49 protein-coding genes and 1 pseudogene (1 of these 50 only partly in view) are annotated in these 57,671 nt (G+C 70.7%); 41 read left to right on the top strand and 9 right to left on the bottom strand.

Annotated features, from left to right (window positions below; translation table 11 throughout):
* The 19 genes from OG504_RS11050 to fusA form a co-directional block, all read left to right on the top strand.
* Positions 1-374, top strand: partial view of a lactonase family protein gene (locus tag OG504_RS11050; RefSeq protein ID WP_405989639.1) — the final stretch only. It extends 811 nt beyond the left edge of the window; only the last 374 of its 1,185 coding nucleotides appear in the window; its start codon lies off the left edge, out of view; the stop codon is at positions 372-374.
* 215 nt (positions 375-589) lie between these two features.
* On the top strand, positions 590-1,396 hold the full coding sequence (locus OG504_RS11045; protein WP_405989638.1) for an ABC transporter ATP-binding protein: 807 nt from the start codon (positions 590-592) through the stop codon (positions 1,394-1,396).
* Between the two features lie 84 nt (positions 1,397-1,480).
* The gene (locus OG504_RS11040) at positions 1,481-2,116 is read left to right on the top strand and encodes an SRPBCC domain-containing protein (RefSeq protein WP_405989637.1); all 636 of its coding nucleotides are present in this window, start codon (positions 1,481-1,483) and stop codon (positions 2,114-2,116) included.
* A complete protein-coding gene (locus tag OG504_RS11035) occupies positions 2,094-2,975 on the top strand; it encodes an HpcH/HpaI aldolase/citrate lyase family protein (RefSeq protein WP_405989636.1) in 882 nt (293 codons plus the stop codon). The genes OG504_RS11040 and OG504_RS11035 overlap by 23 nt, the downstream gene beginning before the upstream one ends.
* Positions 2,972-4,051 (top strand): amidohydrolase family protein, encoded by a 1,080-nt coding sequence (locus OG504_RS11030; RefSeq protein ID WP_405989635.1) that lies wholly within the window; start codon positions 2,972-2,974, stop codon positions 4,049-4,051. The genes OG504_RS11035 and OG504_RS11030 overlap by 4 nt, the downstream gene beginning before the upstream one ends.
* Positions 4,048-5,700: a thiamine pyrophosphate-binding protein gene (locus OG504_RS11025; RefSeq protein ID WP_405989634.1), complete on the top strand. Its 1,653-nt coding sequence runs from the start codon at positions 4,048-4,050 to the stop codon at positions 5,698-5,700. Before OG504_RS11030 ends, OG504_RS11025 begins: the two co-directional genes overlap by 4 nt.
* An 11-nt stretch (positions 5,701-5,711) precedes the next feature.
* Complete coding sequence (locus OG504_RS11020; RefSeq protein WP_405989633.1) at positions 5,712-6,602, top strand: hypothetical protein; 891 nt, start codon at positions 5,712-5,714, stop codon at positions 6,600-6,602.
* Positions 6,603-6,615: 13 nt separating this feature from the next.
* Entirely contained in the window at positions 6,616-7,776 is a 1,161-nt protein-coding gene (locus OG504_RS11015) for a DUF3500 domain-containing protein (protein WP_405989632.1), read from the top strand.
* Entirely contained in the window at positions 7,773-8,642 is an 870-nt protein-coding gene (locus OG504_RS11010; protein WP_405989631.1) for a hypothetical protein, read from the top strand. Before OG504_RS11015 ends, OG504_RS11010 begins: the two co-directional genes overlap by 4 nt.
* Positions 8,643-8,693: 51 nt before the next feature.
* Complete coding sequence (locus OG504_RS11005; RefSeq protein WP_405989630.1) at positions 8,694-9,668, top strand: ABC transporter substrate-binding protein; 975 nt, start codon at positions 8,694-8,696, stop codon at positions 9,666-9,668.
* 33 nt (positions 9,669-9,701) lie between these two features.
* The gene (locus OG504_RS11000) at positions 9,702-10,562 is read left to right on the top strand and encodes an amidohydrolase family protein (RefSeq protein ID WP_405989629.1); all 861 of its coding nucleotides are present in this window, start codon (positions 9,702-9,704) and stop codon (positions 10,560-10,562) included.
* A gap of 61 nt (positions 10,563-10,623) precedes the next feature.
* Positions 10,624-11,337 (top strand): GntR family transcriptional regulator, encoded by a 714-nt coding sequence (locus OG504_RS10995; protein WP_405989628.1) that lies wholly within the window; start codon positions 10,624-10,626, stop codon positions 11,335-11,337.
* Between the two features lie 45 nt (positions 11,338-11,382).
* Positions 11,383-12,960 carry a carboxylesterase/lipase family protein gene (locus OG504_RS10990; RefSeq protein ID WP_405989627.1) on the top strand — a complete coding sequence of 526 codons (1,578 nt, stop codon included), beginning with the start codon at positions 11,383-11,385 and terminating at the stop codon, positions 12,958-12,960.
* 11 nt (positions 12,961-12,971) lie between these two features.
* The gene (locus OG504_RS10985; protein WP_405989626.1) at positions 12,972-14,015 is read left to right on the top strand and encodes an ABC transporter substrate-binding protein; all 1,044 of its coding nucleotides are present in this window, start codon (positions 12,972-12,974) and stop codon (positions 14,013-14,015) included.
* 32 nt (positions 14,016-14,047) lie between these two features.
* A complete protein-coding gene (locus tag OG504_RS10980; protein ID WP_405989625.1) occupies positions 14,048-14,917 on the top strand; it encodes an ABC transporter permease in 870 nt (289 codons plus the stop codon).
* Between the two features lie 159 nt (positions 14,918-15,076).
* The gene (locus OG504_RS10975) at positions 15,077-15,454 is read left to right on the top strand and encodes a hypothetical protein (protein WP_405989624.1); all 378 of its coding nucleotides are present in this window, start codon (positions 15,077-15,079) and stop codon (positions 15,452-15,454) included.
* Positions 15,455-15,619: 165 nt separating this feature from the next.
* Positions 15,620-19,483, top strand: coding sequence for a helix-turn-helix domain-containing protein (locus tag OG504_RS10970; protein ID WP_405989623.1), 3,864 nt, complete (start codon positions 15,620-15,622; stop codon positions 19,481-19,483).
* Positions 19,484-19,638: 155 nt separating this feature from the next.
* On the top strand, positions 19,639-20,481 hold the full coding sequence (locus OG504_RS10965) for an NlpC/P60 family protein (protein WP_405989622.1): 843 nt from the start codon (positions 19,639-19,641) through the stop codon (positions 20,479-20,481).
* A gap of 281 nt (positions 20,482-20,762) precedes the next feature.
* A complete protein-coding gene (fusA, locus tag OG504_RS10960; RefSeq protein ID WP_405989621.1) occupies positions 20,763-22,820 on the top strand; it encodes an elongation factor G in 2,058 nt (685 codons plus the stop codon).
* A 121-nt stretch (positions 22,821-22,941) separates the two neighbouring features.
* Here fusA and OG504_RS10955 read toward each other — a convergent pair whose 3' ends face one another.
* Positions 22,942-24,711, bottom strand: coding sequence for a coagulation factor 5/8 type domain-containing protein (locus OG504_RS10955; RefSeq protein ID WP_405989620.1), 1,770 nt, complete (start codon positions 24,709-24,711; stop codon positions 22,942-22,944).
* 210 nt (positions 24,712-24,921) lie between these two features.
* Here OG504_RS10955 and OG504_RS10950 point away from each other — a divergent pair, with 210 nt between their 5' ends.
* The 5 genes from OG504_RS10950 to OG504_RS10930 all read left to right on the top strand — a co-directional run bounded on the left by OG504_RS10950 (position 24,922) and on the right by OG504_RS10930 (position 31,509).
* A complete protein-coding gene (locus tag OG504_RS10950; RefSeq protein WP_405989619.1) occupies positions 24,922-26,238 on the top strand; it encodes an ABC transporter substrate-binding protein in 1,317 nt (438 codons plus the stop codon).
* An 8-nt stretch (positions 26,239-26,246) separates the two neighbouring features.
* Positions 26,247-27,242 (top strand): carbohydrate ABC transporter permease, encoded by a 996-nt coding sequence (locus OG504_RS10945; protein WP_405989618.1) that lies wholly within the window; start codon positions 26,247-26,249, stop codon positions 27,240-27,242.
* On the top strand, positions 27,235-28,104 hold the full coding sequence (locus OG504_RS10940) for a carbohydrate ABC transporter permease (protein WP_405989617.1): 870 nt from the start codon (positions 27,235-27,237) through the stop codon (positions 28,102-28,104). Before OG504_RS10945 ends, OG504_RS10940 begins: the two co-directional genes overlap by 8 nt.
* Positions 28,105-28,142: 38 nt before the next feature.
* The gene (locus OG504_RS10935) at positions 28,143-29,501 is read left to right on the top strand and encodes a GH1 family beta-glucosidase (protein WP_405989616.1); all 1,359 of its coding nucleotides are present in this window, start codon (positions 28,143-28,145) and stop codon (positions 29,499-29,501) included.
* Positions 29,502-29,571: 70 nt separating this feature from the next.
* Positions 29,572-31,509: a discoidin domain-containing protein gene (locus tag OG504_RS10930; RefSeq protein WP_405989615.1), complete on the top strand. Its 1,938-nt coding sequence runs from the start codon at positions 29,572-29,574 to the stop codon at positions 31,507-31,509.
* Between the two features lie 51 nt (positions 31,510-31,560).
* Here OG504_RS10930 and OG504_RS10925 read toward each other — a convergent pair whose 3' ends face one another.
* Both OG504_RS10925 and OG504_RS10920 read right to left on the bottom strand, forming a co-directional pair.
* Positions 31,561-31,953 carry an SCO5389 family protein gene (locus tag OG504_RS10925; RefSeq protein ID WP_405989614.1) on the bottom strand — a complete coding sequence of 131 codons (393 nt, stop codon included), beginning with the start codon at positions 31,951-31,953 and terminating at the stop codon, positions 31,561-31,563.
* A gap of 57 nt (positions 31,954-32,010) precedes the next feature.
* On the bottom strand, positions 32,011-32,970 hold the full coding sequence (locus tag OG504_RS10920; protein WP_405989613.1) for an ATP-binding protein: 960 nt from the start codon (positions 32,968-32,970) through the stop codon (positions 32,011-32,013).
* A 156-nt stretch (positions 32,971-33,126) separates the two neighbouring features.
* Here OG504_RS10920 and OG504_RS10915 point away from each other — a divergent pair, with 156 nt between their 5' ends.
* The 6 genes from OG504_RS10915 to OG504_RS10890 all read left to right on the top strand — a co-directional run bounded on the left by OG504_RS10915 (position 33,127) and on the right by OG504_RS10890 (position 39,791).
* Positions 33,127-33,663: a GNAT family N-acetyltransferase gene (locus OG504_RS10915; RefSeq protein WP_405989612.1), complete on the top strand. Its 537-nt coding sequence runs from the start codon at positions 33,127-33,129 to the stop codon at positions 33,661-33,663.
* Between the two features lie 14 nt (positions 33,664-33,677).
* Positions 33,678-35,183: an ABC transporter substrate-binding protein gene (locus tag OG504_RS10910; protein ID WP_405996300.1), complete on the top strand. Its 1,506-nt coding sequence runs from the start codon at positions 33,678-33,680 to the stop codon at positions 35,181-35,183.
* A gap of 3 nt (positions 35,184-35,186) precedes the next feature.
* Positions 35,187-36,923, top strand: a complete 1,737-nt coding sequence (locus OG504_RS10905; RefSeq protein WP_405989611.1) for an ABC transporter permease subunit — start codon at positions 35,187-35,189, stop codon at positions 36,921-36,923.
* A complete protein-coding gene (locus tag OG504_RS10900; RefSeq protein WP_405989610.1) occupies positions 36,920-38,146 on the top strand; it encodes an MDR family MFS transporter in 1,227 nt (408 codons plus the stop codon). The genes OG504_RS10905 and OG504_RS10900 overlap by 4 nt, the downstream gene beginning before the upstream one ends.
* Before the next feature lie 262 nt (positions 38,147-38,408).
* The gene (locus tag OG504_RS10895) at positions 38,409-39,014 is read left to right on the top strand and encodes a hypothetical protein (protein ID WP_405989609.1); all 606 of its coding nucleotides are present in this window, start codon (positions 38,409-38,411) and stop codon (positions 39,012-39,014) included.
* A 39-nt stretch (positions 39,015-39,053) separates the two neighbouring features.
* Positions 39,054-39,791, top strand: a complete 738-nt coding sequence (locus OG504_RS10890) for a YcnI family protein (RefSeq protein WP_405989608.1) — start codon at positions 39,054-39,056, stop codon at positions 39,789-39,791.
* Between the two features lie 64 nt (positions 39,792-39,855).
* Here OG504_RS10890 and OG504_RS10885 read toward each other — a convergent pair whose 3' ends face one another.
* Positions 39,856-40,626: a CDP-alcohol phosphatidyltransferase family protein gene (locus OG504_RS10885; RefSeq protein WP_405989607.1), complete on the bottom strand. Its 771-nt coding sequence runs from the start codon at positions 40,624-40,626 to the stop codon at positions 39,856-39,858.
* 105 nt (positions 40,627-40,731) lie between these two features.
* On the opposite strand from OG504_RS10885, the gene OG504_RS10880 reads away from it, so the two are divergent.
* The 5 genes and pseudogenes from OG504_RS10880 to OG504_RS10860 form a co-directional block, all read left to right on the top strand.
* Positions 40,732-41,712, top strand: a complete 981-nt coding sequence (locus tag OG504_RS10880) for a zinc-binding alcohol dehydrogenase (protein WP_405989606.1) — start codon at positions 40,732-40,734, stop codon at positions 41,710-41,712.
* Between the two features lie 151 nt (positions 41,713-41,863).
* Positions 41,864-42,262 (top strand): 6-carboxytetrahydropterin synthase, encoded by a 399-nt coding sequence (locus OG504_RS10875; RefSeq protein ID WP_033285811.1) that lies wholly within the window; start codon positions 41,864-41,866, stop codon positions 42,260-42,262.
* Positions 42,259-43,443: a glycosyltransferase family 4 protein gene (locus tag OG504_RS10870; RefSeq protein WP_405989605.1), complete on the top strand. Its 1,185-nt coding sequence runs from the start codon at positions 42,259-42,261 to the stop codon at positions 43,441-43,443. Before OG504_RS10875 ends, OG504_RS10870 begins: the two co-directional genes overlap by 4 nt.
* 149 nt (positions 43,444-43,592) lie before the next feature.
* Positions 43,593-44,549: a trans-aconitate methyltransferase gene (locus tag OG504_RS10865; protein WP_405996299.1), complete on the top strand. Its 957-nt coding sequence runs from the start codon at positions 43,593-43,595 to the stop codon at positions 44,547-44,549.
* Positions 44,546-45,679 (top strand): annotated as a pseudogene (locus OG504_RS10860) (YbhN family protein); the annotation flags it as partial. The gene OG504_RS10865 and the pseudogene OG504_RS10860, both read left to right, overlap by 4 nt.
* Positions 45,680-45,774: 95 nt before the next feature.
* Here the strand turns inward: OG504_RS10860 and OG504_RS10855 are convergent.
* Positions 45,775-46,530 carry a creatininase family protein gene (locus OG504_RS10855; protein WP_405989604.1) on the bottom strand — a complete coding sequence of 252 codons (756 nt, stop codon included), beginning with the start codon at positions 46,528-46,530 and terminating at the stop codon, positions 45,775-45,777.
* A gap of 38 nt (positions 46,531-46,568) precedes the next feature.
* Here OG504_RS10855 and ribA point away from each other — a divergent pair, with 38 nt between their 5' ends.
* Genes ribA through OG504_RS10830 form a run of 5 tightly spaced genes read left to right on the top strand, consistent with a single transcriptional unit; the run spans position 46,569 to position 51,589 of the window.
* A complete protein-coding gene (ribA, locus tag OG504_RS10850) occupies positions 46,569-47,231 on the top strand; it encodes a GTP cyclohydrolase II (protein WP_318019959.1) in 663 nt (220 codons plus the stop codon).
* 33 nt (positions 47,232-47,264) lie between these two features.
* Entirely contained in the window at positions 47,265-48,236 is a 972-nt protein-coding gene (locus OG504_RS10845; protein WP_405989603.1) for an ornithine cyclodeaminase family protein, read from the top strand.
* On the top strand, positions 48,233-49,378 hold the full coding sequence (locus OG504_RS10840; protein ID WP_405989602.1) for an NAD(P)/FAD-dependent oxidoreductase: 1,146 nt from the start codon (positions 48,233-48,235) through the stop codon (positions 49,376-49,378). The genes OG504_RS10845 and OG504_RS10840 overlap by 4 nt, the downstream gene beginning before the upstream one ends.
* Complete coding sequence (locus tag OG504_RS10835) at positions 49,375-50,442, top strand: saccharopine dehydrogenase (protein ID WP_405989601.1); 1,068 nt, start codon at positions 49,375-49,377, stop codon at positions 50,440-50,442. The genes OG504_RS10840 and OG504_RS10835 overlap by 4 nt, the downstream gene beginning before the upstream one ends.
* The gene (locus OG504_RS10830) at positions 50,435-51,589 is read left to right on the top strand and encodes a saccharopine dehydrogenase family protein (RefSeq protein WP_405989600.1); all 1,155 of its coding nucleotides are present in this window, start codon (positions 50,435-50,437) and stop codon (positions 51,587-51,589) included. The genes OG504_RS10835 and OG504_RS10830 overlap by 8 nt, the downstream gene beginning before the upstream one ends.
* 25 nt (positions 51,590-51,614) lie before the next feature.
* Here OG504_RS10830 and OG504_RS10825 read toward each other — a convergent pair whose 3' ends face one another.
* The 3 genes from OG504_RS10825 to OG504_RS10815 form a co-directional block, all read right to left on the bottom strand.
* A complete protein-coding gene (locus OG504_RS10825; protein ID WP_405989599.1) occupies positions 51,615-52,844 on the bottom strand; it encodes a serine hydrolase domain-containing protein in 1,230 nt (409 codons plus the stop codon).
* Between the two features lie 65 nt (positions 52,845-52,909).
* A complete protein-coding gene (locus OG504_RS10820) occupies positions 52,910-54,268 on the bottom strand; it encodes an MFS transporter (protein ID WP_405989598.1) in 1,359 nt (452 codons plus the stop codon).
* Complete coding sequence (locus tag OG504_RS10815) at positions 54,265-54,846, bottom strand: TetR/AcrR family transcriptional regulator (RefSeq protein WP_405996298.1); 582 nt, start codon at positions 54,844-54,846, stop codon at positions 54,265-54,267. The genes OG504_RS10820 and OG504_RS10815 overlap by 4 nt, the downstream gene beginning before the upstream one ends.
* 98 nt (positions 54,847-54,944) lie before the next feature.
* Here OG504_RS10815 and OG504_RS10810 point away from each other — a divergent pair, with 98 nt between their 5' ends.
* A complete protein-coding gene (locus OG504_RS10810; protein ID WP_405989597.1) occupies positions 54,945-55,394 on the top strand; it encodes a PPOX class F420-dependent oxidoreductase in 450 nt (149 codons plus the stop codon).
* A gap of 122 nt (positions 55,395-55,516) precedes the next feature.
* Here OG504_RS10810 and OG504_RS10805 read toward each other — a convergent pair whose 3' ends face one another.
* The gene (locus OG504_RS10805) at positions 55,517-57,598 is read right to left on the bottom strand and encodes a glycoside hydrolase family 31 protein (protein ID WP_405989596.1); all 2,082 of its coding nucleotides are present in this window, start codon (positions 57,596-57,598) and stop codon (positions 55,517-55,519) included.
* Between the last annotated feature and the right edge of the window lie 73 nt (positions 57,599-57,671).

The raw sequence follows: 57,671 nt of genomic DNA, 5'->3' as shown, positions 1-57,671 counted from the left end.
CCGGGCAGTTGACGCAGCGTCAGAATCTTGCCATAGACTCACCGGACTTCACCGGCACCAAGAGCGGCGCCGAGTTGGCCATCAGCCGGGACGGCCGCTTCGTCTACGCCTCAAGTCGCGGCGAGAACACGCTCGTTGTGTACGCGGTCGAGCGGCGGACCGGGCTGCTCTCCCTCCTCCAGCGCATCCCCTGCGGGGGGTTGAAGCCCTGGAGCTTCTCCGTGCACCCGAGCGGGCGCTGGCTGTTCGTCGCCAACGAGGCGAGCAGCACCCTCGACGTGTTCGCCGTCGACCTCCGCTCCGGTCTGCTGACCGGCACCGGGAACTCCCTCCCGATACCGAACCCCGACTGCGTCGCCGTCTGCGCACGCTGAGGTCCGCACCTGGAGATCCGGCCGCACGTGATTGTCCAACAATCATGTGCGGCAAGGATCTTGAGGATGAAGAGCCGGCACGTTCTTGCTGCACACTTCTTGCCGCCGTGGGTCGCCACTGTTACGTTCACTGCATCGCTTGTCGGACAATCCGAAGCGAGCGAAGGTTCACCCTCCCCCCAACCCCTACATGTAGGCCGGGCAAGGAGACCAAGTTGTCGAACAATCAGCGCCCACCTCACTCCGAAGCTCTCCGCTTCGACCATGTCACCCTTCAGTTCCCGGGAAGCCGGCGGCCGGCCATCGAGGACGTGTCGTTCCAGGTCGAGCGAGGCAAGTTCGTCGCCGTGATCGGACCCAGCGGCTGCGGCAAGAGCACCATCCTCAACCTGGCCGCAGGACTCCTCGCCCCGACCCTGGGCCGCGTCCACTTCGACGGCGAACCGGTGACCGCCGTCAACTCCGAGGCCGCGTACGTCACTCAGCAGGCCAACCTGCTGCCCTGGCTGAGCGTCCGGGCCAACATCGGACTCGCCCTGAAGTTCCGCAAGGTCCCCAAGGACGAGCGGGAGGAACGCATCGCCCACTGGGTGAAGGTCGTCGGCCTCACCGGATTCGAGGACCACTACCCCCGCGAGCTGTCCGGCGGCATGCAGAAACGCTGCGCGATCGCCCGCGCCCTCATCTACAACCCGTCCATCGTGCTGATGGACGAACCCTTCGGACCGCTGGACGCCATCACCCGGCTCAAGCTCCAGCAGGACCTGCTCAACCTCTGGGAGGGCGAGCGCGGCGGCACGCTCGTCTTCGTCACGCACGACCTCAACGAGGCGATCTACCTCGCCGACGAGGTCATCGTGATGTCCGACGGCCCCGGCACGATCCGCCGGGTGCTGCCCGTCCCCTTCGAACGGCCGCGCAGCATCGGCTCCCTCGTCGAGTCCCGCGAGTTCTCCGAGCTCTACAACGACCTGTGGAGCCTGTTCAAGTCCCAGTTGCAGACGTCGGACGCCGGCGCGTAGGCCCAACCGCGTTCGTCCTGCCGCGCTTTCGGAAGCGTGCCTTCACCTGACGGTTCGTCAACCCGCCCTGCGAGGTGCCCAGCGTTGATATCGATCGCTGAAGAGATCGCCGTACCGAGTCCACCGGATCGCGTCTGGGAGATCGTCTCGGACCCCTCCGAGGTCGTCGCCTGCATCAACGGCGCCGAACTCGGCGAGGCCCACGACGACGGCTCCTTCGACGGAACCCTCGTCGTCAAGTTCGGGGCGATGAAGGTGAGATTCGCCGCCAGAGTGGCTCTGGACCTCACCGAGTCCGACCGGGAGGGCCGACTCTCGGCCCGCGGCAAGGACGGCCAGGGCGGCACCCGCTTCACCGCCCGCGCCAAGTTCCGGGTGACCGAGGGAGAAGGGCCGGGCGACGCACGCGTGAGCGTGCTGGGCGAGGTCCAACTCAACGGCAGGCTCGCCCCGTTGGTCGAGTCCGGCGCCGGCGCGATGGTCTCGCGGATGACCCGGGAGTTCTCGGCGGAGCTCATTCAGCGGTGCGCACCCGACACCCCCCAACAGCTCGCACCACCATCGCCCACCGGACTGCTCGGCCGCCTGCGCGCCTGGTGGACACGGCTTCTGAGTCGGCGTCAGAGACCCTCACCAGCAGGTGAATCGGCGACAACGACAGCGACAACCGCGTCTTCGGCGACCAAGGAGGCAGGCAATGACCCCGGCCAGGCTCAATAACGTGATCGGCGCACTGGAGTCGGGACGCCATGCCTTCGCCTCCTTCGCCGCGCCCGACCCCGCGTCCGCCGTCGAGTTCAGCACCACCGACTACGACGGCCTGGTCTTCGAGACCGAGCACAAACCCTGGGACGTCACCGCCCTGCGGGACAGCCTCCAGTACCTTCTGAACCGCCGTCAGATCCACGCCGCCGACAGCCTCGCACCCGCCGTCACCCCGCTCGTGCGGATCCCGGCCAACGGCGGCGAGAAGGCGCAGTGGCACGCCAAACAGGTTCTCGACCTGGGCGCGTACGGGGTCGTCTGGCCGCACGTCACCACCGTGGACGAGGCCCGCAACGCGGTCGCGGCCTGCCGCTACCCGAGCCTGCCCGGCAGCCCCCGCCACGAGCCCGCAGGCCTGCGCGGCGACAGCCCGGGCGCGGCGGCCCGCTACTGGGGCATCACCAACGCCGAGTACTACAGGAGAAGCGACGTCTGGCCGCTCGACCCGGACGGCGAGGTCCTCGTCGCCCTCATGATCGAGGACCGGCGCGGCATCGAGAACCTCCCGGACATCCTCGACCAGGTCCCGGGCATCGGCCTGATCCTGATCGGAGAGGGCGACCTGAGCCAGGAGTTGGGCGTACCGCGTCAATACGAGCATCCGCGGGTCCTGGAGTGCAAGCGCCGCGTCCTCGACGTGTGCGGGAAGCGCGGTGTCGCCGTCGGCCATCCGCATGTCACCGCCGACAACGTCAAGCAGGTGCTCGACGACGGCTACCGCTTCCTGATGTCGGCGCCGGTGCGCTCGTATCCGGGCCTCGAACTGGGCCGTGCCCTGACCGCCCGCACCTCCGGAAGGGAGGGACTCCAGTGATCATCGACAGCCACGGGCACTTCACCACCGCCCCACCCGCGCTGGGCAGTTGGCGCGAACGGCAGATCCGCGCCTTCGAGGAATCGGGTGCCCGCGTGTCACCCGACGACCTGCACATCACCGACGACGAGATCAAGTACGCGGTGGAACAAGGGCAGTTGAAGCTCCAGCTGGAGCGCGGCACGGACCTTGGGCTGTTCTCCCCGGGCGCCGGGAAGATGGCCCACCACTACGGCGACGAACGCACCAGCCTCGACTGGTCCCGGGTCAGCAACGACCTGATCGCCCGGGTGTGCGGCCTGTTCCCGGGCCGGTTCGTCGGCGTGTGCCAGCTGCCCCAGTCACCGGGGGACGCGCTGCCCGCCTCGGTGCGCAACTCGGTCACCGAACTGGAGCGCTGTGTCGAGGAGTTGGGCTTCGTCGGCTGCCTCCTCAACCCCGACCCCTCGGACGGCTACTGGCAGGCACCGCCCCTCACCGACCCGGTGTACTACCCGCTCTACGAGAAGCTCGTCGAACTCGACGTCCCCGCGATGGTGCATGTCGCGATGTCCAGGAACCCTGCTATGCAAGGGACTTGTGCGCACTACCTCAACGGCGACACCGCGGTGTTCATGCAGCTGTGCATGTCCGACCTGTTCGCCGACTTCCCGACCCTGAAGCTGATCCTGCCGCACGGCGGCGGCGCCGTCCCCTACCACTGGGGCCGCTACCGGGGCGTCATGCAGGACCAGGGCCGGCCCCCGCTGGAGGAAGCGGTCCTGCGCAACGTCTACTTCGACACCTGCGTGTACCACCGGCGCGGCATGCAACTCCTCGTCGACGTGATCCCCGCCGAGAACATCCTCTTCGCCTCGGAGATGATCGGCGCCGTCCGCAGCGTGGACCCCGAGACCGGGCACCGCTTCGACGACACGAAGTACCTCCTCGACTCCCTCGACACGCTGAGCGACACCGACCGGCGTGCGATCTACGGCGGCAACGCGCAGCGCGTGTTCGGCCGCCTGGAGGGCGTGCTCAAGTCCGTGTCCATTGACTCAGCCCAGTCCAACACCCCGAAGGAGGCCGGGAATTGAAGGCCTACGAAGCCCTCGCCGAGGCGTTCGTCAAGGAGGGCACCAGCGACGTCTTCGGCATGATGGGCGACGCCAACATGCACTGGATGAACGCCCTCGACCGGCGCGGCGTCCGGCTCTACGAGGTACGCCACGAAGGCTCCGGCCTCGGCATGGCCGACGGCTGGGCCCGAACCACCGGCCGTCCAGGGGTCGTTACGACGACCAGCGGCCCCGGCACCTCGCAGCTGGCCACCTCGATGATCGTCGCGAACCGCGCCCGCACCCCGCTGGTCGCCTTCTGCGGCGAGACCAGTTGGGGCGACCAGGGCGCCGTGCAGTACCTCGACCAGCGCCGTTTCGCCGCCGCCGTCGAGTGCGGCTTCGTCCACCTCTCCCGCCCCGACCAGGCCCAGGACGCCGTACAGCGCGCCTTCTACCAGGCCCGAACCGAGTCACGGCCGGTGATGCTGAGCGCCCCGATCGACATCCAGCAAGGGGAGTTGGAGGACGCCGACGAGTACGTCCCCTCCCTCGCCCTCCTCGACAGCCCCCGCCTGCTGCCCGACCCGGCCCGGATCGCCGCGGCCTGCGACATCGTCCGGGCGAGCAAGCGCGTGGTGATCGTCGCCGGACGCGGGGCGCGTCGCGCGGGCGCCGGCGGTGAGGTGCTCGCCCTCCAGCAGCGGACCGGTGCCCTCCTCGCCACCACCCTCCAGGCGAAGAACTGGCTGTGCGACAGCACCCGTTACCACGTCGGCCTCGCCGGACTGTTCGGCAGCAAGACGGCCACGGAACTCCTCCAGGAGGCCGACTGTGTGATCGCGGTGGGCGCCAGCCTCAACAGCTACACCATCGAGCACGGCTACCTCTTCCCCGACGCCCGGTACATCCAGATCGACGTCTCCCCGCACATCGTGATGGGCAACGGCAGGGGCGCCGACTGCTACATCCAGGCCGACGCGGTCACCGCCGTGGGCGAGTTGAGCCGTGCGCTGGAGGAGCGCTCGGTCCAGCTCGACGGCTTCCACACCGACGACGTCCTGCGCCGCCTCGCCGAACCGCTCCAACCCCCGGCGTCGTACGTCAGCGAACCGGGCCGTATGGACCCGCGTCAGGCGATCCGCATCCTCGACGACGAACTCCCCGGCGAGATGGGCCTGGTGCTCGGCAGCGGGCACCAAGTCGACTTCGGCACCATGCTGTTCCAGCGCTCCCGCGAAGTCCTCTCCAACTACGGCATGTTCGGCGCCATCGGCCAGGCCCCGCTCCTCGCGATCGGCCGACTGGTCGCCGAGGGACGGCGGCCCGGATTTGTGGTGGAGGGCGACGCCAGCTTCCTCATGCATCTCTCCGAGTTCGAGACGGCCTGCCGCTATGGCATCCCGCTGCTGGTCGTCGTCATGAACGACGAGGGACTCGGCGCCGAGTACCACAAGTCCCGTTCCAAGGGCCTCGACCCGAACCTCGCCCTGATCCCGACCCCGGAACTCGGCCCGGTCGCGGTGGCCCTCGGCGGGGGAGGCGCCACGGTCCGCACCCCGGCCGAACTGACCGCTGCCGTCGCGGAGTTCGTGCGCTCGCCCCGCCCCACCGTGATCGACGTCCGCATCACCCGCGAGGTACTGAGCGTCCCCTACCGCCGCCTCATGTACGGCGAGGACGTATGAGGCGGGCACCGATGACACCGCTGACCGTCCTGCTGGGCGACTACCCGCACACCCGCTATCTGAAGCAGACCCCGGTCCTGGGCGGCGACTGCCGCTTCGTCGAGGCCTCCCCGCTGTACCCGTCCTTCGCCCGTATGGTTCGCCAACTGGAGTACGACGTGTGCGAGTTGGCCCTCGCCACCTACCTCCAGGCCCGCGAGGCCGGCGTCCCGATCACCCTGCTTCCGGTCGTGATGATCGGCGGCACCCACCACCGCTCACTCACTCGACTCCCGGACGGTCCGGATCTCACTCCGGGCGGGCTCATCGGCCGTCGGGTGGGCGTGCGCTCCTACAGCCAGACCACCGGCCTGTGGGTGCGCGGCATCCTGCGCGAGGAGTATGGCGTCGAATCCTCCGACGTCACCTGGGTCACCACCGAGGAACCCCACGTCGCCCAGTACCACGAACCGGCCTACGTGGAACGGTCCCAGGCCGGGCGCGTAGCCGATCTGCTGCGCGGAGGCGAGGTCGACGCTGCTGTGCTCGGGCCGCGCGCGATCGGCGGCCAGGGCGCGGGCCTCGTCCCGCTGATCCCCGACGCCGAGGCGGCCGGCCTCGCCTGGATCGACCGCCACGGGACCGTTCCCGCCAATCATGTGGTCGTCGTCCGCGACGACGTCCTGCGGTCCCAGCCGGAGGCGGTACTCGCCCTGTACCGCGCGCTCAAGGACGCCATCGCCGCCACCGCGCGGGAGCGCGACGACTCACCGGCCGGCCGCGCGGTAGCCGCTGGCTGGACCGTTCCATTCGCCGACTGCCTCGAGATCGCCGGGCGTTACGCCCTGGAACAGGAGCTCGTGCGCACCCCCGTGGACGTGGGCGCGATCGAGAAGGAAACCGCGTTCGTCCGAGGAAGCTGAGAGGAGGGCAGCGATGACAGGACTACGACACCGACCGAGCGCCCCCACCCGGCGCCCCGACCATTGGACACCGGACCTCCTCGCGAAGGTCGACTGGCGCCGTCGCGCGGCAGCCGAACCCTTCCGCGGAGTGACCACACCGGAGGGCCCGCGCCCAGGCCTCTTCCCTCTGCGCGACACCGGCGTGGACGTCAGCGGGGTACGGAAGGCGGCGGAGGACTATCTCGCCGCACTCTCGCCGGCGCAACTGGCCGCCGCCAGGTTCCCCATCGACGACGTGACATGGCGTCACTGGGCCAACGGAGCAAGGTACTTCCTCCGCCACGGCGTGTGCCTGGAGGACTTCGACGACGAGAAACGGCACCGCGCCCTGGACCTCGTCCGCGCCAGTCTCAGCGTCCACGGCTACACCCAGGTCGTCGACCTGATGCACCTCAACCTCACCATCGGCGAACTCCGCGGTGAGGAGGACCTGTTGAACGAGTGGTTGTACTGGTTCAGCGTCTACGGCGAGCCCGAGAACGGCGGCCCCTGGGGTTGGCAGCTCGACGGCCACCACGTCAACGTCAACTGTGTCTTCGTCGGCGACCAGATGGTGCTGACGCCCACTTTCCTGGGCGCCGAACCGGTGACCGCCACGTCCGGGAAGTACGCCGGAACGACCGCATTCCGGCGCGAAGAGGCCGTAGGACAGGAGCTGTTCACCACCCTGACGCGCCGTCAGCGGGAGCGGGCGGTGATCGCGGACGAGCTGCCGCCCGACCTGTTCGTCGGCGCCTTCCGCGACAACTTCCAACTCGCACACCGGGGCCTGCCGTTGAGCGAACTGACTGCGGGCCAGCGCGCGATCGCGGCGGAACTCATGGGCCTCTACGTCAACCGCGCCGCCGACGGCCACGCACGGGTCCGCATGGACGAGGTCACCGCCCACCTCGCGGACACCCGCTTCGCCTGGATCGGCGACGGCGCACCGGACAGCGCCTTCTACTACCGCCTCCACAGCCCGGTGATCCTCGTCGAGTTCGAGCATCAGGCCGGGGTCATGTTCGACAACGATGTGCCCTCGCGCAAGCACATCCACACCGTGGTCCGCACCCCGAACGGCAATGACTACGGGACCGACCTGCTGCGCCGGCACCACGAGCGGTTCCATCGGAAGAGGAGCACGGGATGAAGATGGTTCTGGGCCGCGACGACCTCGCGGCCGCCGCGGAGACCGCCGTCCGCGCCACCGGCACGGACCTCGAACGGCTCGACGTACGGCCCGTGCACAAGGCCTCGCGCGGATTCGTCAACGACAGGGACGTGGACCTCTGCGAGCTGGCGGTCGTCACGCTGCTCCAGGCCGTCGCCCACGGCAAACCTCTCGTGCTGCTCCCGGTCACCACCCTCGGCCGCCACCAGCACCAAACCCTCGTCACCTGCCGTGAGTTGACCGTCGCCGACATCGAGGGCCGCACCGTCGGCGTCCGCTCCTGGAGCCAGACCACCGGCGTGTGGGTGCGCGGTTTCCTGAGCGAGCGGTACGGGGTCGACCTGCGGAGCGTCGACTGGGTCGTGTACGAGGACGGCCACGTCGACGAGCACGAGGACCCGGCCTGGGTGAAGCGGGCCCCCGAAGGCGCCCGGCTCCAGGCGGACTTCCTCGAAGGGCGCCTCGACTTCGGGATCATGGGCAACGAACTCCCGGCCGACGACCGTATCCGCACCACGATCCCGGACGCGTCCGACGCCGCTCAACAGTGGGCGCTCACCAAGGGGTTCGCCCCCGTCAACCACGTCGTCGGGATCACCGCGTCAGCCGCCCGCGAGCACTCCGCCGCCCTCTGCGCCGCCTACGACGCGATGCGCGCCGCGCTCCCGCCGACCAGCCCCGTGGACTTCAGCCCCGTCGGCTTCGAGGCGTTGCGTGGCCCGGTCGCGCAGGCCGCTCAATTCGCCCTGGAGCAGGGTGTGTTGCCCCGGCCCGTCCCCTTTGACGAGCTGGTGGAGGGGAGTTGCGCCGCCCTCGGGGTGGATCCCGCGCGACTCGGCGGCTGACACCTGGGCGAACGGCCGTGGCCCACACATCCATGGAACGGAAGGCAGGGAATGCAGAAGCTCTCGGTGGCCCTCGGGGAGTACCCGCACGGGCAGGCGCTCCTCGACGGCGAGGTCGAGGTGGACGGGTACCGGATCGAACCGGTCGAGGTCAGGCCGGTCATCGGCGCCTACCGGCGGATGATCCGCGACCTGGAGTTCGACGTGTGCGAACTCGCCCCCGTCTCCTACCTGATGGCCAGACAGGAAGGCGTCCCGCTCACCGCGATCCCGGTGTTCCTCAACCGCCGTTTCCACCACGGCGACGTGCAGTGCGCCGAGGACTCGGGCATCCGGGTGCCCCGCGACCTGGAGGGGCGCCGGGTCGGGGTCCGCGCGTACACGGTGACCACCGGGGTGTGGGTGCGCGGCATCCTGAGCGAGCAGTACGGCGTGGACGTCGAGAAGATCACCTGGGTGGTGGACGACGACGACCACATCGAGGGCCGTACCCCGCCGAACGTCGAACGGGTCGCGGACGGACGGTCGTTGGGTGAGCTGCTGCGTGCCGGTGACATCGACGCCGCGTTCACCGGCAATGCCGGCACCGGCCGGGCGGGCGCACCCCGGGCGGGCTGGGCCGCGGCGGACGAGGGGGTCGGCGACGGCCCGTATCCGCTCTTCCCGGACGCCGAAGTCCTGGCCGTGGACTGGTACTTGCGAAGCGGCGTCTACCCGCTGCACTCCCTCATCGCGCTCCGCTCCGACCTCGTCGAACGCGACCCCGACCTCCCCGCCAAGCTCTACACGGCCTTCGTCGACAGCAAGCGGAAGCAACTCGCCGCCGATCCCGACTGGTTGGCGCAGCCGCGCTTCGCCCGACAGGCACGGCAGATCGACGGCGACCCCGTCCCCTACGGCATCGACGCCAACGAGCCGAGCCTCACCGCGCTCGTGCGGTTCTGCCGGGACCAGGGCCTCCTCGACCCGGACTTCCCCACCGACCCGCACGCCCTGTTCGCCGCCGGCGAGCATCCCGGCGCCTGACCGAAACGACGTACCGCACAAGGGAGTTGGACCATGGACGTGGTCGACGCACACTGTCACATCATCTCGGAGGACCAGGCCCGGTACCCGCGGGCGCCGATCGGCGGCAAGCAGTCGGCGTGGGCCGAGTCCCGGCCGGTGACCGCCGCCGGGATGGTGACCCGCATGGACGAGGCGGGCATCGGCCGGGCTGTACTCGTCCAGGCCACCACGGCTTACGGCTACGACAACTCCTACGTCCTCGACAGCTGCCGGAGTCGCCCCGGACGTTTCGTCGCCGTCGGTACGTTCGACCCGCTGCGGCCGGACGCCTCCGACATCCTCGCGAACGCGGTCGGCGACGGAGGTCTCGCCGGGGTGCGGCTGTTCACCAGCGGCAGCACGGTGCCGACGCAGGGGGAGTGGTTCGCCGCCCCCGAGACATATCAATTCTGGCGCCGGGCAGGGGAGTTGGACATCACCGTCTGTCTGCAGATGCGGCTCGGGGCGGCGACCAAGCAACTCCGGCAGGTGCTGGAGCGGTTCCCGGACGTACGGGTCCTCCTCGACCACATCGGTTACCCGGACATCGCCGCCTCGCCCGCCCGCGCCGGTGCCGATGTCGCCGAACTCGCCCAGCATCCGGGCCTGTTCCTGAAACTCACCCACCGCAATCTGGAACGGCTGTACGACGCCGGGGACGCGGCGGCCGACTTCCTCGAACCCGTCGTGGCAGCGTTCGGCGCCGACCGGATCGCGTGGGGCTCCAACTGCCCGGCCGCAGAACAGTCGTTGCCCGAACTGCTGCGACTCGCCGAAGACGTCCTCGCCGTACTTCCCACGGACGCCCGGCAGGCGATCTTCGCCGGAACGGCACGACGGCTGTACCCCGGGCTGACCGAACAAGGCGCCTGAACGGGACATACTCCCGGGACGGCCGACATCAGCGGCCGGCAACCCTTCCGAGAACACACAGGTGATCAAGGTGGACATCAGCGGTTACGACGACGTCGTGGATCCGGGCCGAACGTCGCCCACCCGGCACAGCCAGGCCTACGACGGACTGCGCTCGCTGCTCCTGTCGGGCAGCGTCGAGCCGGGCACCCGGCTCACCGAGGCCGACCTGACCAGGATGTTCAACGTCTCGCGCAGCACCATGCGGGCGGTGCTGGTCCGGCTGACCCAGGAGGGTTACGTCACCAGCGAGGTCAACCGCGGTGTCCGCACCAGGAGTTTCTCCGTCGAGGAGGCCGCGGACATCCTGGAGGCACGCGAGACGCTGGAGTCCGCCCTCGCCGGGAAGGCCGCCGAACGCGCCACCGACGAGGAGATCGCCCAACTCCGCGCCACCCTCCGGGAGATGGAGGACTGCAAGGCACGCGGCGACCAGGCCGCCTACTCGCGCGGCAACCGCCTCTTCCACCAGCAGGTCAAACAGGCCGCCCACCAGCAGACCCTCGCCAAGGCCTACGACACGCTGCTCTACCCGCTCGTCATGCGCCAGTACCGCAACCTCTCCGCCCCGCACCCGCGCGCCGGTTCGCTGGAGGAGCACCAGGCGATCCTCCTCGCCATCGTCACCCGCAACCCGGATGCGGCCGTCGCCGCGATGCGCCACCACGTGGCCTCCGCCCGTCAGGCACTCCTGCTGCGCTCCGCCCGCGACAGCCCCGCCCACGCCACCGACTGACCGACCGCTCGCCGCACACGAGAAAGGGTCTTCATGCGCCACCCAGTGGAAACCGAAGCAGGGCTGGTGGAGGGCATACCGGGCCGCGACCACGCGCTCACCGTGTTCCGCGGCATCCCCTACGCGGCGCCCCCGGTGGGGGAGTTGCGCTGGCGCCCGCCCCAGCCCCCGCCGACCTGGCCCGGTGTGCGAGTGGCCCGCGCCTTCGGCCCGATGTGCCCCCAGGCCCCCAACAGCGAGATCGCTGGCATCGACCTTCCGATGAGCGAGGACTGCCTGAACCTGAACATCTGGACCGGTGCAACCTCCACCGAGGAGCGCCGCCCGGTCCTGGTCTGGATCTACGGCGGCGGCTTCCGCGTCGGCACGGGTGCGAGCCCCCGCTACGACGGCGAGGCCCTTGCCCGCAAAGGACTCGTCGTCGTCACCTTCAACTACCGCCTGGGCGCCTTCGGTTTCCTCGCCACCCCCGAGCTCAGTACCGAGTCCGGCCACCACGCCTCCGGCAACTACGGCCTCCTCGACTGCATAGCCGTCCTGCGCTGGGTCCGCGACAACATCACCAACTTCGGCGGCGACCGCGACCGCGTCACCATCGCCGGACAATCCGCAGGGGCAGGAGCGGTCAACTTCCTGGCCATGTCCCCCCTCGCCCAGGGCCTGTTCCACCGAGCTGTCGCCCAGAGCCACGCCCGCCACGCGCGCGACCCCGAACTCCGGTACCTGGCAACGTCGTACCGCACGCTGCCCGACGCCGAGAGCGCGGGCGCACGGTACGCCGAGGAACGCGGCGGGCCCTCCCTCACGCGGCTGCGGTCACTGCCCTGGCAGAAGCTCGTCGACGGGGACGCGGCCGTCGACTCCCTGGTGGAGACCGGCAGTTCGGCGAAGCCACCGCTGTTCCGGCCCGTCGTCGACGGGTGGGTACTCCCCGCCGGCTACGACGAGACGTACGCCAAAGGCCGTCAGAACAACGTCGGTTACCTCGCCGGCAACAACAGAGACGAGAGCGGAGCCGTCCCCGAGAGCACCTTCGCCGCCTACCGCACGGCCGGCAAGAAGGCCTGGCGACCGGGCATGCCACCCGTCCACGTCACCCTCGACGACTACGAGGCCGCGGCCCGGCGGAAGTTCGGCGGGATGGCCGACGAGTTCCTGCGGCTGTACCCGGCGGCCGACGACGACGCGGCGGGCCGCGCCCACAGTGCGGCCGTGCGCGACAACGCCCGTATGTCCACGTTCCTTTGGGGCACGGACTGGACCAGACACGCTGACCGCCCGGTCTACACGTACTTCTGGACCCACCGCTCCCCGGCACGCGGGCAGGACCCGCGGCGCGCCTCGCACAGCTCCGAGATCGACTTCGTCCTCGACAACCTCGACCAGGACGACGCCGAGTGGACAGCCGAGGACCGGTCCGTCGCGGCGACCATGTCCGGCTACTGGGCCAACTTCGTCGCCACCGGCGACCCCAACGGACCCGGACTGCCGAACTGGCCGCCCTACACCCCCGATTCGGCGACGGTCATGCAGGTCGGCGAGGGCTTTGGACCGGTCCCGGTCGCGGAGCCCGCCCGGCTCGACTTCTGGAAGCGCTTCTTCCGTACGCAGCAGGCATGGTGACTGGAGACCTCATGAGACTACGCACCGCGGACACCCGTACCGCCGTCGCGCTGGCGGCCACCATGGCGCTCGGCACGGCCCTGCTGACCGCGTGCGGCGGCGACTCCTCGGCGAGCGCCGACGGACTCACCACCGTGACGGTCGGCACCGGTGGCAACATCTTCGACCTGCCCCTCAAAGTGGCCGACGCCAACGGCTACTTCCGCAAGCAGGGGCTCAAGATCAAGTACGTGACGCTGACCGCCGCGACCGGACCCTCGGCCCTCCAGGCGGGCTCCGTGCAGTTCCTCCACGACAGCCCGACGGGGTTCGTGACCGCGCTGTCCAAGGGCCTTCCGGAGACCGCGCTCGCCGCGGACGGGCTGGGCAATCCGCTCGGGCTCGTCGTCAGCAAGAAGTTCGCCCAGGACCACGACCTGACCGCCGCCACCCCGGCCGCCGATGTCGCCAAGACGCTGGCCGACTCCACCGCGGGCGCCAGTTCGGCCAACACCAAGGCCGAGGCCGGGATCTTCCTCAAGTCCCACGGCGTCGACCCCACCAAGCTGAAGTGGGTGTCGCTGCCCAGCCCGGCCGCCGACAAGGCCGCGCTCAACAACCACGAGATCGACTGGTTCGTCACCTCGGAACCGCTGCCCCTGCAGATCGCGGACTCCGGCGACGGCATCGTCGTGGCAACGCCCCTGACGGTCCCCGAATGGGACGCCGCGCACTCCGGATACAGCCAGTTCGTGGTGGCCCAGAAGAGCTACGCGAGCGGGCACGCCGACATCGCGAAGAAGTTCGTCACGGCCGTCCAGCAGGGCACCGCCTACATGCGGACCCACCTCGCCGACAAACAGGACAAGACCGTGCTGGCCGTCGCGCAGAAGGCGCTGCCCGGCGTACCGGCCAAGGTCCTCGAAGGCAGCCTCGAACAGGTCGACTGGCCGGCCAAGTCATCGATGGACGCCGCCACTTGGAACACCACCACGGCCTTCATCGACGCGATAGGCGCGCTCCCCGACGGAGCCAAGGTCACCACGAGCGACTGGACCAACACGTACCTGCCATGACACGGCCGGCGAGAAAGCGGAAGGAGCAGACGATGGCGACTGCCACCGACACGCCCGAGAGCACGACCGAGGTCGCGGTCGCGACCGAACGACGCCGCAGGAACAACGACCGCTGGCGCGACACGGCCATCGTGGTGGCCCTGCGTCTCGCGGTGATCGCGCTCTGCCTGGTCCTCTGGCAGGTGATGAGTGGACCGGTCCTACCGGAGTACGCGGTCAGCAAGCCGACCGACGTGTCGCACGCTTTGTGGAAACTGCTCGGATCCTCCTCCGGGTGGACCGACATCAGGGTGACGTCGATCGAGGTGGCCGCCGGATTCGCCATCGGCGTGGTCCTCGGCACGGTGATGGGCCTCCTCCTGGGCTCCTTCCCGCTCGCGGGCCGGGTCCTGGAGCCCCTGGTCGCCGCCGTCAACGGCATCCCCAAGATCGCCCTCGCGCCACTCTTCCTGCTGTTCTTCGGCATCGGCCCCTGGTCGAAGATCAACATCGCCGTCACGGGCGTGTCCTTCGTCGTCTTCTACAACGTCTACCTCGGCCTGCGCCTGCGGGAGCGCGAACTCGTCGAGATCGTCCAGGTGATGGGCGGCCGCCGCCACCACGTCCTCGGCTACGTCACGATCCCCACCCTCGCCGCCCCCTTCTTCGCCGCCCTCAAGACCGGCGGCCCGCTCGCGATCCTCGGCGTCATCGGCGGCGAGTTCATCGCCTCCTCCGAAGGCGTCGGCCACGAACTGTTCACCTCTGCCATGAACCTCGACGCCGCGACCGAGTTCGCCGGCCTGATCGTGCTGGTGGTGATGACCCTCATCCTCAACGGCCTGTTGAGTTGGCTCGACACGTACGCCCTCAAGCGTCTGGGGCTGAGCCCGCGACGGTCGGCCGAGCGCCGCGCAGGTTGACCGCCGGAGCATGAACCCCCTGCTCACACCGGGTTTCCCGGCCCTCTCCCGGACGGGCAACGGGAAACCCGTCGACCCCGGAACTCCCCCGGGACAGGCTGATCCCCGTCAGCACGAAGCACGGCCTGCGACTCCGCAGGAGACCCACTAGGGGGAAACATGCGCAAGATGTTGAGCGCCTTCGCGGCACTCGCGACCGCGGCCACCGCGATGGTGGCGATGGGTGGCGCCGCCCAGGCCGCGCCCGCGAGCAACAGCACGGTGTACGGCTGTCTTTCGGGCAACGTCTGCATCTGGCCCCAAGGCGTCAACCCGATCGACAACCCGCACCCGACCAACCAGTACGCCAGCTACGGCGCCCACAACCTGAGCAACCAGTTCGGGTACCACTGGGTCCTCAACAACCAGTACGGCGGCGCCGGCGCCGCCCTGTGCAACAACTACGGCGGCACCAACTGCGGCGAATACCTCGCGCAGGACCAGTGGACCTACACGGACCTCACGCCCATCAACTCCATCGTTCTCTACCGGCCGTAGCCGGACCTCTCGCCACGGGGGAACACTGCCGGGACCGGTCCACACCGGTCCCGGCAGTCCCGTTTTCGCCACTCCGGGTGAAGTCCTCTCTCCCTGTCCGACCCCCGCAGTAACCTGGGCATCCGCCGTCCCACGATCCGGACAGGCCAGTGCCAGGGGGATGCCTTGGGGGATCAGCAGTACGACGACGCGGACGTGGACCGGTCCGACCAGCCGGGAAGCACCGCACAGGCCACGCCGTCCTTTCCCGCACAGCTGAGACGGCTGCGCCGGGAGCGCGGACTGTCGCTGGCCGATCTCGCACGTCAGACGCACTACAGCAAGGGCTATCTCAGCAAGATCGAGACCGGCGTCAAGCGGGCGACCGTCGACGTGGCCCGCCAGTGCGACCACATCCTGCGCGCCGACGGCGAGCTGCTCCGGCTGGTGCGCGAGACCGGCCCGGCGGAGCGCGGCGCGGGGTCGGCCACCGACACAGGTGCGCTTGCCTGTCCGTATCGCGGACTGTCGGCGTTCACCTCGCAGGACGCGGCCTGGTTCTTCGGCCGGGAGCGGGCCACGGCCGCACTCGTCGAGCGGGTCTTCCAACGCGTCGGCGGCGGACCGCTGTTGCTCGTCGCCCCGTCCGGCGCCGGCAAGTCCTCGCTCCTGAACGCCGGTCTCGTCCCGGCGTTACGCCGCCCCGGCGGTTTCCCGATGCCCGGCGCCGAGCGCTGGCCGGTGGTCGCGCTCACGCCCACCGCCCATCCGCTGGACGAACTCCTCGAACGGACGACGAAGGTCCTCGGCAGCGAACTCGACCTCACCGCACAGGAGTTGACCGACCGCCCCGAGGCGTTACTGGAGGCGGTCCGCGCCCGCTCGGAGGATGCCCCGCCCGGCGCGGACGGCCGCCGCCCGCCCCCGGTCCTGCCGGTGCTGCTGGTCGACCAGTTCGAGGAACTGTTCACCCTCTGCTCCGACGAGAGCGAGCGACGGGCCTTCGTCCGGGTCCTGCGGGCGCTGTCCACCGGCCCGGACCCCGCCGTCGTCGTGCTCGGCGTCCGCGCCGACTTCACCGGCCGCTGCCTCGAACTCCCGGAACTGGCCCCGGTGTTCACCGACGGACTGTTCGTCCTGCTCCCCATGTCCGTGGCGGAACTGCGCGCGTCCATCACCCGCCCCGCCGAACTCGCCGACGTCACCCTCGAACCCGGCCTGGTCCCCCTCCTCCTGCGCGACGCCGGCCTGCGCGACGAACCGGGCACCGTGGACCGTTCCAACACCCCCGACGGCACCCCGTCCGGCGCCCTGCCCCTCGTCTCCCACGCCCTCCTCGCCACCTGGCAGCAGCGCGAGGACACCACCCTCACCGTCGCCGGGTACGAGCGCACCGGCGGCATCCAGGGCGCCATCGCCCGCACCGCCGAGACCGTGTTCGCCCAGTTGTACCCGGCCGAGCAGAAGACCATCCGGCGCGTCCTGTCCCGGCTCGTCCACGTCTCCGACGAGGGGACCGTCGCGACCCGGCGCCGCGCAGGCCGCAGCGCCCTGATGGAACAACTCGCCGACGCGGACGCCGCGTCGGCCGCCCTCGACGTCTTCGTGCGGGCCCGGCTGATCACCGTGGACCGTGACACCGTCGAGATCACCCACGAGGCCCTGCTGCACGCCTGGCCCCGGCTGCGCGACTGGATCCACGCGGACCGCGCCGGACTCCTCATCCACCAGCAACTCGCCCACGCCGCCGCCGAATGGGAGCGCGAGGACCACGACCCGTCCGCCCTCTACCGCGGCACCCGCCTCGACACCGTCCGCGCCTGGGCCGACGAACTCGACGGCCGCAGCCGCCTCGGCCCCCGCGAAGAGGCCTTCCTCAAGGCCAGCCAGGCGGAGGAGGACACCCGCCAGCATCTGGCGAGGCGCCAGATCCGGTTACGCCAGGCCCTGTTCGCGACCCTCGCCGTCCTCCTCGGCCTCGCGGTGACCGCCGGCGGCCTCGCCTACCAGCAGCGCGCGAGCGCCCTCGACCAGGAGCGCGTCGCCCGCTCCCAGGCCCTCGCCGTGCAGTCCACCTCCCTGGCCGGCAGCCAGCCCGAGGCGTCGATGCTCCTCGCCGAGGAGGCCTACCGCGCCGACCACACCCCCGAGGCCCGCGGCGCCCTGCTCAGTACCCAGGCCCAGGCCTTCTCCGTGCGCCTCGTCGGCCGGCACGGACCGGTCAACGCCGTCGCCTTCGCACCGAACGGCAAGCTCCTCGCGACGGCCGGCGCATACGGCACCGTACAACTGCGCCGCACCAGCGATCACCGTACGACCGCCACGCTCACCTTCCCCGGACGGGTCCGTTCGGTCGGCTTCAGCCCCGACGGGGGCGCGCTCGCGGCGACGTCCAGCGATGGACCGGTCCGGATCTGGGGCACCGCCGACCACCGGGTGCGGGCCCTGCTGCCCGCGAGCACCACCGGCGCCCGCGCCCTCGCCTTCGACCCCCGCGGCCGTACCCTCGCGGTCGCCGGTGACGATGGAACGGTCCAACTCTGGGACATCGCCGGCGACAGGCCGACCGGGGTACGGCTCGTCGGGCACACCGGCCGGGTCAACACGCTGGCCTACGCCCCGGACGGCAGGACCCTGGCCTCGGGCGGCTCCGACCGGACCGTACGGCTGTGGGACACGGACCGGGGACGGTCCCTCGCCGTACTCAGGGGGCACACCGACGAGGTGCTCGGGGTGGCGTTCGCGCCGGACGGGCGGAGCGTGGCCTCCGGGGGCGTCGACCGGACGGTACGCCTGTGGAACGTGGCCTTGCACCGGTCCACGGCGACGCTCACCGGACACAGCGACGACGTCAACGCCGTCGCCTACACACCCGACGGCAGCACGGTCGTCAGCGCGGGCGGCGACGGCACGACCCGCTTGTGGGACGTGCGCACGGGGCGGCCGGCCGCGATCCTCGCCGGGCACACCGACTACGTGATGTCCGTCGCCGTGAACTCCACCGGCACGACCCTGGCCACCGGCGGCTTCGACCAGTCGGTGGTGCTGTGGGACCTGCGTGGACCGGTCCTGACGGCCCGCCCGTTCACCGAGGTCTCGCAGGCCGCGTACAGCCCGGACGGGACACTCCTCGCGACCGCCGACGCGGACCACACCGTCAGGCTGTGGGACGTGGCCCGGCGCCGGGTGGTGACGACGTTCACGGGCCACCGTGAGAGCGTGTTCTCGGTGGCGTTCTCCCCGGACGGCCGCACCCTCGCCTCGGCGGGGTCGGACGGCACGGTCCGGCTGTGGGACGTCCGCTCGCACCGCGCGCTCGCGACCCTCACCGGTCACACCGGGGACGTCTTCTCCGTCGCGTTCGCACCCGACGGCCGCACCCTCGCCTCCGCGGGCGCCGACCGCACGGTCCGCATCTGGGACGTCCACGGCCACCGTCAACTCGCCGTCCTCAAGGGCCACTCGGACTCTGCCAACGATGTCACCTACAGCCCGGACGGCCGCACCCTCGCCAGCGCGGGCGACGACCTGACCGTCCGCCTCTGGGACACGGCGACCCACCGCCCGCTCGCCACCCTCACCGGCCACACCGGCGCGGTGCGGGGCGTGGCCTTCAGCCCCGACGGACGGACCCTCGCGAGCAGCAGCAACGACGGCACGGTCCGCCTGTGGGACGTCCGCCACCGCCGCTTCGAGGCCTCCCTCACCGGCCACACCGGATCCGTGCGCGGCCTCGCCTTCTCCCCGGACGGCACCCTCCTCGGGAGCAGCGGCAGCGACCGTACCGTACGGCTCTGGGACCTGGCGGGACGGCGGCCGTGGGCCACACTCACCGGGCACACGAACGCGGTGTGGGGCGTCGCGTTCGCACCCGACGGCCGGACCCTCGCGAGCAGCAGCAACGACGGGACCGTACGACTGTGGGACCTGGACCTCGGCGACCGGCTCACCCGAATCTGCCGTCTGCGGAAGGCGATTGGGCCCGAGGAGCGCAAGACGCTGATGCCCGGACTGCCCGTGTCGTTCACTCCCGGGTGTGCGAAGCCCTGACCGGGGCGGGCCAAGTGCCGCTGGTGGGAGGGGGTTTCCCCAGGGTTTCCCGTTGCCCTTCGGGGTGGGGTGACGCCGGGTCCTCGACCGGCCGGGCCGGGGTCGGCAGGCTGGTGCACGACCAGTTTCGGACCACAGAAAACGGGGGTCCCGGCATGCTCCGGCGGACCGGAATCATCGGCACACTCATCGGACTGTTCGCCTTCCTCCTCTGGGCACCAGCGGCCGTCGCCGCACCGGCGGCCAGCGGCTGCGGTGTCCTCGCACCCGGCTCCTCGGCCGCCGCGCAGAGCGCGATCGCCGCGGCCTGCGCCCAGGTCGACGCGGGCACCTGGTACACGTGGGGCGGCGGCCACGGCGCCCAACCCGGCGCCACCTACGGCCAGGTCGACCCCACCGACCCGGCCAGCAACCAGGACCCCGAGCGGCTCGGCTTCGACTGCTCGGGCCTGGTGCGGTACGCCTACGCCCAGGCCGCCGGCTCCGACATCCTCAACGGCGACGCGAGCCGGCAGTACTACACCACCCGCGCCGCCGCCCGCTTCGCCGCAGCCCAGGGCCTCGCCCCGCTGCTCCCCGGCGACCTGCTCGCCTACGGCGACTCGGCGGACCTGCACCACATCGCCATCTACCTCGGCGCGGGCAAGATGGTCGAGGCGAGGCAGTCCGGCACGCATCTGATGGTCAGTGATGTCCGCCTGGGCGGCGACTACTTCGGGGCCGTCCGCGTCAACACCGGTGCGGTGACCGGGCATGTCTTCCAGACCTGGGGCACCGGCGTCTGGACGAAGACCGCACCCTCCGTCAGTGCCACGCGCGTCTACGCCTTCCCCGACGCGACCAGCATCCGCGTCGAGTGCCAGAAGCACGCGGAGACCGTCACCTCGGACGGCTACACCAACGACGCCTGGGCCTACCTGCCCGACTACAAGGCCTGGATGACCAACATCTACATCCAGGGACCGGCCTGGCTGGACGGCGTCCCCACCTGCACCTGACCCGCACCTGATAAATCGCGTGCTCCGCATCCCGGGCTTCCCTACACTCGCCACATCCGTTGACGAGTGAGGGGAGCCCGGCCGTGCGTTACAGCACCGCTGTTGTCGTTCCCCGCTCCCGGTACGAGGTGATCCTGGTGTCTCCGGCCGTCCGGTGCCCGCTGCGCGGCCGGCACTGGATGCCCGTGACGTGACGGGGTTTTGACGCTCCGTCAATTGCCTTGTCCCGCACGGGAATTGCGCTGCCCTGCACGGAATCACATCTCGAAAGGCCACGGGCCGTGCGCACCGAACGTCCTCTCACCACACCGCTCTCCGCCGTCCGTAACCTGGGCATCCTCGCCCACGTCGACGCCGGCAAGACCACCGTCACCGAGCGGTTCCTCTACCTCACCGGCAGCACGCACAAGCGCGGTGAGGTCCACGACGGCACCACCGTCACCGACTTCGACCCCCAGGAGCGCGACCGTGGCATCACCATCTTCGCCGCGGCCGTCACCTGCGCCTGGGACGGTCACCGGATCAACCTGATCGACACCCCGGGCCATGTCGACTTCGCCGACGAGGTGGAACGGTCCCTGCGTGTTCTCGACGGCGCGATCGCGGTGTTCGACGCCGTCGCGGGCGTGGAGCCGCAGAGCGAGTCGGTGTGGCGCCAGGCCGACCGGTACGGCGTGCCGCGCATCGCCTTCGTCAACAAGCTGGACCGCGCGGGCGCCGACCTCGACACCGCCGTCGCCTCGATCCGCGAACGGCTCCATCCGGCGCCGCTGGTGGTGCAGTTGCCGATCGGCACGGAGGACGGCTTCACCGGAGTCGTCGACCTGCTGCGGATGCGGGCCCTGATGTGGACCGACGGCAGCGACACGGCGGAGGAACTCCCGGTACCGGAAGGCCTGTTGGAGGAGGCGCGGCGACGCAGACGGTTGCTGGAGGAGGCGGTGGCGGAGCTGCACGCGGGCGCGCTGGAGGAGTTCTACGACGGATCGGCCCTGTCCGCCGAGACGTTGAGCGTCGCCCTGCGCGACCTGACCCGCACCGGCGACGGTGTGGTCGTGCTGTGCGGCTCGGCCTACCGCAACCGCGGCATCGAGCCGCTGCTGGACGCCGTAGTGGCGTATCTGCCGTCGCCGTCGGACGTTCCGCCGGTACGGGGGACGGACGACCACGGCGCCGAGCAGGAGCGGGCGGCCGATCCTCGACTGCCGTTCTCCGCACTGGCGTTCAAGGTGAGCGCGACCACGACCGGGCGGCTGACCTACCTGCGGATCTATTCGGGCACGATCGAGAAGGGAGACACCGTGTGGGACCCGGGCGCGCGGCGCACCGAGCGGATCGGGCGCATCCTGCGGGTGCAGGCCGACCGGCACGAACGGCTGGACCGGGCGGTCGCCGGGGACATCGTCGCCGTGGTCGGGCTGAAGTCCGCCCGCGCCGGCTCGACCCTGTGCGCACCGGACGCCCCGCTCGTCCTCGAACCGCCCACGGTCGCCGATCCGGTGGTCTCGGTGGCGGTCGAGGCCCGCAGGAGCACCGACACCGACCGGCTGGCGTCGGCGTTGGCCCGACTGGCCGAGGAGGACCCGTCGTTGGTCGTTCGGACCGACGGCGAGACCGGCCAGACGGTCCTGTCCGGCATGGGCGAACTGCACCTGGAGGTCGCGGTGGAGAAGATCCGCCAGGCCACGGGCGTGGACGTCAACGTCGGTCGCCCGAGGGTGGCTTACCGCGAGACGGTCGTGCGCGGGGTGTCCGGACTGGTCTTCCGGCACGTCAAACAGGACGGCGGATCAGGGCAGTTCGCGCATGTCGTACTCGACGTCGAGCCGCTCGACGGCCTCGGCTTCGAGTTCCGCTCGGCGGTCGTCGGCGGGCGGGTGCCGCAGGAGTACGTCCGCTCGGTGGAGGCCGGGTGCCGTGACGCCCTCACCGAGGGGCCGATCGGCGGCTTCCCGGTGACCGGGCTGCGCGTCACGCTGACCGACGGGGCGACCCATGTGAAGGACTCCTCGGAGCAGGCGTTCCGCACGGCCGGTCGCCTCGGCCTGCGCGAAGCCCTGCGTGCCTGCACGACGGTCCTCCTCGAACCGGTCGTCGAGGTCACCGTCACCGTGCCCGAGGACGCGGTCGGCGGTGTGCTCGGCGACCTGGCCGCCCGGCGCGGCCGCGTCACCGGCTCGACGACCCGTACGGGTTCGGCGATCGTCACGGCGACCGTGCCGCTGGCCGAACTCTTCGGCTACGCAACGCGGTTGCGCAGCCGGACACAGGGCCGCGGCACGTTCACGGCCCGGCCGACGGGGTACGCCCCGGCGCCGAACGCGGTGACCGTCCGGTGACGGTGGCGGGTGCGGACCGAAGGGGGAGCTTCGGCCCGCACCCGCCACGTACTCGGGGACTCCGGGGTCTCGGGGATCCCAGATCTCGGGGAACCCGGAGACCTCAGGGTTCCAGGGGGTCTCAGGGGTACGAGACCACCGTCGACGGCACGGTCGACGTGCCCGACGTCGGCGCGCCCGTCTCGTTGATGACGTGTTCGTACTGGCCCTGGCCGCCGAGCGAGACGACGAGCAGGTCGTGGAACTTCACGCCCGAGCGGTTCGGGGCGGCGAAGCCGTTGTGCTGGACGATCGTCGGGGCGACGTTGTAGTAGCAGTAGCTGCCCAGGCCCCAGCCCTCGTGCACGGTCACGTTGTCGCCGACCTTGTAGGCGGCGTAGCCCTTGATGGAGCCGTTCTGGATGGCCGCCTGGTTCGGGGCGTCGTACGCCTTCTCGTTCTGGAAGAAGATCGCGCGGCCCCGCTCGCCGTTCCACTGGACGTCGTACTTGTTGAAGTGCTCCACGAACAGGCCGGTGGTCAGGACGTCGGCGCCGTTGACGACGAGCCCGTAGTCGGCCCGGTTGGTGTCCCAGCCGATGCCCGTGCCGTGGTCGGCGCGCCAGAGCCAGGTGTGGTCGACGATGGTGTGGCGGTTGTTGATGACCATGCTGGTGGTGGCCTTGCCCGCGCCCGCGCCGCCGATCCGGACGAACACGTCCTGCACGGTGGTCGGGTTGGCGGAGTGGTCCGTCGTCGTGCCCGCGGGGCCAACTTCCAGCAGGGTGTTCGAGTTGACCGTGCCCGCGTCGATCAGGAAGCCCGCGAGCCGTACGCCGTCCACGTCGGCGGTCTTGAGGGCCGTGACCCCGTTGTCCGGGACCAGAGTTGCGTAACCCAGGCCCAGGACAACGGTGTTGGCGCGGTTCACCTGGATCGGCTGGTCCAGGTGGTAGATCCCCGGGGTCAGCAGGAGGTGCAGTCCTTGTGTGAGCGCCTGATTGAGGGTGGCCGCCGTGACGCCCGGCTTCGCGACGTAGAACTGGGAGAGGGACAGCGAGGTGCCGCGCGGTGTGCCGTTGCCCCAGGTCACCCCGCTCGCGTTGGTGCGCTTCTCCGGGAGGAAGACGCGGTACTCGGTGCCGTTCAGGTACAGGAAGGGCTTCTCGCGGGAGACCGGGGTCGTGGCCAGCGTGGTGTACACCGGGTTCGGGAAGCCCTGTGCCGGAGCGCCCTGGACGCCTGAAAAGACCATGTTCCAGACGCCGTTGAGCCAGCTGCCGATCGCGCTGTCCCGGGTGTACCACTGCTGCTGCGAGTACGGCTGGACCTGGCCGTCGATCCGGCTGTCGGCGATGTAGCCGCCGCTCGCCCAACCGTAGCCGTTCGGCGAGAGGTTGAGGCTGCCGCGTACGTGCATACGACGGAAGGGGGCCGCCTGAGCCACGGCCCACCTGTTCGTACCGCTGACGGGGACCAGCGCGAGGTTCTCCGCCGAACGCCAGAAGTTCTGGGTGGCGTTGCCGTTGAACCAGCCGGCGTCGACCGTGATGTCACCGTTGATCGTGGTGTCGTCGGGGGAGAGGCCGAGCCCGGAGACCGAGGTGTAGAAGCCGAGTTGGGCGTTGAGCCCGCTGTACGTGCCCGGCTTGAACAGCAGTTGATAGCGGCCCGTGCCGAACTGGGCCGTCTCCTGCTGGGCGAAGATCTGGTCCAGCCTGGCCTGGATGCCGGCGGTGGACGGGTCGAAGACGATCACGTTGGGGCCGAGATCGCCGCCACCCGGCAGGGTGGCAAGTGGCTTGTTGGCGACGGGAGTTGTGGGGGCGGCGGAGGCGGGGACGGATAGTCCTGCCAGCGCGGACACGGCTGCTGCCGCACCGAGAACGGTTCTGCGGGGGACTGAGGACATTTCGCGGCTCTCCTTGTTCATGAAATGAACGCCGGTGGGGTTGGGAGCGCTCTCTCGCGGGGGAATGCTTCAGGTCCGTGAACACGGTCGTCAAGAGGTACGACCGAGTTCGACGAGTGGCGTCCAAACTCTTGACGCCTCTGGCTTCCGAGGTTTAACTCACGTCCTAAATTAAGTCGTGAGTGCATTCCCTGAAGGGACACCCGGAGTATGCGCAGCATCCGAGCCGCGGCCGTAGGCGCCGTCACCATGTCAATCGCCCTGGCGGCCACGGCCTGCGGAGGCGGTTCGTCCACGGGTGGGGGATCCAACGACTCGCCCAAGACGCTCACCTACTGGGCCTCCAACCAGGGCGCCAGCATCGCGATCGACAAGAAGGTCCTCCAGCCCGAGCTCGACAAGTTCAAGAAGCAGACCGGCATCACGGTGAAGCTGGAGGTCGTGCCCTGGTCCGACCTCCTCAACCGCATCCTCACGGCGACGACTTCCGGCCAGGGCCCCGACGTCCTGAACATCGGCAACACCTGGAGCGCCTCCCTCCAGGCCACCGGCGCCTTCCTGCCGTGGAGCACGGCCAACTTCGCGAAGATCGGCGGCAAGGACCGCTTCGTCGACTCCGCGCTCGGCTCCACCGGCGCCACGGGCAAGGACCCGGCCTCCGTCCCGCTGTACTCGATGGCGTACGCGCTCTACTACAACAAGCAGATATTCGCGGACGCCGGCATCTCCCAACCGCCCGCCACCTGGAGCGAGTTGGTCGCCGACGGCAAGAAGATCCAGGCGAAGGGCAAGCAGGTGCTCGGCGCCGAGGGCGCCAACGTCTCCGAGAACATCCACCACGCCTTCGTCTTCGCCAAGCAGCACGGCGCCGACTTCTTCACCGCCGACGGCAAGGCCGACTTCACCAACGACGGCGTCGTGGCGGCCGTCAAGCAGTACGTCGACCTGATGGCCACGGACAAGGTCATCCCGGTCGGCAACGCCGAGTACGCGCAGAACCAGTCCGTCAGCGACTTCGCCAAGGGCAAGACGGCGATGCTGATGTGGCAGTCGGCGTCCGCCAACCTCAAGTCGCAGGGCATGAGCGACAGCGCGTACGGCATCGCCCCGATCCCCGTGCAGTCCGGCACCCCGGGCACCGGCGCGCAGACCAACTCGATGGTGGCCGGCATCAACCTGGCCGTCTTCAAGAACACGGACAACCTGGACGGTTCCACCAAGTTCGTGAAGTTCATGACGAGCGACGCCGAGCAGAAGATCCTCAACACGGCGTACAGCTCCATCCCGCCGGTGAAGACCGCGCAGGAGGACACCGCGTTCAACACCCCCGCGAACGCCGTCCTCAAGGACACCCTCGCCAAGAGCGCCGCCGCGCTCCCGCAGGTCGCCGACGAGTCCCAGTTCGAGACGGCGGTCGGCACGGCCGTCAAGGACCTGTTCGCCGACGCCGCCGCGGGACGCGCGGTGACGACCGCGTCGGTCAAGGCGGAGCTCGAAAAGGCTCAGCAGCAGATGCCGGCGAAGTGAGTGCGACTGTGACGAGCACTGTCACCCCGGAGGCCGCCGAGCGGAAGGACTCTTCCGCCACGGCGGCCCCCGGGCCGCGCCGCCGCCGTACCGACCGGATCCGCCGGATCGGACTGCCGTATCTGCTGCTTCTGCCCGCCCTGATCCTCGAACTCCTGGTCCACCTGGTGCCGATGGTCATCGGCATCGTCATGAGCTTCAAGGAGCTCACCCAGTTCTACATCCGCGACTGGGGCACCGCGCCCTGGACCGGTTTCGGCAACTACAAGGTCTCGGTGGACTTCAGCGCCCCCGTCGGCAAGGCGCTCCTCCACTCCTTCTTCGTCACGGTGGTCTTCACCCTGCTGTCGGTCGCCTTCTGCTGGCTGCTCGGCACGGTCACCGCGATCTACATGCAGGACAACTTCCGCGGCCGGGGGCTCTTGAGAGCGCTCTTCCTCATCCCGTACGCGCTGCCGGTCTACGCGGCCGTCATCACCTGGGTCTTCATGTTCCAGCACGACAACGGCCTGGTGAACCACGTCCTGCACGACCAGCTGCACATCACCAGCAAGCCGTCGTTCTGGCTGATCGGTGACAACAGCTTCTACGCCCTGCTGATCGTGCACGTGTGGAAGGGCTGGCCGTTCGCCTTCCTCATCGTCATGGCCGGCCTGCAGAACATCCCCAAGGAGCTGTACGAGGCCGCGTCCATCGACGGCGCCGGCATGTTGCAGCAGATCCGCCGCATCACGCTGCCGTCACTGCGCCCCGTCAACCAGGTACTGGTGCTCGTCCTGTTCCTCTGGACGTTCAACGACTTCAATACGCCGTACGTCCTGTTCGGCAGGTCGGCACCCGAGGCCGCCGACCTCATCTCGGTGCACATCTACCAAGCCTCGTTCGTCACCTGGAACTTCGGCACCGGTTCTGCGATGTCGGTCCTGCTGCTCCTGTTCCTGCTCGTCGTCACCGGCGTGTACCTGGTGGTCACTTCACGCGGACGGAGGTCGGCCGATGTCTAGTTCCTCTGTCTCCAGGTCGCCGATGGCCCCGCCCCGCTCCTTCATCTGGACGCGGCGGATCTTCCTCACCCTGCTCGCCGGCTTCGTCCTGGTGCCGGTGTACGTCATGCTCTCCAGCTCCCTGAAACCGCTCTCGGACGTCACGGGCAAGTTCCGCTGGCTGCCGAGCGGTCTCACGATCCGCCCGTACATCGACATCTGGTCGACGGTCCCGCTCGCGAAGTACTTCATGAACTCGCTGATCGTGTCCGTCGCGGCCACGGTCTGCTCGGTGGTGATCGCGGTCTTCGCCGCATACGCCGTCAGCCGCTACGAGTTCCGCGGCAAGCGCGTCTTCACCGTCACCGTCCTGTCCACCCAGATGTTCCCGGGCATCCTGTTCCTCCTCCCGCTGTTCCTCCTCTACGTCAACATCGGCAACGCGACGGGCATCGCCCTGTTCGGCTCGCGCGGCGGCCTGATCCTGACGTATCTCACCTTCTCGCTCCCGTTCTCCATCTGGATGCTGATCGGCTACTTCGACTCCGTGCCAAGGGACTTGGACGAAGCCGCGCTGGTCGACGGCTGCGGACCGCTCGGCGCACTGCTGCGTGTCGTCGTACCGGCCGCGATCCCCGGCATCGTCGCGGTCGCCGTCTACGCCTTCATGACCGCGTGGGGAGAAGTCCTCTTCGCCTCCGTCATGACCAACGACGCGACCCGCACGCTCGCCGTCGGACTCCAGGGCTACTCCACGCTCAACGACGTGTACTGGAACCAGATCATGGCCGCCTCGCTGGTCGTCAGCGTGCCCGTGGTCGCCGGCTTCCTGCTGCTGCAGCGCTATCTCGTCGCCGGGCTGACGGCGGGCGCCGTCAAGTGACCGACCCGACCAACTCCGCTGACCGTAAAGGGACTTCAGTGACCATCGACTTCGCCGCACTCCCGCACGACTTCCTGTGGGGCACGGCCACCGCGGCGTACCAGATCGAGGGAGCCGTCGCCGAGGACGGACGCGCGCCGTCGATCTGGGACACCTTCTCGCACACTCCCGGAAAGATCGCGAACAACGACAACGGCGACGTCGCCTGCGACCACTACCACCGCTGGCGTGACGACATCGGTCTGATGCGCCAACTGGGCGCCAACGCCTATCGGTTGTCGATCGCCTGGCCCCGCGTCATCCCCGGCGGCGACGGCCCGACCAACCCCAAGGGCCTGGCTTTCTACGACGAGTTGGTGGACGGGCTCCTGGAGGCGGGCATCACCCCGTCCGTCACCCTCTACCACTGGGACCTGCCCCAGGCACTCCAGGACCGCGGCGGCTGGCCCGAGCGCGCGACCGCCGAGCACTTCGCCGCGTACGCCTCGGTCATGGCCGAACGCCTCGGCGACCGCGTCACCCACTGGACGACCCTCAACGAGCCCTCCTGCTCGGCCTGGATCGGCCACCTCGAAGGCAAGATGGCGCCGGGTTGGACCGATCTAACGGCAGCCGTCCGCGCCTCCTACCACCTGCTGCTGGGCCACGGCCTCGCCGCCCAGGCGATCCGTGCCGCCGCCCCGGGCGCCCAGGTCGGCATCGTCAACAACCTCTCCACGGTGTACCCCGCCAGCGACCGCGACGCGGACATCCAGGCCGCCCGCAGGCAGGACGGCCACGTCAACCGCTGGTGGCTCGACCCGACCCACGGCCGCGGCTTCCCGGCGGACATGGTCGAGACGTACGGCGTCGAACTCCCCGAGCAGCCGGGCGACTTGGCGACCATCGCCGCCCCGCTCGACTGGCTCGGCCTGAACTACTACTTCCCGGCGACCGTCGCCGACGACCCCACCGGCCCCGCCCCCTACACCCGCGCCGTGCGCCGCCTCGGCGTCCCGCGCACCGGCATGGACTGGGAGATCGACGCGTCCGGCATCGAGACCCTGCTGCTCCGCCTCACCGAGGAGTACGACCCCCGCAGGATCTATGTCACCGAGAACGGCTCCTCGTTCCCCGACGTCGTCCGCCCCGACGGCACGGTCGACGACCCGGAACGCCAGGACTACCTGGTCCAGCACCTCGCGGCCTGCGCCTCGGCGGCCCGCAAGGGCGCCCCGCTGGCCGGTTACTTCGCCTGGTCGCTGCTCGACAACTTCGAGTGGGCGTACGGCTACGAGAAGCGTTTTGGACTGGTCCACGTGGACTACGAGACCCAGGTCCGCACGATCAAGGGCTCCGGCCGCCGGTACGCGGACATCATCCGCGACCACCGCAGCCGGGCGCGGCGCGCGGCCTGACCGGACGGCCCCGGTGGGCGCGGGCGGGGGAGCCCGCACCCACCGGGGCACCACCATCCCCATGTGTGTCATGAGCACGACAGTCAGCTGTACGTCAGCACGAGCACCCCCAGAAGGAGATCCGCCCCTCAAGGAGACCCGCACGCCCGCACGCACCCTGCTCACGGCGCTCACCGCGCTGGCCCTGCTGTCCGCCACCCCGGCCCTCGCGGCCCCCGCCCCGCAGGCCGCGGCCGCCGCGACCTGGGACACCGACCGCGCGGCCGCCGCCTACGCCGCGAACCCGGCCGCCGTCACCGCCTCCGGCAGCGAGAACGCCGGCACCACCCCCGGCCTCGCCGTCGACGGCGACGGCGCGACCCGCTGGTCCAGCAACTTCGCCGACGACGCCTGGATCCGCCTCGACCTCGGCACGACCCTCCGCATCGACCGCGTCACCCTCGACTGGGAAGCGGCCTACGGCAAGAGATACGTCCTGGAGGTCTCGAAGAACGGCACCGACTGGACGCCGTTCTACACGGAGACGGCGGGGACCGGCGGTTCGGTCACCACGAGTACGTACCCCCAGGAGGTCACGGGCCGCTACGTCCGCATGCGCGGCTTGGAACGTGCCACGCCCTACGGTTACTCGCTCTACTCCTTCAAGGTCTACGGCGGCGAGCCGGCCCCCGCGTCCACGACCCGCACCAACCTCGCCCTGAACCACCCGGCGTACTCCAACTACTACCAGCACAACGGCGTTTCACCGGCGTACGTCACCGACGGCGGCTGGCCCGCCAACCTCAAGGACGACGCGACCCGTTGGTCCAGCGACTGGAACGCCGACCGCTGGGTCTCGGTCGACCTGGGCGCGACCTCGACGATCGACACGGTCGACTTCTACTGGGAATCGGCGTACGCGGTCGACTACTTGGTCCAGGTCTCGGACGACAACAGCACCTGGCGCACGGTCTACGAACCCTCGGCCGCCGACATCGCGGCCCGCCGTGCGAACGTCCAGGCCCCCGCCGACGCGACCGGCCGCCACGACACGGTCACTCTGCCCCAGCCGGTCACCGGCCGCTACGTCCGCATGCTCGGCAAGGAACGCCGCTCCTTCTACAACCCGGCGCCCTACACGGCCCAATTCGGCTACTCCCTCTACGAGTTCCAGGTCTGGGGCACCGGCGGCAGCGCGGCGGCGGCCTACCCCGCACTTCCCGGCGACCAGTCGGGCACGTACCAGACGACGTTCTTCGACGACTTCACGTCTGCCGCCCTGGACCGCTCCAAGTGGCGGGTGGTCCGCACGGGCACGGAGATGGGATCGGTCAACGGCGAGTCCCAGGCGTACGTCGACTCCACGGACAACGTCCGCACGCAGAACGGTGAGTTGATCCTCGCGGCGAAGTACTGCAAGGGCTGTACCCAGGCGGGCGGCGGCACCTACGACTTCACCTCCGGCCGTATCGACACCAACACGAAGTTCGACTTTACGTACGGCAAGGTCAGCGCCCGCATGAAGTTGCCGGTCGGCGACGGGTTCTGGCCCGCCTTCTGGCTGCTCGGCAGCAACGTCGACGACCCGTCGGTCTCCTGGCCGGCCTCCGGTGAGACCGACATCATGGAGAACATCGGCTACCCGACCTGGACGAGCACGGCCCTCCACGGCCCCGGCTACTCCGCCGACGGCAACATCGGCGCCCGCCAGACCTACCCGAACGGCGGCACCGCCGACCAGTGGCACACGTACTCCGTCGAATGGACGCCGACCGCGATGCGCTTCTACGTCGACGACACCCTCGTCCAGGAGACCACCCGCAACAAACTCGAATCGACCCGAGGCCAATGGGTCTACGCCCACAACCAGTACGTCATCCTCAACCTCGCTCTGGGCGGCGCCTATCCGGCCGGCTGGAACCAGGCGACCACGCCGTACTGGGGCCTGCCGCAGTCGAGCGTGGACAAGGTCGCCGCCGGGGGAGTGCAGGCGGAGGTGGACTGGGTGCGGGTCGAACAGAAGAAGTAACAGCTGGGCCGGTCCGGGGCGCGGCACCGGACCGGCCCGTTCCACAGCCCGTCAGCAGTCCCTGAACTCCGGTGACTGGTTCAGCACTTGGGACCGCGCCGACGTGAACCGCGCATACGTCTCCCCGTCCAGCGACCCCGGCCGGAACGCCGCCACCCGATGGCAGTTCTGGAAGGCCAGAGCCACCCCGAAGTGGCGCTCCAGGCTGCCCCGGATCGCGTCGCTGGCCAACGCCCGCAGCAGCTGGCCGCGTTCCTGTTCGGACGGGGGCGGGGTCTGGTTGTCGGTGAACTCGGCCGTGCCGTCGCGGAGTTCGGTGGCGAGGCCGGCGATGAGGTCGTAGGCGTACGGCAGGGACGTGCGGACCGTGTCCACGAAGTCCGCCTCGCGGATGTCACCGTGCTCGGCTTCGGCGAGGAGCTTCGGGGAGACGTCGAGAGACATGAAAAAGGGTGTCCTGTCCGGTAGTTGGGGGATGCGGGATGGGGGAGCGAGGTTTCGTCAGGGCCGCTGTGGCGTCGGGCCCGGTACGTAGTCCGGGTCCACCTGGGTCGCGAGGTCCAGGCCCGTTGCCCTGTCCGCCCACGCGGTGGCGTTGCGGAGGTGGAAGTCGACGGCGTGGCGGTGCAGCGTCGGCCAGTCCCTGGGGTGGGCGTCGACGGCCTCGCGGAGGACGTTCAGGGCGTGCCGGTTGTGTGGCTCCAGGGCGTTCAAGTCGCCCTGTCCGTGGCCCTGTTCGGCCGCACGTACCCACGGTGAGTGGACCAGGTGGGTGAGGAGGTCGTCTCCCGCCTCCTCCTTGAGGAAGAGCAGGTCGTCCTCGCCGGTGACCTTGTTGCCGATCACGGCGAGGCGGATCCCGAACTCCCGTGCGTGGTCGCGGTACTGGCGGTAGACGGAGACGCCCTTGCGGGTGGGTTCGGCCACCAGGAACGTCAGGTCGAAGCGGGTGAACAGGCCGGAGGCGAAGGCGTCGGCGCCGGCCGTCATGTCGACGACCGCGTATTCGCCGGGGCCGTCGACGAGATGGTTCAAGTACAGCTCCACCGCACCGAGTTTGGAGTGGTAGCAGGCGACCCCGAGGTCGCTCTCCTCGAACTCGCCCGTCGCCATCAGGGGAACGTCACCCGCACGGACCACATGCCGGGCGTGCACCTCGTCGTCGCCGAGCAGGCGCAGAAGGCGTGAGCCGCGTCCCGGTGGAGTGGTCTTGATCATCGCCTCGGGGGAGGCGATGCGGGGGTTGGTGCCGCGCAGGAAGTCCTTGAGTTCGGTCAGGTGGGCGGCCAGGGGTGGGGCGGCGACCGGCTCGGTGTCGGGGGAGAGGGCCTCGGCCAGGTGCTGGTTGATGTCGCCGTCGATGGCGAGCACGGGGGCGCCGGTGCGGGCCAGGTGGCGGGCGAAGAGGGCCGACAGCGTGGTCTTTCCGCTGCCGCCCTTGCCGACGAACGCGACGCGCACTAACGGTCCGCCGCGATCGCGGTTTTGAAAATGAATGTCATGTGGCTAGGTTTTAGGGGGTGGCCGCGAGGCTGTCAAATCCAGTGGATCAAGGGCGATCCGGGAACGGTCCAAAGGTGATCAAGGCCCAGGAGTCTTAATGCATATGATGTGCAAGTGCTTGACTACTGCATCAGGGCGGCAGGCCCGGACGATATCGACGGTGCGCGTGCCGTGATGCTCGACACCGTCTACCGCGACTTCCACACCGGCTACGTGCCCCGCTGGCACGGCGACATCATCGACCCGGCCGCGGCCTACCTCGCCCCGGACCGCCACACCCTCCTCGTGGCGCTCGACCCCGCCGACGGCGCGGTCGTGGCGACCGCCGCCCTCGACTCCCGTGGACCGGTCCACCCGCCGAACCCGCGCGACCTCGCCGAGCGCTACCCCTGCGGCGGGACCGCGCAACTGCGCCGCGTCTACGTCCGCCCCGCGCACCGCCGTCGCGGTCTCGCCCGGCACCTCGTCGCCGAACTCCTCGCGTTCGCCGCGGCCGACGGCGGCTACCGCGCCGTGTATCTGCACACCGATCCCGCCGTACCCGGGGCCGAGGCCTTCTGGCGGTCGCTCGGGAAGGTCGTGCGCGACGAGCGCGACGACCCGGGCGGCGGGCAGGGGATCGTGCACTTCGAACTGGCGATGGAGCGATGACCGTGACGACCGCGATGCGACGAGGGCGAACCCGCCCTGCCCGCCTGCTCCTCGCCCTCACCCTCGCCCCGCTCCTCACCGGCTGTTTCGCCTCCGCCGGTGAGGAGAGCGGGGACACGACCGGGGAGTCCGGCTCCCGGCTGCGCGTCGCCCTCGCGTTCCCGCCCGCCGAGAACCTCTCCCCGTACGGCGCCGACGCCACCGTCCTCAGCCGTCTCGGTGTCACCGAAGGCCTGACCTCCCTGGACGCCAATGGCTCCGCCGCCCCCGCGCTCGCCCGGTCCTGGCAGCGGGAGGGCGACCGCAGCTGGCTGTTCACGCTGCGCGAGGCGACCTTCCAGGACGGCACCGCCGTCACCCCGGCCCGCGTGGCCAGCGCCCTCGACCACGCCGCCGAGGCGAAGCCCGCCCCCGCCGCGCTCTCCGGGGTCACCCTCACCGCCGAGGCCGTGGGCGGCGACCGCCTGCGCATCACCACCAACTCCCCTGATCCCGTACTGCCGTTGAGGCTGGCCGGTCCCGCCCTCGCCGTGCTCTCCCCGAAGGCGTACGAGGAGAAGGGCCGCGTCGATCCGGTCGGCACCGCCACCGGTCCCTTCGAACTGACGAAGGTCACCGGCTCCACGGCGGCCACCCTCGACCGCTTCGACGACCACTGGGGCGGCCTCGCCCAGGCCTCCGGGATCGACGCACGGTTCATCGCGGACGGCACCGCCCGCACCAACGCACTGCGCACCGGGCAGGTCGATGTCGCCGAGGCGATACCCGTCGCCCAGGCCGCCACGCTTGACGCGGACACCCGCCGCGAGACCGCCACCACCCGCACCACGAGCCTCCAACTCAACACCAGGACAGGCCCGTTCAAGGACCCGAAGCTCCGCGCCGCCGCCCGTGAGGCCGTCGACACCTCCGCACTCGCCAAGGGCGTCTACGAAGGTCACGCCGACGCGGGTACGGGCATCTACGGCCCCGCCGTCACCTGGCCCGCGGCCAAGCGCGAGCAACCGGTAGGGCGGGCGAAGGCAGTTGCGCCCGGCGGGCGGACCATCACCCTCGCGACGTACGACAACCGACCAGAACTCCCAGAAGTCGCGCAGGTGTTGAAGCAGCAGCTCGAAAACGCCGGATTCAAGGTCGAGTTGGAGGTGCGCGAGTACTCGCGGATCGAGAGCGACGCGCTGGCCGGTACCTTCGACGCGTTCGTCGTCGCCCGCAACACCCTGGTGGACACGGGCGATCCGGTGGCCGTGCTGGCCGGCGACTACACCTGCGACGGCGGCTACAACCTCGCCCTGCTCTGCGACAAGGCCGTCGACCGGGCCGTCGCGAAGGCCGAGGGCACCGCCGACACCTCCGCACGGCAGAGCGCCGCGATGACGGCCGAGGCCGAGATCCTGGGCACCGACGCCGTCGTACCACTCGTGCACCAACGGGTCGTCACCGGCGTGGGTCCATCCGTCCGGGGCGTCCTCCTCGACCCGTACGAGCGCACCCTCGTCGGCCCCGGAACCCGGCGCTGAACCATGCCGCACCGCACGGCCACGCACTTGTGGCGCGCCTTCCTCGCGGCTGCCCTGGTGTGCGCCGTGGGCCTGCTGCCCTGGCTCTCCCGCACCGACCCGGCCCTCACCGTCCTCAAGGCACGGTCGGCGGAACGCGACCCCGACCCCGAGGTCCTCGCGGCCGTCCGTACCCAACTCGGCCTCGACGACGGCCCGTTGCGGCTTCTCGGCCAGTGGCTCAATGGCCTGCCGCGCGGAGACGCCGGCCGGTCATGGATCTCCGGCGCCGAGGTCATGCCCGGTGTCCTCCAGGCCCTGGGCGCGTCCCTGCTGTTGATGGGTGCGGCGGCCGTAGTGGCCGTAGTCACGGCCGGGTTGGTCTGTGCGCGAACGTTGCGGCGGGGCGGGCGTGCGGTGGACCGCCCCGGTGGCACCGGTTCCGCCGCACTCGCCGCGCTCCCCGAGTTCCTCACCGCGTCCGTGCTCGCCACCGTCGTGGGGGTGCAGCTCGGGTGGCTGCCCGCGCTGGGGTGGTACGGGCCGCGGTGGGTGGTGCTGCCGGCGCTCGCGCTGGGGTTGCCTGCCGGGGCCGTGCTCGGGCGGTTGCTCGACGACTTGTTGCCGGGGGCGTTCGGCGAGCCGTGGGTGCGGGCCGCAGCCGCGCGGGGGCTGTCGGGGCGACGGATCGCCCGGCAGGCCGTGCGGCGGTGTCTGCCCGGGTTGTTGCCCAACATGGGTTTGTTCGTGGTCGGGTTGACCGGTGGGGCCGTCGCCGTCGAGCAGATCTTCGACATCCCGGGGCTCGGGCGCACCACCCTCCAGGCCGCCCTCGCCCAGGACTTGCCGGTGCTACAGGCCGGCACCCTCGCCCTCCTCCTGCTCGCCGCCGTCGCCGCCGGACTCGCCCGCCTCGCGGCACGCCTCGTCATCGGCCCCGCACTACGCGCCGACGCCCTCCCCTCCCTCCACGGGCCCAGCACCTCAACTCCCGGACGAACCCTGCCCTTTGTCCACGGCACCCTCCTCCTCGGTGTCGTCGCGCTCGGTCTGCCCCGCGATCCCCTCGCCCTCGACACCGGGCGGCGTCTCCAACACCCCACCTGGGCCCACCCGTTCGGCACGGACGCGCTCGGCCGGGATCTCCTCGCGCGGGTCGCCCACGGTGCCGTCGACACCCTGCTGCTCGCCCTTGCGATCAGTGCCATCGCGCTCGGCACCGGCGTACTGCTCGGGCTGTTGCCCCGGCTGTCCGGGCCGCTCGTCGACACGGTGAACGCCGTACCGCCGGTCCTCGCCGCGCTGTTGGTCACCGCGGTGGCCGGCAGCGGCAGCGGTACCCCAGCGCTGGCCGTGGCCGCCCTCGCCTGGACGCCCCTGGCCGCGCACACCTCCGCACTGCTGCTCCAGGAACGCGCCACCCTGCACGTGGCCGCCACCCGGGGCCTGGGCGCGGGCCGTTGGCACATCCTGCGCCATGCGCTGCTGCCCGCCGTGCTGCCACCTGTCACCCGGCACGCGCTGCTCCGCCTGCCCGGTGTCGCCCTGGCCCTCGCCTCGCTCGGCTTCCTCGGCCTCGGCGCGCAACCGCCCTCCCCGGAATGGGGATTGCTCCTCGCCGAGAACCAGCCCTACGCCGAGCGCGCACCCTGGGCCGTCCTCGCCCCCGCCGCCGTACTCGCCCTGCTCGGTGCGCTGGCGGTCACGGCCGCCGGGTGCATGCAAGGGGCCAGTGCGCGAAGGGAGTTGGCCGCCCGGTGACCTCCGTGGCCCTCGTGCGGACTCCGCTCTCCCCGCTGCTCCGACTGCTGATCCTCACTCAACTCGCTTTCAACATCGGCTTCTTCGCCGTGCTGCCGTTCCTCGCCGAGCACCTGGCGGACGCGATCGGGATGGCGGGCTGGCTGGTCGGGCTCGTGCTGGGGCTGCGGACCTTCAGTCAGCAGGGGCTGTTCATGGTCGGCGGTGCCCTCGCCGACCGGTACGGCGTCCGGCCCGTGGTGCTCGCGGGATGCGTGCTGCGGATCGCCGGGTTCGGCTGGCTCGGGTATGCGGAGGAGACCTGGGGCGTCGTCGGAGCCGTACTGCTCATCGGGTTCGCCGCCGCGCTGTTCTCACCGGCCGTGGAGTCGGAGGTGGCGCGGCAGGCGGTCGAGTGGGAGGAGTCGGGCGCGGGATCCCGTACACGGGTGCTCGCGTTGTTCACCGTCGCCGGTCAAGTCGGGGCGTTTGCAGGGCCGTTGCTCGGTGCGCTGCTGCTCGCCGTGGATTTCCGGGTTGCGTGTCTGGCCGGGGCCGGGGTTTTCGTGGTCGTCCTCGCGGGGCATGCGTGGTTGCTGCCGCAGCACATTCCCGGGCGGGCGCGGGTGACGGAGAAGGGCGGCGTACGAGCCCTCGTACGCAACTGGCCCTTCCTGGCGCTGTGTTGTGCCTACGGCGCCTATCTCCTCGCCTACAACCAGCTGTATCTCGCCCTCCCTGAGGAAGTGGAGCGCGCGGCGGGCTCGCAGGCGCCGTTGGCCTGGCTGTTCGCGCTGTCCTCGCTGCTGGTGGTGACCGCACAGTTGCCGGTCACGCGGTGGGTGGGGGAGCGGCTCGATCCGCGCCGGTCCATGACGGCGGGGCTGTTGCTGATCGCCGTAGGTTTCGCGGTCGTCGCCGCGGGCCGGCCCGCCGAACTGACCGGTACCGCAGGGCTGTTGCCCGCGGCCGGCTTCGTCGTCCTGCTCACCCTCGGCCAGATGCTCATCGCCCCCGTCGCCCGCGCCTGGGTCCCCGACCTCGCCGAACCCGGACGCCTCGGCCTCTACACCGGCGCGCTGTCCTCCGTCTCGGGGCTGATCGTCCTCCTCGGCAGCGCGGGCACCGGCACCCTCCTCGACACGGGGCTGCCCGCGGCGGTGCCGTGGCTGGTGCTGGCCGCCGTACCGCTGGTGGCGGTCGGGTTGCTGCCGGGCCGGCCGCGCCGACCGCGCCGGAGATGAGTCAGCCGCAAGGCCCCCGTGTCCCAAGGCCGCGTATCCCAAGCCGCCGTGTCCCAGGGGCCCGTGTCCCACGATCCCCGCGCTTGGACCGGTCCCGCAGCGCCGTATCCCGGTAAATCGACGCATGCCCGCAGGAGTCACCCCACCCGCACTGAACGCCCCACCCGACTCCGCCGTACCAAGCCATGAACCAGATATGAGCTGCCCCCTAAACCGCCATCGACGGCAACGGCGGCAGCGGTGCGTGGGAGGATCCGTCACCATGAGCGCATCCCCGGCGGTACGGAGCCTGCGCGCCGCGGTGTTCGCCGCGGTGTGTGTGCTCCTCGCTGCCGCCGGGCACGGGCTCGCCACCGGTGCCACGCCTCCGCTGTGGGCGGACGGTGCCGGATTCCTCGTCGTGTTCGTCATGGGGTGGCTGCTCGGCGGACGGGAACGGTCCCTGCCCGGCATCGGTGCCGCCATGCTCGCCACCCAGGCCGGGCTGCATCTCGGTTTCGACGTCGCCCGGCCCCGCACCGGCATGGCGATGGCCGGTATGGCGCACATGTCGGGGCACGCGATGGCGCCCATGCGGCAGACGCAGGCGATGACCCCGCACGCCGTGGCCGCCCATGTCGTCGCCGCGCTCGTCGCGGCCTGGTGGCTGCGGCGCGGGGAGGCCGCGCTGTGGTCGTTGCTGCGCTGGGCGGTCGCCTTCGTACCGGGCCTCGTCGCCTGGTGGCGGCACGCCCCCGCACCCCAGCCCGACCGGACCACCGGTCGCCCCGGACGCGCCGCCGCCGACGCGGCCCCCCTGCGCCAACTCCTCCTGCGGCACGCGGTCAGCCGTAGAGGACCACCAGCCCCGATCCCGTACCCGGTCTGACCACCCAACTTCCTTTTCCCGTACGGAGATCACCTCACCATGTCCGCACACCGCACCACCCTGCGCCGCGCAGGCACCGTCGCCGCGCTCGCCACCGCCGGAGTCCTGGCCGCCGCCGGGGTCGCCTCCGCGCACGTCACCGTCCACCCCGAGAGTTACGCCAAGGGTGCGACGGACGGTGTGCTCACCTTCCGCGTCCCCAACGAGGAGGACAAGGCGAGCACCACCAAGGTCCAGGTCTATCTGCCCACCGACCACCCCGTCCTCGGCGTGCTGGTCACCCCGCAGAACGGCTGGACCGCGAAGGTCACCACCAGCAAGCTCAAGACGCCGGTGAAGACCGACGACGGCACCATCACCGACGCCGTCTCCCAGATCACCTGGACCGGCGGGAAGATCGCGGCCGGACAGTACGAGGACTTCAACGTCGCCTTCGGTCAACTGCCCGACGACACCGACCAGTTGGCGTTCAAGACGCTCCAGACGTACTCGGACGGCGATGTCGTCCGCTGGATCGAGCAGACCACGGCGGGTGACGACGAGCCGGAGAACCCGGCGCCCGTCCTCAAGCTCACCGCGAAGGAGAGCGAGGACGGCGACGAGACCCCGGCCGCCTCGACCACGGCGGCGGCCACCTCCACGAAGTCCACCACCGCCTCCTCGTCGAGCAGCGACTCGACCGCCCGCGGACTCGGCATCGCCGGGCTGATCGTCGGCGTACTCGGCCTCGCGGCAGGCGCCTTCGCGATCGTGCGCAGCCGGACCTCGCGGTCGTAGTACCGAAGAGGTACGCCGAAGGGCCCGGATCACCAGTGATCCGGGCCCTTCGGCGCAACCGTCCCTACTGCGAGACCAGTTCCAGCAGCTTCTCCTCCACCGGAACCTCCTCGACGAGGGAGGTGCGCGAGGTGCGCCAGAGCCACAGGATGTCGCGGCCGAAGGACCACACGAGCGTGCCCAGCGCGAGGGCCACCACGCCGATGTTGGCCGCGTACGGCAGCAGGTTCGCGCCCGCGAGGAGCAGCAGGACGCCCTGCGTGGCGGCGACCGTCTTGCGGGCGGTGCTCGGCGGCAGCGGGGCGTTGAGCCACAGCCAGACGCGGGCCGCGGCGACGAAGCCGTAGCGCATGCCGCCGATCAGCAGGACCCAGGGGCCCATCTGCGTCGAGACGTACACGCTGAGCACCAGGATCAGGAACGCGTCGACCTCCATGTCGAAGCGCGCCCCCAGCGCGGTGGAGGTGCCCGTGCGCCGGGCGACCTTGCCGTCGACGCCGTCCAGGATCAGGGCCACCGCCGTCAGGCCGACGAACAGCGTGACCGGCGGCGAGCTCTCGAAGGAGTCCGCGACCAGCGCGGTCACCCCGCCGACCAGGATCGCCCGGCCGAGGGTGACCCGGTTGGCCGGGCCGAAGGAACGCGTCCTGGACCGGTGCAAGGCCTTGGAGAGCACGGCCCAGGTGGCGATCGCGAATGCCAGGCCGGTCAGCCAGCCGGCCGGCCCCATTCCGATCGCCGTGCCGAGCAACGCCAGCAACAGGATCTGAACGCCCGCTCCCACAGCGGTCTCCTGCTGGACCAGCCTTGCTTCGTATGTGTTGTTCAGGGCCACCGCACACCCTCCGGCCGTATGACAGAGTCGATCAACGCCGCGTACTGTGCGCGGCCTGTGGTTACCCGTACGTGAACAGCTTCCCGATCGTTCAGGAGGATCCCGATGAAGCGCACCGCGAGGGCGTTTTGGATCGGTCCACCCGGTCACGGCGAGATACGCGACGTCGTCCTGCCCGACCCCGCCGAGGACGAGGTCGTGGTCCGCTCGCTGTGGTCGGGAGTGAGCCGCGGCACCGAGACCCTGGTCTTCCGCGGGGGCGTCCCCGAGAACCAGCACGCGACCATGCGGGCCCCGTTCCAGGAGGGCGACTTCCCAGGTCCGGTCAAGTACGGCTACCTCAATGTGGGGGTGGTCGAGGAGGGTCCGGCCGGGCTGCTCGGCCGTACCGTCTTCTGCCTCTATCCGCATCAGACGCGCTACGTCGTCCCCGCGAGCGCCGTGACACCGGTGCCGGAGTCCGTGCCTGCCGGGCGGGCCGTTCTCGCCGGGACCGTGGAGACCGCCGTCAACGCGCTGTGGGACGCGGCGCCGCTGGTCGGTGACCGGATCGCGGTGGTCGGCGGAGGGATGGTCGGCTGTTCGGTGGCCGCGCTGCTGGGCCGTTTCCCGGGTGTGCGGGTGCAGTTGGTGGACGCCGATCCCGCGCGTGCGAAGATCGCCGAGGCGCTCGGTGTCGGCTTCGCGCTGCCGGGCGACGCGCTCGGCGACTGCGACCTCGTCGTCCACGCGAGCGCCACCGAGCAGGGGCTCACCCGCGCGCTGGAACTCCTCACCGCCGAGGGCACGGTCCTCGAACTGAGCTGGTACGGCGACCGGAAAGTGAGCCTCCCGCTGGGCGAGGCGTTTCATTCGCGCCGCCTGGTGATCCGTAGCAGCCAGGTCGGCACGGTCTCGCCGGCCCGCGCCAACCGCAGCTACGCCGACCGGCTCGCCCTCGCCCTCGACCTGCTCGCGGACCCGGCGCTGGACGCGCTGGTCACCGGGGAGAGCGACTTCGAGGAACTGCCGGACCTGCTGCCCAGGCTCGCCTCGGGGGAGATCCCGGCGCTGTGCCACCGGGTGCGTTACGCCGACATCGGCTGAGAACTGTTCAATTCCGTACGAGCAAGAGCGTCTGACCTGAGAAAAGAGTGAGAGTCGGCTGAACAGGGGGAGGCGTGGAGCCGTACTAGACGGCATCCCCCGGCAGGGATCAGCCGGGGGACCAGACGCGCCGCACCTGGAGGGTCGTCCGTTGTTCAGCATCACCGTTCGCGATCACATCATGATCGCCCACAGCTTCCACGGCGAAGTGTTCGGGCCCGCCCAGCGGTTGCACGGAGCCACGTTCCTGGTGGACGCCACCTTCCGGCGCGAGCAGCTGGACGACGACAACATCGTCGTCGACATCGGCCTGGCCACCCAGGAACTGGGCGCCGTCGTGAGCGAGTTGAACTACAGAAACCTCGACAACGAGCCCGACTTCGCCGGGGTCAACACCTCGACGGAGTTCCTCGCGAAGGTCATCGCCGACCGGCTCGCCGAGCGGATCCAGAAGGGCGCGCTCGGCGAGGGCGCCCGCGGCCTCACCGGCCTCCAGGTCACCCTGCACGAGTCGCACGTCGCCTGGGCGAGTTACGAGCGTGCCCTGTGAGCGACGTGACCATCGACCGCGCCCCCTCGCTGGGATTCCTGCCCGCACAGCGCGCCGCCTCCCGGAATGCCGAGATCATCCCCATGTCCCTGCGCACCGTGCACTTCGTGATGCCGGGCGGTGTCGACGACCCGGCCGCGCCGAGCGGCGGCAACGCCTACGACCGCCGCGTCAGCCTGGACCTGCCCGGCTTCGGCTGGCAGGTCCACAAGCACGCCGTGGACGGCGAGTGGCCCCGGCCCGGTGCGGCCGCGCGTGCCGAACTCGCCCGGGTGCTGCGGGAGTTGCCGGACGGTGCCGCCGTACTGCTGGACGGGATCGTGGCCTGCGCGGTCCCCGAGATCATCGTCCCGGAGGCCGACCGGCTGAGCCTGGCCGTCCTCGTCCACCTCCCGCTCGGCGACGAGACCGGCCTGGAGGCCGCCGTCGCCGCGGAGCTGGACGAGAAGGAGCGCACGGTCCTGCGCGCGGTGTCGGCGGTCATCGGCACCAGCGAGTGGGCGGTCCGCCGCCTCGTCTCCCACCACGGCCTCGCTCCCGAGCGCGTCCATGTCGCCACCCCGGGTGCCGACATCGCGCCTCTCGCCTCCGGCACCGACGGCGTCTCCCACCTCCTGTGCGTCGCCACGCTGACTCCGCGCAAGGGCCAGCACCGGCTGATCGAGGCACTGGCCGCCGCGGCCGACCTGCCGTGGACCTGCGAGTGCGTCGGCGGCTTCGGCAACGACCCGGAGTACGTCGACCACCTGCGCGACCTCATCAAGCGCCACGGCCTCCAGGACCGGCTGCACCTCGCCGGCCCGCGGGCCGGCGCCGAACTCGACGCCACCTACGCCTCCGCCGACCTCATGGTCCTCATGTCGTACGCCGAGACGTACGGCATGGCCGTCACCGAAGCCCTCGCGCGCGGGATTCCCGTGCTGGCCACGGACGTCGGCGGGCTGCCCGAAGCGGTCGGCCGCGCCCCCGACGGCGGGGTGCCCGGCATCCTCGTCCCGCCGGAGGCGCCCGCCGCCCTCGCCGCAGAACTGCGCGGCTGGTTCGGCGAGGCCGACGTACGCCGGCGGCTCAAGGCGGCCGCCCGCGGCCGGCGCGCGGCCCTCGACGGGTGGGCCACCACGGCCCGCAGCCTGGCCGGAGTGCTCACCCGGCTCCCCAGCGAACCCCGGAGGGCGGCATGAGGAATACGCAGCCGACAAGGGCCACGGCACAGGCTGGACGGATCCCGGCGCAGCCGGGGCCCAGGGGCGTACCGCTGGGCATGCTGGTCGCCCCGGCGCAGGCCGACGCGAAGGACCTGACGGCTGGACAGCCGGGGCCGGAGGACATCATGGCGGGAACGGTCCAAGCGGACGCGGGCGAGCAGACGGGACCCGGTTCCGTGATCCCCGGCGCCGGTCCTGCGGGCCGCCCCGGCGAGCGGGCCACCGTACGGCTGCGGGACGTCGGCCCCGACGATCCGCCGCGCTACGCGCCCGAGTGGCTGGAGCTGCGGGAGGGCGCCGACGCCGTCGCGCGGGCGGGCGACCTGCTCGACCCGCTGCGCATCCGGCTCGCCAACCTGCCCGGCCGCTCCGGGGTCGTCATCCACGATCTGGGCTGCGGCACAGGCTCGATGGGACGGTGGCTCGCGCCCCGCCTCGACGGCGCCCAGCACTGGATCCTGCACGACCGTGATCCCTACCTCCTGCACTTCGCCGCCGTCGCCTCACCCCGTGCGGCCGCCGACGGCAGCCGCGTCACAGTGGAGACCCGGCGTGGTGACGTGGCCCGGCTGACCCCGGACGCGCTGGTCGGCGCCTCGCTGGTGACGGCCTCCGCGCTGCTGGACGTCCTCACCCGCGAGGAGGTCGACGCCCTCGTCGCCGCCTGTGTCGGGGCCGGCTGCCCGGCGCTGCTCACGCTGTCGGTGGCGGGCAAGGTCGAACTCACCCCGGCCGACCCGATGGACGCGGAGATCGCCGAAGCGTTCAACGCCCACCAGCGGCGCGACGGTCTCCTCGGCCCGGACGCCGTCACCGTCACCTGCGAGGCCTTCGCCGCGCACGGCGCCACGGTCCGCGTCCACCCCAGCGCCTGGCGGCTCGGCCCCGACGAGGCCGCGCTCACCGCCGAGTGGCTGCGCGGCTGGATCGGCGCGGCCGTCGAGGAACGCCCCGAGCTGAAGGAGCGTGCCGACCAGTATCTGGAACGGCGCCTCGCGGCTTGCGCGGCAGGGGAGTTGAGCGTGCTCGTCCACCACAGCGACCTGCTGGCACTGGCCCGGCCGACGGGGGGCACGTCATGAGCGTCGAGACCATGAGGACGGTCGCACCGCGGCCGAGCACCAGGACGCGCCGGGTGCGTGTGGACCGGTCCACACCGGTCGCCGTCGCCCTGCGTACCGAGACCGCGGTGGAAGCGGTACGCCGTCCCAAGCACACCCCGCCGCTGCACAGTTCGGCCGTCTCAGGCGACCGCATCGGGGTGATCGTCACCGCCCCGCGCCCCGGCGCCGACCGCGCCTCCGGCGCCCGCCGCGTCCTGCGGGCGATCCTGACCCGGGTGAACTCCCGCGCGGTACGCACCCACTTCGGCACGGTCGCCGGTGTCACCATCCTCGGTGTCCTCCTCTGGCGACTGGGTACCGGCGTCTTCCTTGACGGCCTGCGCCGCATCGACGCACCGACGCTGCTGATCGGGCTCGCCATCGGCGTCGTCACCACCGTGTTCAGCGCCTGGCGCTGGGCCCTCGTGGCACGCGGCCTGCGCATCAAGCTCCCGCTCGGCCCGGCCGTCGCCGACTACTACCGCGCCCTGTTCCTCAACGCGGCCCTGCCAGGCGGCATCCTCGGCGATGTGCACCGCGCGGTCCGCCACGGACAGAGCGCCGGCGACATGGGCCGCGCCGTCCGCGCCGTCGTCCTGGAGCGCGTCGCGGGCCAGATCGCGCTGGCCGTCGTGGGGGTGACGGTCCTGCTGGGCCTCGACTCCCCGGTGATGGCCGACGCCCGCAGCGTCGCCCCGGTCGTGCTGCTCGCCGCCGTCGGAGCACTGGCCGTCGTGGCCGCTGTCCGCATGAACCGTCCGGCCACCGCAAGCCGCCGGGGCCGCGCCCTGCGCACCACCCTCGACGAGGCCCGCGCCGGACTGTTCTCCCGCGCCAACTGGCCCGGCGTCACCGTCTCTTCGCTCATCATCCTCGCGGGCCACCTCGCGATGTTCGTGGTCGCCGCCCGGGCCGCGGGATCCGCCGCCACCGTCGCCCAGTTGATGCCGATCGCGGTCCTCGCGCTCGTCGCCATGGGCCTGCCGCTGAACGTCGGCGGCTGGGGTCCCCGCGAGGGCGTCACTGCCTGGGCGTTCGGCGCCGCGGGCCTCGGCGCGACCAGCGGCCTGTCCGTCTCGGTGATCTACGGCGTGCTCAGCTTCGTCGCCGCCCTGCCCGGCCTGGTCGTCCTGGTCGCCCGCTGGGCCGCGGGCCTGCGCACCGCCGCCGGGCCCGGCAGCGCCGTACCGGACCCGGTGCCCGCTCAGGCCTCCGCGGTCAGCAGCGAGAAATACGCGCCGAAGGAATCGGCGAGGCTCGCCAGCAGCGCCTTCCCCTTTTCCGCCGAGCCGAGGGACGGGCGCCCGATGACGCCCGACTCGGTATAGCCGGACATACCGAGCGTCAGGAGATGGCGACGGTCGTCGGCGACGAAATCGGAGGTCTCATATCCGGGACGGATCAATTCGGGATGAGCGTGCAGAAGAATGGAGGTCTCGATTTCCCCCGCATGCATATCGGTGAGCAACGAGGTCAGTACTCCGGCCCGCTCCAGCGCCGTCTCCCAGTCCTCGGCGGCGGGGAACAGCGCCATCCGCTCACCGCGCGCGGAGGACTCCTGAACGACGTTGCCCAGCACGTAGTTTCCGCCGTGACCGTTGACCACCACCAGGGTCTCGACCCCCGAGCGGCGGAGCGAGTCCGCGATGTCCCGCACCACCGCATGAAGGGTCACGGAAGAGATGCTGACGGTCCCCGGCCAGGCCGCGTGCTCGTGCGAGCAGGCCATGGTCACCGGAGGGAGGAGATGCACCGGGTACGCCGCGGCGATCTCCCGGGCCACGGCACAGGCGACCAACGTGTCGGTCGCCAGCGGAAGATACGGGCCGTGCTGCTCGAAACTGCCGACCGGAAGGACGGCGACCTGTGTTGATACTTCTGCCCCCCTAGACCGCACGTCCTCCGTGGTGTCCGCCGGCACCAGTCCGTTCGCCGCCGTCCGTGAGTCCGAACCATTCATTTTTTCACGGCCTTTCGTCTCTGCTTAGGAACCAGATCATGACAGAAAACATTGGCGTACTCGGCAAGCAGAAGTCCGCGCAGCCCAGGGGCGCGGAACGTGTCGTGAATGCTCCCTTGCCCACCGTGTACGGCAAATTCCAGGCGATCGGCTACCTGGACCACGACCGCGGTGACGAGCAAGTGGCCCTGGTCTACGGCGACATCGGCACGGACGACGTACTCACCCGACTCCACTCGGAGTGCCTGACGGGCGATGCCTTCGGCTCCCAGCACTGCGAGTGCGGCGACCAGTTGGACGCCGCGATGCGGGCCGTCGTCGCCGAAGGCCGGGGCATCGTCGTCTACTTGAGAGGGCACGAGGGCCGAGGCATAGGCCTGCTCGCCAAGTTGCGCGCGATGGCCCTGCAGGCGGAGGGCCTGGACACCGTCGAGGCGAACCTCGCTCTCGGCCTCCCGGTCGACGCCCGCGACTACGGCGTCGCCGCCGAGATCCTGCACGACCTGGGCGTCGCCAGCGTCCGCCTGCTCTCCAACAACCCGCGCAAACGCGAGGCGTTGCTGGAACACGGCATCAAAGTCTCCGAAGAGGTACCGCTGTTGATCCCGCCGTGCGAGAACAACATCACCTACCTCCGCACCAAGCGGGAGCGTCTCGACCACCACCTGCCCCATTTGGACGCGGTGGCGCACTGGTCCTGATTCGGGTGAGCGCGGTCCGGACAGGAAGAGGGAATGACCGACGACGTCCTCTTCCTCTCCGGCGACCGGGTCACGGACCTGCTCGACGCCGACGCGGCCATCGCCTCGCAGCGCGCGGCCTTCACCGCGCTCGGTGACGGCGACGCCGACCTGCCCGGCAAGATCATGCACCCGAGCCGTTTCGACGACAGCGTCGTCTTCGCCTACGTCTCCCGGCTGTCGGCGGACACCGGGGCCGTGGCGAAGTTCGGCAGCGTCAACCCGGCCAACGCGCACGCCGGGCTGCCCACGATCCACGCGGTGATCAGCGCCCTGGACCGGTCCACCGGACAGCTGGTCGCGGTCATGGACGGCACGGCGGTGACGACCCTGCGCACGGCCGCGGGCAGTGCCGTGGCCGTGGATGCGTTGGCCGTCCCCGACGCCGCCCACCTCGGCGTCCTCGGTTCGGGCACCCAGGCCCTCGCCCACGTCCGCGCGATCGCCCGGGTCCGGGACCTGAAGTCCGTACGGCTGTGGAGCCCGAACCCCCAGCGGCGCGCACAGGCCGCGGAGACACTGACGGCCGAACTCCCCTTCCCCGTCCAGGCGGTGGCCACCGCGGAGGCAGCCGTGACCGACGCGTCCGTGATCGCGGCCTGCACGCTCAGCACCACCCCCGTGGTGCACGGCGCCTGGCTCGCGCCCGGCTGCACGGTCGTCAGCGTCGGCTCCTTCGAACCCACCCGCAGCGAGGTCGACCTGGACGTCCTACGGCGATCCGCGGCCGTCGTGGTCGACGACCCGGAGACGGCCGCCGAGCACGCCGGACCGATCGTCGGCGCCCTGCGCGAGGGCCTGTTGACCCCCGACGACCTGATCCCGCTCGGCGCCGTCCTCACCGGCCGCCGCGCCGCACGCACCCGACCCGACGACATCGTCCACTACAACAGCGTCGGACTCGGCATCCAGGACGCGGCCGCGGCCTGGGCCGTCATCCACGCGGCCAAGAAGGAGCGCCCGTGAAGCGTCAGGCAGAGGTCGTCGTCATCGGCGGCGGGGTCATCGGCACCAGCATCGCCTACCACCTGGCCCGGGCCGGAGTCCGTGACGTCGTCCTCGTCGAACGGGACGAACTCGCCGCCGGATCCACGTCGAAGGCCGCCGGCGGAGTGCGGGCGCAGTTCTCCGACGGCCTCAACGTGCAGCTCGGCGCCCGCAGCCTGGAGGCCTTCGACCGCTTCGAGGAGGACACAGGGTACGACATCGGGTTACATCGCGTCGGCTACCTGTTCCTCCTCTCCACACCCGAGGACGTCGCGTCCTTCGAGGCGGGCGTCCGGCTGCAGAACTCGCTCAATGTGCAAAGCCGCATCATCGACCCCGCCGAGGCCCGCCGCCTCTCCCCGCTGATCAGCACCGAAGGCCTCATCGCCGCCGCCTACTCGCCCGACGACGGCCACTGCACCCCCGAGGCCGTCGTCCACGGCTACGCCTCCGCCGCCCGCGCCCACGGCGCGACGATCCTGCGCCACACCGACGTCACCGGCATCGAGACGCACGGCGACACCATCACGGCGGTCGTGACGACCCTCGGCCGCATCGACACCAACACCGTGATCTGCGCGGCCGGCGCCTGGTCCAAGGGGATCGGCGCGATGGCGGGCGTGGACCTCCCCGTGCAGCCGCTGCGCCGCCAGATCGCGGTCACGGAACCGGTGACGGGACTGCCGCCCAACCTCCCCATGACGATCGACTTCACCACCAGCCTCTACTTCCACACCGAGGGCCCCGGCCTCCTCGTCGGCATGTCAGACCCCGACGAGCGCCCCGGCTTCGCCACGGACACCCACGACCGCTGGATCCCCCGCCTCGCCGACGCCATGCGCCGCCGCGCCCCCGACCTCCTGGAACTGCGCCGCACCGGCGGCTGGGCGGGCCTGTACGAGAACACGCCGGACCACAACGCCCTGATCGGCGAGGCGACTTCGGTCTCCCGCTTCCTCTACGCCACCGGCTTCTCCGGCCACGGTTTCCTCCAGGGACCGGCCGTCGGCGAGGTCGTCCGCGACCTGTACCTCGGCCACGTACCCTTCGTGGACGTCAGCCCCCTGAGCGCCGGCCGGTTCGCGGCCGACGCCCCGCGCCCGGAGGTCAACCTGGTATGACCGAGCTCCATCTGTGGCTGCGCCACGAGCCCCGCACGACCGAACGCCGCACGCCGGTCGTGCCCGCCGCCGCCCGCCACCTCGTCGAGAACGGCGTGACCCTCACGGTCGAGGAGTCCCCGCAACGGATCTTCCCGATCGAGGAATACGAGGCGATCGGCGCCCGCGTCGCACCCGCGGACTCCTGGGCGTCGGCGCCGCAGGACACGGTGATCCTCGGCCTGAAGGAACTCCCGGACGAACCGAAGGAGTTGACCCACCGTCACATCTTCTTCGGGCACGCCTACAAGGGCCAGCCGGGAGCGATGGACCTGCTGAGCCGGTTCGCGGCCGGTGGAGGAGCGCTCCTCGACCTCGAATACCTGGTGGACGGCAAAGGGCGCCGCCTCGCCGCGTTCGGCTTCTGGGCGGGCTACTTGGGCGCGGCCCTGGCCGTCCTCCAGCACCGGGGCCGACTGGTCGCCCCGCTGACGCCCACCTCGAAGGAGGAGTTGGACGAGCTGCTCCAACCCGCCGCGGGGGACCCGGAGTTCGGCGCGCTGGTGATCGGAGCGCTCGGCCGCAGCGGGCGCGGTGCACGGGTCGCGTTCTCCACGGCCGGAATCGACCCGACCTGTTGGGACCTGCCCGAGACCCAGAACCTCGACCGCCCCGCCCTGTTGGCCCACGACGTGCTGGTCAACTGCGTTCTGGCCACGACCCCGGTCCCGCCCTTCCTCCGCGAGACGGACCTGGACGACCCGACCCGCCGCCTCCGCACCGTCTCCGACGTCACCTGCGACGTCGGATCACCGCTCAACGTCCTGCCGGTCTACGACCGCACGACCGAATGGGACGCCCCGGTACGGCAGTTGCGCGAGCGTCCCCCGCTCGACCTCATCGCGATCGACAACCTGCCGTCCCTCCTGCCGAGGGAGTCCAGCGCCGACTTCTCGGCCGCGCTGCTGCCCCACCTCCTGGACTTCGGGACCGGCGAGGCGTGGGGACGCGACCTGGACCTGTTCCGTACGAAGTCCCGGGAGCTCGGAATCGCCGTGGCGGAAGGGGAGTTGGGCCATGTCTGACGTGGTGCGCGCGAGCGGTACCGTCCACTGGATCGGCGCCGGACTGTCCACGGGCAGCGGTCTCGGCCTGCTCTGCGACACCGCCGGGCGGGTACGGCTGTGGCACCGCACCGAGGAGCGGGCGGCGCGGGCCCTCGATCACCTCGGCCTGACGGGACGCGCCGAACCGCGTGCTTTCGAACTCGCCGCGCTCACGGCCGAGTTGGCGCCCGGAGATGTCGTCGTCTCCATGCTGCCCGCGCCCGAACACGCGGCGCTGCTGGCGGTCTGCGTGCGACGGCAGGCACACTTCGCCTGCTCCAGCTATGTCTCGGACGCCGTCCTGGAACAGGTACCGGCGGCCGAGAAGGCGGGGATCGTCGTCCTCACCGAGGCCGGTCTCGACCCCGGCATCGACCATCTCTTCGCGCACAGCCTCGTCGCCCGCGCCCGGGAGGCGATCGGCGAGGGCACGGCGGCCTCGTACAGCCTCACCTCGTACTGCGGCGGGGTGCCCGCGGTGCCCAACGACTTCCGGTACCGGTTCAGTTGGGCACCGGCCGGAGTGCTGGGGGCGCTGCGCTCGCCGGCGCGCTACCTGGAGGACGGTGAGGAGACCACGGCCGACCGGCCCTGGGAGGTGACCCGGCCGCATGTCGTCGACGGGGAGACCTTCGAGGTCTATCCGAACCGGGACAGCGTGCCGTTCATCGAGCAGTACGGGCTGCCGACGGGCTGGACGCCGCGGACGTTCGTGCGCGGCACCCTGCGTCTCGATGGCTGGCTCCGGGCCTGGGACGCGGTGTTCGAGGAGCTGAAGGCGGGCGACGACACCCGGATCGCCGCGCTGGCAAGGGAGTTGGCGGCGACCTACCCCACCACGGACGCCGACCACGACCGGGTCGTCCTCGCGGTGTCCCTGGACGTCCGGGGCGACACGGGCAGGACCTGGTCCGGCAGCTACCTCCTCGACCTGGTCGGTGACGAGGAGGAGAGCGCGATGGCCCGCTGTGTCTCGCGCCCGCTCTCCCTCGCCGTCCGCCACATCCTCTCCGACGACCTGCCGTCCGGCCTGAACCGGGCGGCGGAGACGGCGGAACGGTCACGGGAGTGGCTGAGTGAACTGGCGGGGGAGGGGCTGGAGTTCACACTGCGAGTTGATCAGTAGCGGTAACAGGGGCAGCGGCTGAGCCTCAGTCGGTGACCGCCTCGTGCACCAGTTGCTTCAGCTCCGGGATGATCTTCAGGGAGTGCTTCGGCCGGAGCTGGGTCATGAACTGCACGGTGAGATCGCGGCTCGGGTCCACCCAGAACGTCGTCGTCGCCGCGCCGCTCCACCCGAACGCGCCCAGTCCCATGGGGGATTGGGTGCGCTCGGGGTCGATGACCACGGAGACGCTGAGGCCGAAACCCATGCCGTCGTTGCCGGGTTCCTGATGCGCGGGGCTGCCGAAGGCGCGCATGTCGGCGCCGCCGGGCAGGTGGTTGCTGGCCATGAGGTCGACGGTCTCGGGCGCGAGCAGCCGGGTGCCGTCGAGTTCGCCCCGGCGGCGCAGGAACTCCGCGAACCGGTGCACGTCGTACGGGCTCGCCGCCATCCCACCACTGCCCGACAGGAACCGCGGCCGGCCGCCCCGCAGCGGCAGCCCGGCGATCGGCTCGATACCGCCGCCGTCGGCGTCGCCGTACAACTCGGAGAGCCGGTCGGCCTTTTCGACCGGGACCTGGAAACCGGCGTCCGGCATCCCGAGTGGCCGGAAGATCCGCTCGGCGAAGAACTCGTCGAGCCGCTGCCCGGAGACCACCTCGATGACGCGGCCGAGCACGTTCGAGGCGACGGAGTAGTTCCACTGCGTGCCCGGCTCGAACTGGAGCGGCAGGCTCGCGTAGATGTCGATCGCCTCGGCGAGGTTCGCGCCGGGCGGCACGGACGACTCCAGGTGCGCCTCCCGGTACAGGGCGTCGACCGGGTGCGAGTGGTAGAACGCGAAGGTCATGCCCGAGGTGTGGGTCATCAGGTGCCGGATCAGCATCGGCTGCTCCACCGGCCGCGTCTTCACGTCGGCGCCGGAACCGCTGTCGTAGACCCGCATGTCCGCGAAGGCCGGCAGATGACGGCCGACCGGGTCGTCCAGGGAGAGCTTGCCCTCCTCCATCAGGATCAGCGCGGCGACCGCGGTGACCGGTTTGGTCATGGAGTAGATCCGGTACAACGTGTCGGGCGTGACGGGCCGTTGGGCCGCGACATCGCGGTGCCCGTGGGCGGTGAGGTGGGCGACGCGGCCGCCGCGGGCCACGGACACCAGGAAGCCCGGCAGGCGCTCCACGTCGACGTAGTGGGCGAAGTGCTGGTCCAGGCGGTCCAGCGCCTTGTGATCCAGTCCGACCTCGTCCGGGTCGACCTCTTGTCGCAGCTGTGCCATGGCTCTCCTCCGAATTGCGTTCACGAGGTGGGGTCCCGCATACCCGGCCCCGGACACCTCGGAACTCATCGTCGCGCAGGAACACCTGCGCGGTCTCCTGTAACGGGGGGATGTGTGAGCGACGCGACTGTCCGCCCGGGCAGCGCGAGACAGGCGAGAGCGCCGGTCAGGGCCACCGCGGCGAGGATTCCGAGCGCCGATTCCCGGCCACTTCCGGCCATCAGCGCACTTCCCGCGGCGACCCCGAGCGTCGGCCCCACGTTCACCGCGGTCTGTTTGAGCCCGCCCGCCACCCCCGCCGACTCAACGGCCGCCTCCCGTACGACGACTTGGGTCGCGGCCACCATCACCGTCCCGAACCCGGCCCCTAGGAGGGCGAAACCCGCGCATACCGTGACTGTGCCGGAGGCCCGGGACAGCACGAGCACAGCCAGGGCTACGACCACCATCGCCACCCCGGCCGTGGAACGGTCCCCGGCCCGGCGCAGCACCACGGCGGTCGCGGGTGCCGCGAGCACCATCGCGGCGGCCAACGGCAGCCCTCGGAGCGCGCTTTGGAACGGGCCAAGTCCCATCGTGTCCTGCAGGAAATAGGTGACGACGAACAGCGTCCCGGAGAACGCGGCCGACGCGGCGAGCAGCATTCCGAGCGCCCCACGGATCGCGGCCGAGCCGACGACGTCCGGTGGCAGGAGCGGATGTGCCGTACGACGTTCGTGGCGTACGAAGGAGACGCCGGCCAGCGCCGATACGGCCAACCCGGCGGCCGAACCGGGGAGGTCCACCAGTGCCTGGACGAGAGAGGCGAGGGAGAGCGCGAGCAGCAGGGCGCCGGGCAGATCGAACCGGATGCCGTTCAGTTGCCGTTGCTGTGGGTCCCGAACAGTGAGGGCGAGCACGCCGAACACGAGCGAGGGCACGACGTTGAGGAAGAACACGGCCCGCCAGCCCACCGCGCCGACCAACGCCCCGCCCACCAACGGCCCGGCGGCGGCCGCGATTCCGATCACGCTCGTCCGTACGGCGACGGGCATGCCGAGCCGGTCGGGCGGGAACGCGGCGCGCAGCATGCCGAGCGTGGCCGGTTGGAGCAGCGCCCCGAACGCCCCCTGGACGACCCGGAGTCCGATCACCCAGCCGACCCCGGGCGCCAGACCGATCCCGGCCGAGGCGACACCGAAGCCGAGCATGCCGAGCCCGAACACGCGCTGATGCCCGTACCGGTCCCCGATCCGCCCGGCCGACACCAACAGGCTTGCCACGGCGACCAGATACGCGGTGCTCGTCCACTGGACCTGCGCGAGGGACGCCCCCAACTCCCTTTGCAGGGTGGGTTGTACGACGGTGAGGACGGTTCCGTCCAGAGCGACGATCGCAGCCCCCGCCGCACTGCTCGCCAGTACGAGCCTCCGGTGAACCGTCATCGGGTGGCCTCCGGACCGAGGTGCGCGTCGAGGGCCGACCGCAGCAGGGGGACGAAGTCGTCGGCGCCGGTGGCGAGTTGGAGGCTGCCCCAACGCCAGAGCTGGGCGACGCCGTGCAGGTTCGCCCACAACGCGCCCGCGACCAGCCGGGCGTCCACGTCGGGACGGGCCCGGCCGACCAGGTCCACCAGGACGCCGAACAAGGGAAGGCTGGTGTCCCGCAGCCCCAAGTGTCCGCTCTCCAGCAGATCGTGACGGAACATCAACTCGTACATGCCCGGGTTCCCGAGCGCGAACTCCAGGTAGACGTGGCCCAGCGCTGTCAGCTGTGCACGCGGGTTCGCTTCAGCCTCCCCGAGGGCTCCCGTCGCCCGCTCGCCCAGGTCGGCGAAGCCGCGCCGTGCGATGGCGGACAGGAGTTCCAGGTGGGTGGGGAAGTAACGGCGCGGTGCCCCGTGGGAGACACCGGCCCGCCGGGCGATCTCGCGCAGGGTCAACGCCTGCGCACCTTCCTGGGCCACCAGCTCCACACCGACGTCGACCAGGCGGCCCCGTAGCCCTGCTTCCGGTTCGCTCATGCTCATGGACACTGTCTACCAACAATCCGTAGACAGTGTCTACTCGTCGGCTCCCGACTCGGGGAATGCGTGACCTGCTTCACACGGTTGATGGATGCATGACTCACGACGCGACGCAGGACGCACTGCTCCAGTTGCTCTCCGAGGGCCACGGCGGGGTACTGGTCACCCTCAAGAAGGACGGCCGGCCCCAGCTGTCGAACGTCAGCCACGCCTACTACCCCGACGAGCGGATCATCCGGGTGTCGATCACCGACGGCCGCGCCAAGACCCGAAACCTGCGCCGGGACCCCCGCGCCTCGTACCACGTGACCAGCCCCGACCGCTGGGCCTTCACGGTCGCCGAGGGCACGGCCGACCTCACCCCGGTCGCCGCCGACCCGCACGACGACACCGTCGAGGAACTCATCCGGCTCTACCGCGATGTCCTCGGCGAGCATCCGGACTGGGACGACTACCGGGCGGCGATGGTGCGGGACCGGCGGCTGGTACTGCGGTTGCGGGTGGAGCGGGCGTACGGGATTCCGGCGAGGACCGACCGGGGTTGAGCCGTCGCGAGCGGTGAGGGCTGCGATGTCGGGGGGCGCCGTCGTGCGGTGTTCCGGGCCGCCGGCCCCCGGGCCCGCGTGCCCCGGCCGCCCCTGAAATCGGCCGGGGCACGCGGAGGCCCTTACTGGCGGCGCAGGGCGGCGAGTGCCTTGGCGGCGCCCTGCGCGCGCAGGTTCACGAAGGCCGGTGTCACCGTCAGTGGTGTCGCGTACGACTTCAGTGTCACGGGGCCCTTGACCGTCCTACCCCGGTTGACGTCGTACCACGTGCCCGCCGGCAGATGGATGTCCCGCGAGGCCGACGCGGTGAGGTTCGGCGCCGCGAGGACCGCGGGGCCGAGCATCCACTCGTCGTTGATCGTGTAACTCGCCCTGTCCTGCGGGAAGTCGAAGAACAGTGGCCGCACGATCGGGTCCCCGGTCCGCAACGTGTGCTGCACCTGGTCCCAGATGTACGGCGCCAGCCGCTGGTGGCGGGCGATCGCGTCGCGGTACAGGGCGACGGTCCGGTCGTCGTAGGGCACCTGCTGACCGGTCGTCACATCCGTGGTGCCCGCCGGGGATGTCGACGCGTACATCAGCGGCATGTACGACGACGACTGCGCCCAGCGCACCAACACCTCCTTCGTCGGGGCGGGTTGGCCCAGGGAGCCGCCGATCATGTCGGTCTCGACGAAGGGGTAGCCGATGGTCGACAGGGCGAGGTTCTGGGAGACGGACGCCTGGAGGGAGTTCCAGTCGGTGCCCTTGTCGATCTGGCGGACGACGAACCCGGCCTCGTGCGCGGCGCTGCCCCAGTGGACGCGGATGCCGGCCCCCTGGAGGTCGTAGGAGTCGGCGAGTTCGGAGCCGAGGCGCTGGTAGTCGGTGCCGGTGTAACCCGCGCGCGGTGCGCACTGGTCGTCGAAGAAGCGGGTGTCGAACTTGAGGCCGTCGACGCCGTACGTGTCCATCAACGTCTTCAAGTTGCCCTGGTACCAGGCCTTCGCGGCCGGGTTGCCGAGGTCGACGATCCCGGCGGTGCCGTTCCACCAGGTGACCGTGCACGGTTTCGTCGGGTCGGCCGCGTCGTGGAGGAGGTAGTCGTGGTCGGCGGCGTACTGGTAGTTGGTGGAGTCGAGGTTGATCCAGAGGGTGACCCAGAGGCCGAAGTCGTAGCCCAGGGCGTGGATTTGGGCCGACATCGCCTTGGGGTCCGGGTAGGCCTTCGGGTCGAAGGTCATGTTGCCGTAGTCGGACTCCCACTTGTCGTCCAGCTGGACGGTGTGTCCGCCAAGTCCCTTGTCGTGCAAGGCGGTTGCGTAGGCGAGGAGCTTCTCCTGGTTCACGCCCGTGTAGAACTGCGCCCACGAGTTCCACAGCGGCTCCGCGTACTGCTCGTACGTCGCGTCGCTCTGGTGCGGAGTGCCGACGACGCCGATGTAGTCGTCGTAGACCGCGCGCGGTGTCGACTCGACGAACACCGTGGCCTTGTAGGTGCCGCCCGAGTCGACGCCGAAGCGGCCCAGGCCGTCCTGGCCGGCGTTGAGGGAGACGTCCATCGTGTCGCCGGTGTCGACGTACAGACCGGCCGAACTCTCCGTGTACCAGAAGGGATCGACCATCTGGTACGACGCCGGGCCGAAGTCCGGCTGTTCGACCTGCCCGGCGTCCAGCGGCCACGGCTGGTCGGTGTACGGCCCGCCGGCGGGGGTGGTGGTCTCGCCGTGGCCGTACCAGTGGCCGGAGGGGGAGAGGCCGTAGGTGAGGCCGAGTTCCGTCGCCCCAACTCCCTTCACGTCCCAGTCGAGTCGGTACCTGTCGGCGATGGGCGTGAGCCGGGCCTCGACCGTCGTGTCCGCGAGGGTCGTGTCGGCCGTCAGGGTGAGCACACCTGCGTGCCAACTCCAGCCGGTGAGTGTCGTCGCGTGCTGCCAGTCGGATCCCGAACCGGCCCTGAAGCGGAGGGCGTCGGCGGCCGTGGCGAGGACCGTGCGGCCCGATCTTCTTGTGGTCAGGGTGAGTTGACCGGTGGTCGGTACGGTGACGGAGTAGCCGGGGGAGCCGGGTGCCGACGGGACCTTCAGCGACACCCCGGCCGAGGACGCGGAGACCGTCGCGCGTCCCGGTGCGGTCGTCGGGGTGCCGTGGGCCGTCGACGGCAGGAACGCCACGGTCAGGGCGGTCGCGAGGAGGCAGCCGAACTTGCGGGAAAAGATGCGCACCACTCATGTCCTTCTGCGGGAGACGGGAGAGTCATGGTGTTGCCGTGCAACGGCGCTGTTCTTTTCTGCTCGT

The sequence above is a fragment of the Streptomyces sp. NBC_00986 genome, from assembly GCF_045162565.1.
Lineage (GTDB): Bacteria > Actinomycetota > Actinomycetes > Streptomycetales > Streptomycetaceae > Streptomyces.
This window is presented reverse-complemented; position numbering and strand designations above follow the sequence as displayed.

Bases quoted from the DNA above. Each gene is read 5' to 3' on its own strand.
- OG504_RS11035 (WP_405989636.1), top strand. From the start codon at position 2,094: ATGACCCCGGCCAGGCTCAATAACGTGATCGGCGCACTGGAGTCGGGA.
- OG504_RS11020 (WP_405989633.1), top strand. From the start codon at position 5,712: ATGACACCGCTGACCGTCCTGCTGGGCGACTACCCGCACACCCGCTAT.
- OG504_RS11015 (WP_405989632.1), top strand. From the start codon at position 6,616: ATGACAGGACTACGACACCGACCGAGCGCCCCCACCCGGCGCCCCGAC.
- OG504_RS11010 (WP_405989631.1), top strand. From the start codon at position 7,773: ATGAAGATGGTTCTGGGCCGCGACGACCTCGCGGCCGCCGCGGAGACC.
- OG504_RS11005 (WP_405989630.1), top strand. From the start codon at position 8,694: ATGCAGAAGCTCTCGGTGGCCCTCGGGGAGTACCCGCACGGGCAGGCG.
- OG504_RS11000 (WP_405989629.1), top strand. From the start codon at position 9,702: ATGGACGTGGTCGACGCACACTGTCACATCATCTCGGAGGACCAGGCC.
- OG504_RS10985 (WP_405989626.1), top strand. From the start codon at position 12,972: ATGAGACTACGCACCGCGGACACCCGTACCGCCGTCGCGCTGGCGGCC.
- OG504_RS10980 (WP_405989625.1), top strand. From the start codon at position 14,048: ATGGCGACTGCCACCGACACGCCCGAGAGCACGACCGAGGTCGCGGTC.
- OG504_RS10975 (WP_405989624.1), top strand. From the start codon at position 15,077: ATGCGCAAGATGTTGAGCGCCTTCGCGGCACTCGCGACCGCGGCCACC.
- OG504_RS10965 (WP_405989622.1), top strand. From the start codon at position 19,639: ATGCTCCGGCGGACCGGAATCATCGGCACACTCATCGGACTGTTCGCC.
- OG504_RS10955 (WP_405989620.1), bottom strand. From the start codon at position 24,711: ATGTCCTCAGTCCCCCGCAGAACCGTTCTCGGTGCGGCAGCAGCCGTG.
- OG504_RS10950 (WP_405989619.1), top strand. From the start codon at position 24,922: ATGCGCAGCATCCGAGCCGCGGCCGTAGGCGCCGTCACCATGTCAATC.
- OG504_RS10940 (WP_405989617.1), top strand. From the start codon at position 27,235: ATGTCTAGTTCCTCTGTCTCCAGGTCGCCGATGGCCCCGCCCCGCTCC.
- OG504_RS10930 (WP_405989615.1), top strand. From the start codon at position 29,572: ATGAGCACGACAGTCAGCTGTACGTCAGCACGAGCACCCCCAGAAGGA.
- OG504_RS10925 (WP_405989614.1), bottom strand. From the start codon at position 31,953: ATGTCTCTCGACGTCTCCCCGAAGCTCCTCGCCGAAGCCGAGCACGGT.
- OG504_RS10910 (WP_405996300.1), top strand. From the start codon at position 33,678: ATGCGACGAGGGCGAACCCGCCCTGCCCGCCTGCTCCTCGCCCTCACC.
- OG504_RS10905 (WP_405989611.1), top strand. From the start codon at position 35,187: ATGCCGCACCGCACGGCCACGCACTTGTGGCGCGCCTTCCTCGCGGCT.
- OG504_RS10895 (WP_405989609.1), top strand. From the start codon at position 38,409: ATGAGCGCATCCCCGGCGGTACGGAGCCTGCGCGCCGCGGTGTTCGCC.
- OG504_RS10890 (WP_405989608.1), top strand. From the start codon at position 39,054: ATGTCCGCACACCGCACCACCCTGCGCCGCGCAGGCACCGTCGCCGCG.
- OG504_RS10880 (WP_405989606.1), top strand. From the start codon at position 40,732: ATGAAGCGCACCGCGAGGGCGTTTTGGATCGGTCCACCCGGTCACGGC.
- OG504_RS10865 (WP_405996299.1), top strand. From the start codon at position 43,593: ATGGCGGGAACGGTCCAAGCGGACGCGGGCGAGCAGACGGGACCCGGT.
- OG504_RS10855 (WP_405989604.1), bottom strand. From the start codon at position 46,530: ATGAATGGTTCGGACTCACGGACGGCGGCGAACGGACTGGTGCCGGCG.
- ribA (WP_318019959.1), top strand. From the start codon at position 46,569: ATGACAGAAAACATTGGCGTACTCGGCAAGCAGAAGTCCGCGCAGCCC.
- OG504_RS10845 (WP_405989603.1), top strand. From the start codon at position 47,265: ATGACCGACGACGTCCTCTTCCTCTCCGGCGACCGGGTCACGGACCTG.
- OG504_RS10835 (WP_405989601.1), top strand. From the start codon at position 49,375: ATGACCGAGCTCCATCTGTGGCTGCGCCACGAGCCCCGCACGACCGAA.
- OG504_RS10830 (WP_405989600.1), top strand. From the start codon at position 50,435: ATGTCTGACGTGGTGCGCGCGAGCGGTACCGTCCACTGGATCGGCGCC.
- OG504_RS10825 (WP_405989599.1), bottom strand. From the start codon at position 52,844: ATGGCACAGCTGCGACAAGAGGTCGACCCGGACGAGGTCGGACTGGAT.
- OG504_RS10820 (WP_405989598.1), bottom strand. From the start codon at position 54,268: ATGACGGTTCACCGGAGGCTCGTACTGGCGAGCAGTGCGGCGGGGGCT.
- OG504_RS10815 (WP_405996298.1), bottom strand. From the start codon at position 54,846: ATGAGCGAACCGGAAGCAGGGCTACGGGGCCGCCTGGTCGACGTCGGT.
- OG504_RS10810 (WP_405989597.1), top strand. From the start codon at position 54,945: ATGACTCACGACGCGACGCAGGACGCACTGCTCCAGTTGCTCTCCGAG.